Source organism: Actinoplanes couchii (genome assembly GCF_016862075.1).
Classification (GTDB): domain Bacteria; phylum Actinomycetota; class Actinomycetes; order Mycobacteriales; family Micromonosporaceae; genus Actinoplanes; species Actinoplanes couchii.
This window is the reverse complement of the sequence record NZ_BOMG01000068.1, coordinates 1-44,409: the sequence shown is the minus strand read 5'-3', so window position 1 is coordinate 44,409 and position 44,409 is coordinate 1. Positions and strand designations below refer to the sequence as shown.

General features: G+C 70.0%; 44 protein-coding genes. 26 read left to right on the top strand and 18 right to left on the bottom strand.

Translation table 11 applies throughout. From position 1 onward, the window contains the following. The 6 genes from Aco03nite_RS27740 to Aco03nite_RS27715 form a co-directional block, all read left to right on the top strand. Positions 1-234 (top strand): hypothetical protein (locus tag Aco03nite_RS27740; RefSeq protein WP_203799588.1); only part of this gene is annotated, 234 nt, incomplete at its 5' end. 879 nt (positions 235-1,113) lie between these two features. Beyond that, complete coding sequence (locus tag Aco03nite_RS27735) at positions 1,114-1,317, top strand: cold-shock protein (RefSeq protein ID WP_092557390.1); 204 nt, start codon at positions 1,114-1,116, stop codon at positions 1,315-1,317. Between the two features lie 375 nt (positions 1,318-1,692). Beyond that, positions 1,693-2,244 carry a TIGR03086 family metal-binding protein gene (locus tag Aco03nite_RS27730; RefSeq protein WP_239145479.1) on the top strand — a complete coding sequence of 184 codons (552 nt, stop codon included), beginning with the start codon at positions 1,693-1,695 and terminating at the stop codon, positions 2,242-2,244. Between the two features lie 113 nt (positions 2,245-2,357). Beyond that, on the top strand, positions 2,358-3,329 hold the full coding sequence (locus tag Aco03nite_RS27725) for a tetratricopeptide repeat protein (protein WP_203799585.1): 972 nt from the start codon (positions 2,358-2,360) through the stop codon (positions 3,327-3,329). Continuing rightward, positions 3,326-4,183: an aminoglycoside phosphotransferase family protein gene (locus tag Aco03nite_RS27720; protein WP_239145478.1), complete on the top strand. Its 858-nt coding sequence runs from the start codon at positions 3,326-3,328 to the stop codon at positions 4,181-4,183. The genes Aco03nite_RS27725 and Aco03nite_RS27720 overlap by 4 nt, the downstream gene beginning before the upstream one ends. Before the next feature lie 51 nt (positions 4,184-4,234). Then, positions 4,235-4,951, top strand: coding sequence for a M23 family metallopeptidase (locus Aco03nite_RS27715; RefSeq protein WP_203799582.1), 717 nt, complete (start codon positions 4,235-4,237; stop codon positions 4,949-4,951). A 114-nt stretch (positions 4,952-5,065) separates the two neighbouring features. Here Aco03nite_RS27715 and Aco03nite_RS27710 read toward each other — a convergent pair whose 3' ends face one another. Genes Aco03nite_RS27710 through Aco03nite_RS27700 form a run of 3 tightly spaced genes read right to left on the bottom strand, consistent with a single transcriptional unit; the run spans position 5,066 to position 8,535 of the window. Continuing rightward, on the bottom strand, positions 5,066-5,854 hold the full coding sequence (locus Aco03nite_RS27710; protein WP_203799579.1) for an SAM-dependent methyltransferase: 789 nt from the start codon (positions 5,852-5,854) through the stop codon (positions 5,066-5,068). Between the two features lie 49 nt (positions 5,855-5,903). Beyond that, positions 5,904-6,989, bottom strand: coding sequence for an NAD(P)H-dependent flavin oxidoreductase (locus tag Aco03nite_RS27705; protein ID WP_203799576.1), 1,086 nt, complete (start codon positions 6,987-6,989; stop codon positions 5,904-5,906). Beyond that, a complete protein-coding gene (locus Aco03nite_RS27700; protein ID WP_203799573.1) occupies positions 6,979-8,535 on the bottom strand; it encodes an acyl-CoA synthetase in 1,557 nt (518 codons plus the stop codon). The genes Aco03nite_RS27705 and Aco03nite_RS27700 overlap by 11 nt, the downstream gene beginning before the upstream one ends. Positions 8,536-8,597: 62 nt before the next feature. Between Aco03nite_RS27700 and Aco03nite_RS27695 the strand changes: the two genes are divergently transcribed. Further along, on the top strand, positions 8,598-9,377 hold the full coding sequence (locus Aco03nite_RS27695; protein ID WP_203799600.1) for a crotonase/enoyl-CoA hydratase family protein: 780 nt from the start codon (positions 8,598-8,600) through the stop codon (positions 9,375-9,377). A 343-nt stretch (positions 9,378-9,720) separates the two neighbouring features. Here the strand turns inward: Aco03nite_RS27695 and Aco03nite_RS27690 are convergent, their stop codons facing one another. Both Aco03nite_RS27690 and Aco03nite_RS27685 read right to left on the bottom strand, forming a co-directional pair. Continuing rightward, positions 9,721-10,908, bottom strand: a complete 1,188-nt coding sequence (locus Aco03nite_RS27690) for an acyltransferase family protein (protein WP_203799570.1) — start codon at positions 10,906-10,908, stop codon at positions 9,721-9,723. A 47-nt stretch (positions 10,909-10,955) separates the two neighbouring features. Next, positions 10,956-12,485, bottom strand: coding sequence for an acyl-CoA synthetase (locus Aco03nite_RS27685; RefSeq protein ID WP_203799567.1), 1,530 nt, complete (start codon positions 12,483-12,485; stop codon positions 10,956-10,958). Positions 12,486-12,575: 90 nt separating this feature from the next. Here Aco03nite_RS27685 and Aco03nite_RS27680 point away from each other — a divergent pair, with 90 nt between their 5' ends. The 5 genes from Aco03nite_RS27680 (at position 12,576) to Aco03nite_RS27660 (ending at position 17,865) form a co-directional block, all read left to right on the top strand. After that, complete coding sequence (locus tag Aco03nite_RS27680) at positions 12,576-13,517, top strand: Zn-ribbon domain-containing OB-fold protein (RefSeq protein WP_239145477.1); 942 nt, start codon at positions 12,576-12,578, stop codon at positions 13,515-13,517. Further along, the gene (locus Aco03nite_RS27675) at positions 13,514-14,395 is read left to right on the top strand and encodes a thiolase family protein (protein ID WP_203799564.1); all 882 of its coding nucleotides are present in this window, start codon (positions 13,514-13,516) and stop codon (positions 14,393-14,395) included. Before Aco03nite_RS27680 ends, Aco03nite_RS27675 begins: the two co-directional genes overlap by 4 nt. Beyond that, positions 14,392-15,543: a thiolase family protein gene (locus Aco03nite_RS27670; RefSeq protein WP_203799560.1), complete on the top strand. Its 1,152-nt coding sequence runs from the start codon at positions 14,392-14,394 to the stop codon at positions 15,541-15,543. Before Aco03nite_RS27675 ends, Aco03nite_RS27670 begins: the two co-directional genes overlap by 4 nt. Next, positions 15,540-17,114: a GMC family oxidoreductase N-terminal domain-containing protein gene (locus Aco03nite_RS27665; RefSeq protein WP_203799557.1), complete on the top strand. Its 1,575-nt coding sequence runs from the start codon at positions 15,540-15,542 to the stop codon at positions 17,112-17,114. The genes Aco03nite_RS27670 and Aco03nite_RS27665 overlap by 4 nt, the downstream gene beginning before the upstream one ends. A gap of 274 nt (positions 17,115-17,388) precedes the next feature. Next, positions 17,389-17,865: a phosphoribosyltransferase gene (locus Aco03nite_RS27660; RefSeq protein WP_203799554.1), complete on the top strand. Its 477-nt coding sequence runs from the start codon at positions 17,389-17,391 to the stop codon at positions 17,863-17,865. Here Aco03nite_RS27660 and Aco03nite_RS27655 read toward each other — a convergent pair. Further along, complete coding sequence (locus Aco03nite_RS27655; protein ID WP_203799551.1) at positions 17,860-18,816, bottom strand: hypothetical protein; 957 nt, start codon at positions 18,814-18,816, stop codon at positions 17,860-17,862. The genes Aco03nite_RS27660 and Aco03nite_RS27655 overlap by 6 nt on opposite strands. A 47-nt stretch (positions 18,817-18,863) precedes the next feature. Here Aco03nite_RS27655 and Aco03nite_RS27650 point away from each other — a divergent pair, with 47 nt between their 5' ends. The 4 genes from Aco03nite_RS27650 to Aco03nite_RS27635 all read left to right on the top strand — a co-directional run bounded on the left by Aco03nite_RS27650 (position 18,864) and on the right by Aco03nite_RS27635 (position 22,643). Further along, positions 18,864-19,364, top strand: coding sequence for a MarR family winged helix-turn-helix transcriptional regulator (locus tag Aco03nite_RS27650; RefSeq protein WP_203799548.1), 501 nt, complete (start codon positions 18,864-18,866; stop codon positions 19,362-19,364). Next, positions 19,355-20,572: an MFS transporter gene (locus tag Aco03nite_RS27645; RefSeq protein WP_203799546.1), complete on the top strand. Its 1,218-nt coding sequence runs from the start codon at positions 19,355-19,357 to the stop codon at positions 20,570-20,572. The genes Aco03nite_RS27650 and Aco03nite_RS27645 overlap by 10 nt, the downstream gene beginning before the upstream one ends. Beyond that, positions 20,556-21,125: an HD domain-containing protein gene (locus Aco03nite_RS27640; protein WP_203799544.1), complete on the top strand. Its 570-nt coding sequence runs from the start codon at positions 20,556-20,558 to the stop codon at positions 21,123-21,125. Before Aco03nite_RS27645 ends, Aco03nite_RS27640 begins: the two co-directional genes overlap by 17 nt. Before the next feature lie 153 nt (positions 21,126-21,278). Beyond that, positions 21,279-22,643 (top strand): vWA domain-containing protein, encoded by a 1,365-nt coding sequence (locus Aco03nite_RS27635; RefSeq protein ID WP_203799542.1) that lies wholly within the window; start codon positions 21,279-21,281, stop codon positions 22,641-22,643. A 47-nt stretch (positions 22,644-22,690) separates the two neighbouring features. Here Aco03nite_RS27635 and Aco03nite_RS27630 read toward each other — a convergent pair whose 3' ends face one another. From Aco03nite_RS27630 to Aco03nite_RS27620, 3 genes are all read right to left on the bottom strand, one after another. Continuing rightward, a complete protein-coding gene (locus tag Aco03nite_RS27630; protein WP_203799540.1) occupies positions 22,691-23,026 on the bottom strand; it encodes a hypothetical protein in 336 nt (111 codons plus the stop codon). Positions 23,027-23,207: 181 nt separating this feature from the next. Continuing rightward, positions 23,208-23,375 carry a hypothetical protein gene (locus Aco03nite_RS27625; RefSeq protein ID WP_203799538.1) on the bottom strand — a complete coding sequence of 56 codons (168 nt, stop codon included), beginning with the start codon at positions 23,373-23,375 and terminating at the stop codon, positions 23,208-23,210. Positions 23,376-23,388: 13 nt separating this feature from the next. Continuing rightward, entirely contained in the window at positions 23,389-24,492 is a 1,104-nt protein-coding gene (locus tag Aco03nite_RS27620; protein WP_203799536.1) for a steroid 3-ketoacyl-CoA thiolase, read from the bottom strand. 95 nt (positions 24,493-24,587) lie between these two features. On the opposite strand from Aco03nite_RS27620, the gene Aco03nite_RS27615 reads away from it, so the two are divergent. Then, a complete protein-coding gene (locus Aco03nite_RS27615; protein ID WP_239145476.1) occupies positions 24,588-25,808 on the top strand; it encodes a cytochrome P450 in 1,221 nt (406 codons plus the stop codon). Positions 25,809-25,975: 167 nt separating this feature from the next. Further along, entirely contained in the window at positions 25,976-26,350 is a 375-nt protein-coding gene (locus Aco03nite_RS27610; RefSeq protein WP_203799534.1) for a hypothetical protein, read from the top strand. 28 nt (positions 26,351-26,378) lie between these two features. Here the strand turns inward: Aco03nite_RS27610 and Aco03nite_RS27605 are convergent, their stop codons facing one another. From Aco03nite_RS27605 to Aco03nite_RS27590, 4 genes are all read right to left on the bottom strand, one after another. Next, positions 26,379-26,783, bottom strand: a complete 405-nt coding sequence (locus Aco03nite_RS27605) for a hypothetical protein (protein WP_203799532.1) — start codon at positions 26,781-26,783, stop codon at positions 26,379-26,381. A 44-nt stretch (positions 26,784-26,827) separates the two neighbouring features. Further along, positions 26,828-27,841: a cell envelope lipid trafficking protein PgfA gene (gene pgfA / locus Aco03nite_RS27600; RefSeq protein ID WP_203799529.1), complete on the bottom strand. Its 1,014-nt coding sequence runs from the start codon at positions 27,839-27,841 to the stop codon at positions 26,828-26,830. A 67-nt stretch (positions 27,842-27,908) separates the two neighbouring features. Next, entirely contained in the window at positions 27,909-28,679 is a 771-nt protein-coding gene (locus Aco03nite_RS27595) for an SDR family oxidoreductase (protein ID WP_203799526.1), read from the bottom strand. Then, positions 28,676-29,803 (bottom strand): acyl-CoA dehydrogenase family protein, encoded by a 1,128-nt coding sequence (locus tag Aco03nite_RS27590; protein WP_203799523.1) that lies wholly within the window; start codon positions 29,801-29,803, stop codon positions 28,676-28,678. The genes Aco03nite_RS27595 and Aco03nite_RS27590 overlap by 4 nt, the downstream gene beginning before the upstream one ends. An 83-nt stretch (positions 29,804-29,886) precedes the next feature. Between Aco03nite_RS27590 and Aco03nite_RS27585 the strand changes: the two genes are divergently transcribed. Genes Aco03nite_RS27585 through Aco03nite_RS27560 form a run of 6 tightly spaced genes read left to right on the top strand, consistent with a single transcriptional unit; the run spans position 29,887 to position 36,997 of the window. Then, on the top strand, positions 29,887-31,356 hold the full coding sequence (locus Aco03nite_RS27585) for a FadD3 family acyl-CoA ligase (protein WP_203799520.1): 1,470 nt from the start codon (positions 29,887-29,889) through the stop codon (positions 31,354-31,356). Further along, positions 31,353-32,189 (top strand): enoyl-CoA hydratase, encoded by an 837-nt coding sequence (locus tag Aco03nite_RS27580; RefSeq protein WP_373872640.1) that lies wholly within the window; start codon positions 31,353-31,355, stop codon positions 32,187-32,189. The genes Aco03nite_RS27585 and Aco03nite_RS27580 overlap by 4 nt, the downstream gene beginning before the upstream one ends. Beyond that, the gene (locus tag Aco03nite_RS27575) at positions 32,186-33,223 is read left to right on the top strand and encodes an acyl-CoA dehydrogenase family protein (RefSeq protein WP_203799517.1); all 1,038 of its coding nucleotides are present in this window, start codon (positions 32,186-32,188) and stop codon (positions 33,221-33,223) included. Before Aco03nite_RS27580 ends, Aco03nite_RS27575 begins: the two co-directional genes overlap by 4 nt. Further along, positions 33,220-34,137 carry an acyl-CoA dehydrogenase family protein gene (locus tag Aco03nite_RS27570; RefSeq protein ID WP_203799514.1) on the top strand — a complete coding sequence of 306 codons (918 nt, stop codon included), beginning with the start codon at positions 33,220-33,222 and terminating at the stop codon, positions 34,135-34,137. The genes Aco03nite_RS27575 and Aco03nite_RS27570 overlap by 4 nt, the downstream gene beginning before the upstream one ends. Further along, positions 34,134-35,069: an acyl-CoA dehydrogenase family protein gene (locus tag Aco03nite_RS27565; protein WP_203799511.1), complete on the top strand. Its 936-nt coding sequence runs from the start codon at positions 34,134-34,136 to the stop codon at positions 35,067-35,069. Before Aco03nite_RS27570 ends, Aco03nite_RS27565 begins: the two co-directional genes overlap by 4 nt. A 38-nt stretch (positions 35,070-35,107) precedes the next feature. After that, on the top strand, positions 35,108-36,997 hold the full coding sequence (locus Aco03nite_RS27560) for a serine/threonine-protein kinase (protein WP_203799508.1): 1,890 nt from the start codon (positions 35,108-35,110) through the stop codon (positions 36,995-36,997). Positions 36,998-37,004: 7 nt separating this feature from the next. Here Aco03nite_RS27560 and Aco03nite_RS27555 read toward each other — a convergent pair whose 3' ends face one another. Next, entirely contained in the window at positions 37,005-37,616 is a 612-nt protein-coding gene (locus tag Aco03nite_RS27555) for a Uma2 family endonuclease (protein ID WP_203799505.1), read from the bottom strand. 237 nt (positions 37,617-37,853) lie between these two features. On the opposite strand from Aco03nite_RS27555, the gene Aco03nite_RS27550 reads away from it, so the two are divergent. Further along, positions 37,854-38,810 carry an EamA family transporter gene (locus tag Aco03nite_RS27550; protein ID WP_203799502.1) on the top strand — a complete coding sequence of 319 codons (957 nt, stop codon included), beginning with the start codon at positions 37,854-37,856 and terminating at the stop codon, positions 38,808-38,810. 65 nt (positions 38,811-38,875) lie between these two features. Here Aco03nite_RS27550 and hsaB read toward each other — a convergent pair whose 3' ends face one another. From hsaB to hsaA, 4 genes are read right to left on the bottom strand one after another with little or no spacing between them, the layout of a single operon-like run. Next, positions 38,876-39,433, bottom strand: coding sequence for a 3-hydroxy-9,10-secoandrosta-1,3,5(10)-triene-9,17-dione monooxygenase reductase subunit (hsaB, locus tag Aco03nite_RS27545; RefSeq protein WP_203799499.1), 558 nt, complete (start codon positions 39,431-39,433; stop codon positions 38,876-38,878). Then, the gene (gene hsaC / locus Aco03nite_RS27540) at positions 39,430-40,338 is read right to left on the bottom strand and encodes an iron-dependent extradiol dioxygenase HsaC (RefSeq protein ID WP_203799497.1); all 909 of its coding nucleotides are present in this window, start codon (positions 40,336-40,338) and stop codon (positions 39,430-39,432) included. The genes hsaB and hsaC overlap by 4 nt, the downstream gene beginning before the upstream one ends. A 19-nt stretch (positions 40,339-40,357) precedes the next feature. Beyond that, positions 40,358-41,194, bottom strand: a complete 837-nt coding sequence (gene hsaD / locus Aco03nite_RS27535; protein WP_203799495.1) for a 4,5:9,10-diseco-3-hydroxy-5,9,17-trioxoandrosta-1(10),2-diene-4-oate hydrolase — start codon at positions 41,192-41,194, stop codon at positions 40,358-40,360. Between the two features lies 1 nt (position 41,195). Then, positions 41,196-42,362, bottom strand: a complete 1,167-nt coding sequence (gene hsaA / locus Aco03nite_RS27530) for a 3-hydroxy-9,10-secoandrosta-1,3,5(10)-triene-9,17-dione monooxygenase oxygenase subunit (RefSeq protein WP_203799493.1) — start codon at positions 42,360-42,362, stop codon at positions 41,196-41,198. Positions 42,363-42,462: 100 nt separating this feature from the next. On the opposite strand from hsaA, the gene Aco03nite_RS27525 reads away from it, so the two are divergent. After that, complete coding sequence (locus Aco03nite_RS27525; RefSeq protein ID WP_203799490.1) at positions 42,463-43,590, top strand: 3-ketosteroid-9-alpha-monooxygenase, oxygenase component; 1,128 nt, start codon at positions 42,463-42,465, stop codon at positions 43,588-43,590. Positions 43,591-44,409: the final 819 nt, after the last annotated feature.

Genomic DNA, 44,409 nt, shown 5'->3' with positions numbered 1-44,409 from the left:
GTCCGACTCTTCACGGACGTCCGACTCTTCACGGACGTCCGACTCTTCACGGACGTCCGACTCTTCACGGACGTCCGACTCTTCACGGACGTCTGGACCTTCGCGAGCGTCCGACTCTTCACGCCCGGCACCTGCAAGAACGGCGCTGGCGAGAGCAGCCCCAGGGAGAAGGGCGCCGGAGAAGCCGAGATCCGAAGGCGCAGAAAGGCCGGCGCGGGTCACCATGCCAACTGACTGCTGGGCCGAGGAGGCGTCTGGCTGGCGGAGCAGGGAAAAGGCCGGATGCCGGCGCGCGATGGAAGTGGCGGGCTGCCGGCCGAGAAGGGAACTGCGCGCGATGGAGGTGGCGGGCTGCCGGCGGAGAAGGGAACTGCGCGCGATGGAGGTGGCGGGCCGCTGGCGGAGAAGGGAAGTAACTGGGCTCTGGTTTGCCGCCGTGGTTGGGGAATGGGCTGTGTTCGAGGTGGCCTGGGCTGGGTGGGGTGGTAGGTGGCCGGGCGGAGTGGGGAACTCGGGCACGGTCAAGGTCACCCGGAACGGGCGGACCGGTGGGTTGTCGGGAGCGGGGTGGCCGGCCGCGGTGAACTGGAGGACCGGGACGGCCAGATCACCCCGCACCGGCAGGGCGGCACGAGCCATCACGACGCCGTGGGCCGATGAACCGGGGCTGGAGATCAGATCGCCGCCGGTCGGCAGGAGGGTTCGGGAGGCCGGGAGGGTGGTTGTTGTCCGGGAGGTGGGGGGTGACGGGGAGGTCAACTGTTCGGGAACGTTGGGGGGTGTGACGATGAGCAGGGTCATCGCTGTGAAGAGGGGGGTGGGGAAGACGAGCATTTCACCTCCGGCGAGTGACAGCGATTTCGCTTGACCCTACGCTCCGGGTGGTGGATTTCCCGGGTCCTTCCCCGAATCGTGTGTTACGTTGGGCGTGTTGCAGTTTTGATTTCCACAGACGATTTTAGACGCCTGACGGGCTTCTGGCCGACAGGCGTTTTTTGTCGATGACCCGGTGTCGGTGACCCGGCTATGGGTGACATGGCCCCGGGTGGGTATCAATGCAGTGACGTGGAGTTCCGCACGGTGCGGAACTCCCATCCCCGCAAGGAGAAGAACATGGCCACCGGCACCGTGAAGTGGTTCAACGGCGACAAGGGCTTCGGCTTCATCACTCAGGACGGCGGCGGCCCCGACGTGTTCGCCCACTTCTCGGCGATCGCATCCTCGGGTTACCGCACGCTCGAGGAGAACCAGCGGGTGGAATTCGAGATCTCGCAGGGCCAGAAGGGCCCGCAGGCCGAGAACATCCGCACCATCTGACGTTGTTCCCCGGGCCTGCTGAAATCGGCCCCTGATTTGATCTCGTCATCGCCGGAAACCCGCAGGGAAACCTGCCGGGAAAACCTGCTGGTAGGCCCACCGGGAAACCTGTTGGGAAACCTGCCTGGAAGACCGCTGGGAAACCGGCGTCGGTGACGGTGAAACGGAGAGCGTGCGGAAGTCTGGATCCGGTTCGGATCAGGGCCTTCGCACGCTCTTCCGCGTTTCCTGGTCCACTAGTGATTTCCGAGTGACACTGACGGGTGAAATCTCAGACATTGCGAGAGGCCGTGCCCTGGACGCCGTGCATAAGAGTCCGCGCACGAGACGCCGCGTATAAGAGGCAGCGCATAAGAGGTCCCGAAAGGAATCCCGATGATGGCACCCGCTGACCGCCACCGCTGGATCGCGGCCGCCTTCACCGCCCGGGTCGACGGCGCACGGGACTGGGACGCCCCGGCTCCGGTCGACGGGTGGACGGCCAGGGACGTGGTCGGTCACCTGATCGAGTGGCTTCCCGGCCTGCTGCAGTCCGGCGCCGGCATCACCCTGCCGCAGGGTCCGGGGGTGAACACCGATCCGGTGGAGTCCTGGCGAGTGCACGTGACGGCCGTACAAAATCTGCTCGATGATCCGGAAACACCGGGACGGACGCTGTCCAACCCGCATTTCGGGGAGGTCCCGCTGGATCAGGCGGTCGACCGTTTCTACACGACCGACGTCTTCATGCACACCTGGGACCTGGCCCGTGCCACCGGCCAGGACGAACGCCTCGACCAGGACCATTGCGCCGAGCTGCTGGCCGCGATGGAACCGATGGACGCGATGCTGCGGTCGTCGGGCCAGTACGGTCCGGCGGTCCCGGTCCCACCGGACGCCGACCCGCAGACCAGACTGATCGCATTCATCGGGCGCAACCCCCTGTAGAAGGCGCCCCCGGTAGAAGGCGCAACCCCGGTAGAAGGCGCAACCCCAGGTAGAAGGCGCGACCCACTGTAGAAAGTTTAAGATCCTCCTTCGACAACGGGGAGGACCATCTCATGTGGCCGTTCAGCCGCAAGAACCAAGAGCCGCCGAAACCGGACATCGTCATCGACCCGGCCTACGGCGATCCGACCGCCCGCACCCTGATCGACGCGATGACCAGGCAGGACTGGCGCACCGCCCGGGACGTCTTCGACGAGGCCCGTGACCCGGACGTGCGGGCGTTCCTGATGGAGGCGGCCTGCGCGGTCGACGGCGTGCAGGACTGGATCAAGGAGTGGACGGCCGCCGAGCCGGACTCGACCCTGCCGGTGCTGGTCCGCGGCTGTCACGCGGTGTCCTGGGCGTGGGAGGCCCGGGGTGCGCAGCGGGCCCAGTACACCAGCGGCGAGCAGTTCCGGGAGTTCGCCCGCCGGTTGAAGCTGGCCGAGAACCTGCTGGACGAGGTGGTGGCCCGGGATCCGGACGACGTGACCGCCTGGACGTGGCTGGTGGTGTCGGCGCGCGGCCGTCAGGTGGGCCGGGAGGAGGCGCAGGCCCGGTTCGGCGAGGTGGTCAAGCGGCATCCGCTGCACGTCGTGGCGCACGAGCAGTACCTGCAGTTCCTCTGCGCGAAGTGGTCGGGCAGCCACGACCTGATGTTCGATTTCGCCCGGAAGGCGACGGCGGCCGCCCCGAACGGGAGTTGGCTGCCGGAGCTGATCGCGGTGGCGCACCTGGAGAAGTGGCTGTCGTTGCCGAGTGGTGAGGACGCGGCGTGGATCAAGCAGCCGGAGGTCCGTGAGGAGATCGTGGCGGCGGCGTCGAAGTCCTATCTGCACCCGGATTTCCGGACCGGTCCGGGCTGGGTGCCGCGGGTGGCCACGTTCGCGCTGACGTGCGAGTTCGTCGAGGCATTCGAGGCGGCCGGGCACGCCCACGACCTGCTCGGTGATCTGGCCAGCGAGTGGCCGTGGCAGTACTGCGACAACGACCCGGTGGCGGCGTTCGTCCGGGGCCGCGAGTACGTCCACGAGAACCGCCCGTGAGCGATCTCGGTCCCCCGCCGCAGCGGGTCACCGTCTCGGTGGAGCAGGTGCGCGAGCTGGTCGCCGGGCAGTTCCCGCAGTGGGCGGGGCTGCCGGTCGAGCCGGTGGCGGCCGGCGGCTGGGACAACTTCACCTTCCATCTCGGTACGGGGATGTCCCTGCGCCTGCCGTCCGCCGCCGAGTACGCCCTGGCCGTCGAGAAGGAGCACCGCTGGCTCCCGGTGCTGGCCGGCCGGCTGCCGTTGCCGATCCCGGCGCCGCTGGGCCGGGGTGAGCCGGGCGCCGGTTACCCCTTCCCGTGGTCGGTGCACCGGTGGCTGGCCGGCGAACCGGCACGTCCGGAACTGATCACCGACCCGGTCCGGTTCGCGCTCGATCTGGCGGACTTCCTGCTGGCGCTGCGGAGTGTCGATGCCACCGACGGGCCGAGGCCGGGGCTGCACAACTGGTTCCGGGGCGGCACGCTGCGCACCTACGAGCCGCTGTTCACCCGGGACACCGCGATCGTCCGGGCGATCTGGGCGGACGCACTGGACGCCGAGGAGGAAGCCGCGCCGGACCGCTGGTTCCACGGGGACGTCGCGGCCGGGAACCTACTGGTCGAGGACGGGCGGCTGAGTGCGGTGATCGACTTCGGAACGTGCGGTGTCGGCGACCCGGCCTGTGATCTGGCGGTGGCCTGGACGCTGCTGACCGCGGAGGGTCGAACGGTGTTCCGGGAGCGGCTCGCGGTCGGCGACGCGGAGTGGGCACGCGGGCGCGGCTGGGCCCTGTGGAAGACGCTCGCGCACGACGACACGAGCCGTGTCCTGGACGAGATCGTCGCCGAGTTCACCGGCGAAGCGAGTTCATGATCACTCCGGTGGAGCCTGCGAAGGATCTCTACCAGCGATTATGGTGACTCGATGAAAATTCATCCCTATCTGGCCGGGGTCGCCGCGCTGGCGTTCCTCGGCACCGGGGCGGCGGCTGTGGCGGCTCCCGTCGATGAACCGAGGGCGCAGCAGACGGTCGCGGAGGCGCCTGCTGACCTGACACTGGCGGCGGCCGAAACACGAACGGCCGGAACACAGGCGGTCGAAACACAAACGGCCGGGGCACAGGCGGCCGCGGCCAAGAAGTACATCTTCCCGGTGAAGGCGGCGAACGTCTCCTTCCACAAGACCCACTCCGGGTACCCGGCGACGGACATCTTCGCCGCCTGCGGCAAGCCGTTCCGGGCCACCACGAACGGTGTGGTGCTGGAGATCAGCCGGGTCGACAAGTTCAAGAAGGGCATGAAGCCCGGCCCCTACAACGGTGGCAAGTTCGTGTCGATCCTCGGTGACGACGGCGTGCGCTACTACGGCTCGCACCTCAGCTCGGTGCGCGCCGGCCTGAAGGTGGGCCAGCGGGTCAAGGCCGGGCTGCACCTGGGCAAGGTCGGCAAGACCGGCAACGCCAACAACGTCTGCCACGTGCATTACGGCATCTCGCCGGCCTGCAAGAAGACCGGTGACTGGAAGGTCCGCCGGGGCGTGGTGTGGCCGGCCAGTTATCTCACGTCGTGGCGCAAGGGCGGGCAGAAGAACCCGGCCACCGCGGTCGCGGCCTGGAAGAAGAAGAACAACTGCAAGGCCTGATGGTACGCCGGTGACCACCGCATCCGGCCCGGCGGCCGCGCCGTCGGGCCGGATGCACGGCCCACCTCGCGTGGTCGAGGCGGGACCGTCTTGGTGGAACGTACAAAAAAGGGGTCAGATCTTGGCAACCCCGCCGAAGAGGTAGACCTCGGGCTCACCGGAATCCGCGAGGGGCCGCCAGCGGGAGCAGGTCACCACACCCGGCTCCAGCAGATCCAGCCCGTCGAAGAACCGCTCCAGCTCCACCCTGGTCCGCGCCCGGATCGGCGTGCCGCCGCGCTCGGTGGTCTCGCGCATCGCCCGCAACATCGGCTCCCCGTGGATCTCCGCGGTGGAGTGGGTGAGCACCAGGTAACTGCCGGCCGGCATCGCCTTGACCAGCTCGGCGACCGCGCCGTAGGCCACGTCGTCGTCCATCAGATGGTTGACGACGCCGAGCAGCATCAGCCCGATCGGCTGGGTGAAGTCGAGCGTGCGCCGCGCGGCCTCCAGGATCGTCGCCGGCTCCCGCAGATCGGCCTCGACGTAGTCGCAGGCGCCCTCGGGCGTGCTGGTCAGCAGGGCCCGCGCGTGTGCCATGACCAGCGGGTCGTTGTCGATGTAGAGCACCCGGGAGTGCGGGTCGGCGGCCTGCGCGACCTCGTGGGTGTTGTCCGCCGACGGCAGCCCGGTGCCGACGTCGAGGAACTGACGGATGCCGGCGTCCTCGACGAGGAACGTGACCACACGCTTGAGGAACGCCCGCTCGGCCTTGGCGCCGATCGGGATGTCCGGGATGTGGGCGATCACCTCGTCACCGGCGGCGCGGTCGACGGCGAAGTTGTCCTTGCCACCGAGCCAGTAGTTCCAGATCCGCGCCGAGTGCGGAACCGTGCTGTCCATCTTGGAGCGCTCGTCCGTCATGGACGCATTGTTCCGCACACCTGTGGCGCCAACGCAAGTAGGGCTCACCTCACAACAGTTTGTGCAACCGCCCCAACGTCTCGTCGGCCTCGGTGACCAGGTCGGACAGTACCGCCGCGACCGGGCGCACCTCGTTCATCCGGCCGACGATCTGACCCACCGGCATCGGTACGACGGTCGGATCCCCGGACGCCATCAGCCGGTCGTGGGCCGCCGACACCAGCAGGTTCTGCAACGGCATCGGCAGCACCGCCGGGGCGCCCTGCGCCGACCACGCGTCGGTCCACCGGTTCCGGAGCAGGCGCGCCGGTTTGCCGGAGTAGATCCGGGACCGGACGGTGTCGCTGGAGGTCGCCCGCAGCAGCGCCTCGCGCAGCGCGTGGCCACTCTGATATTCGGTGGTGCCCAGCCACAGCGACCCCATCCACACGCCGCGCGCGCCGAGCGCCAGGGCGGCCGCGATCTGCCGCCCGCTGCCGATGCCGCCGGCGGCCAGGACCGGCACATGCACCGCGTCCACCACCTCCGGGACCAGCACCATCCCGGCGATCTCGCCGGTGTGCCCGCCCGCCTCGTAACCCTGCGCCACCACGATGTCGACGCCGCTGCGGACGTGGCTGCGGGCGTGGTCGGCCCGGCCGGCCAGCGCGGCGACCAGGACCCCGCGGTCGTGGGCCTGGCTGATCACGTCCGGGGGCGGCGGGCCCAGGGCGTTGGCGATCAGCCGGATCGGATGGTTCAGCGCCACCTCGACGTGCGCCCGGGCGACCGAGTGCAGCCAGCCGAGCACCCCGGGACGGTCCTGTGCCGCCGACAGGGGCGGAACACCCAGGCGCAGCAGCGTACGTTCGACGAACTCGTGGTGTCCGGAAGGGACCATCGCGTTGAGGTCCTCGGGCAGGCCCTCGGTGGGCACCGTGCTCGGCATGACCACGTCCACGCCGTACGGGCGGCCGCCGGTCTCCCGGTCCAGCCAGGTCAGCACGGTGTCGAGTTCGGCGGCGTCGTTGAAGCGGACCGCGCCCAGCACCCCGAGTCCGCCGGCCCGGCTGATCGCGGCGACCACGTGCTCGGACGGGCTGAAGCCGACGATCGGGTGGTCGATGCCGAGCAGGTCGCAGAGGTCAGTCCGCATCGTGTTCCCTCGTGTAGGTGTGGGCCCAGCGGTAGTCTGCTTTTCCGCTGATGGTGCGCTGAATGGTGTCGACCAGCCAGATCGCACGCGGCACCTTGTAGCCGGCGATCCGCTGCCGCACATGCTCGTCTAGATCCGACATATCCGATTCATCGCGTTTTTGCACCAGGGCCACCACCTTCTGCCCCAGCAACTCGTCGGGGATCCCGATCACCAGCGCGTCGAACACCGCCGGATGCGACTTCAGCGCCCCCTCGACCTCCTCCGGGAACACCTTCTCCCCGCCCGTGTTCACGCAGGTGTTCCCCCGCCCGAGCAGCGTGATCATCCCGTCGTCCTCGAGCCGCGCCAGGTCGCCGGGAATCGCGTACCGCACCCCGTCGATCTCGGTCAGCAGCGCCGCCGTCTTCACCGGATCCCGGTAGTAGCCGAGCGGCACGTGCCCGCCCCGGGCCAGCCGGCCGATCACCCCGGGTTCGGCCCGCTTGCCGTACTCGTCGATGACGATGGTGTCCGGCCCCGGCGTGATCCGTGGCCCGTCGACCGCGCCGCCGTCCACCTCGGCGACGATGCCGATCCCGGCGAACCCGGTCTCCGACGACCCGACCGCGTCGGTGACCAGCACGTCCGGCAGCGCCTGGAGGTACTGCCGCTTGACCGACGGGGAGAACAGCGCGGCACTCGACGAGATCGCCATCAGGGACGACCCGTCGTAGTTCCCGGCCAGGTACGCCTCGATGATCGGCCGGGCCATCGCGTCGCCGATCAGCACGATCACGTTGACCTTGCGGCGCTCCACGGTGCGCCACACCTCGTCGGCGTCGAAGTGCGGCAGGAACACCACGGTGTCGCCGGCGAACAGCGCGGCCAGGGCGGCCCACTGGGCGTTGCCGTGGATCAGCGGGGCCAGGCAGAACCGGGTCATCGGCGGCATCTCGGCGCCGCGACGGCTCTGCGACCACTCGTCCTCGACCGGGACGCCGGACATGAAGTCGATGCCGCCACCGAGCACCCGCCAGACGTCCTCGTGCCGCCAGATGACACCTTTGGGATAGCCGGTGGTGCCGCCGGTGTAGAGCAGATAGACGTCGTCGCCGGCACGCTCGCCGAAGTCCCTCGCCGGGTCGCCGGTCAGCGCCTCGGGCCAGGGCGAGCCGTCGTCCGGTAACACGACGGTCACCCGGAACTCGTGCCCCACGGCGGCCACCCGGCCGGAGAACGCCCGGTCGTGGATCAGCGCGACGAGACCCGCGTCCTCGAACAGATACTGCAACTCGTTCTCGACATAGCGATAGTTCACGTTGACGACCACGGCACGGAGTTTGTAGACGGCGATCATGGCCACCACGGCCTCGATCGAATTGCCCGCGTACAACCCGACGTGGGCGCCCTTGCCCACCCCTCGACTCTGCAGGAAATGGGCCAGCCGGTTGGCGGTCTCCTCCAGCTCCGCGTAGGTGATCTCACGCTCGCCGCAGGCCACCGCGACACGGTCGGGAAAGGCGTCGACCGCGTGCTCGAACAGGTCCGCAATATTGGCCGCCATCAACGCAAAGTAGAACCTGTTATCGTTCCGGGCAAGGTGCGGTGCACAGTCAGGAGAACCGGATGGACGCGCTCGTCGAGCAGCAGGGACCGATTCTGATCGTCACGATGAACCGCCCCCGGGTCCGCAACGCGCTCTCCGCCGAGATGATGGCGATCATGCGGGACGCCTGGGACCGGGTCGACGCCGATCCGTCGATCCGGGTCGCGATCCTCACCGGGGCCGGCGGCGCGTTCTGTGCCGGCGCCGACCTGCGCGCGATGACCGGCGACCATCCCGGCGACGGCTTCCGCAACGGCGGCGTGGATCTGTCCCGGATCGACGCGCTGCTGAAGGGCCGCCGCCTGACCAAGCCGCTGATCGCCGCGGTCGAGGGCCCGGCGGTCGCCGGTGGCACCGAGATCCTGCAGGCCACCGACGTGCGGGTGGCCGGGGAGAGCGCCCGCTTCGGCGTCTCGGAAGCACGCTGGGGCCTTTTTCCACTCGGCGGTTCCGCGGTTCGCCTGCCGCGCCAGCTTCCTTACACGGTCGCCGTCGAGTTGTTGCTCACCGGCCGTCACATTCTCGCGGCCGAGGCCCGCGACATCGGCCTGATCGGCCACGTCGTCCCCGACGGTCAGGCCCTCGACAAGGCCCTGGAGATCGCCGGGGCCATCGCCGCCAACGGCCCCCTCGCGGTGCAGGCCATCCTGCGCACCGTCCGGGAGACCGAGGGCCTGGCCGAGAACGACGCGTTCCCGATCGAATCCCGCATCGGCATGCAGGTCTTCACCTCCGACGACGCCAAAGAGGGACCGCGCGCGTTCATCGAGAAACGAACCCCGAACTTCAACGGCAACTGATTTTGTACGCTCCACCGAAACGGTCCCGCCCCGACCCCGCGAGGTGGGCGGCAGACCGGGCCGACCCGCGACCGCCGGGCCGGATGCGATGGTCACCGGACGGCGTGTGGGACGATGCGGCCATGCACCGCGAGGCCCTCGGCGAGTTCCTGCGCTCCCGCCGGGAACGCCTGGATCCCGCCGAGCTGGGCCTCCCCCGTGGCAACCGCCGCACGCCGGGCCTGCGCCGTTCCGAGGTCGCCGAGCTGGCACGTCTCCGAGATCCACTACACCCAGATCGAGCAGGCCCGGGGCGCCCAGCCGTCCCCCGACGTGCTGGCCGCCGTGGCCCGGGTGCTGCGCCTCACCGGCCCCGTCCGCGCGGATCACGGCGGGTCGCGGCATGGCGGGGAGCCCGGAAGATGCTGGTCTCGGCGTGGGCCGTGCCGGCGGCCAGGACCATCCGGGGCATCGTCTCCGGCTCGTGGTTCGGGACCTTCGCGGTGCTCCGGAATGTGGGCGGCGGCGCGGACGGGACGGCCGGCCACGGCAGGAAGCGGGCGCGCCGGCGGGCTGCCAGGTCCTCCACCCAGCCGAACATCAGCACCGCGTTGACCAGCAGCGCCACGGCGATCGTGAGGTAGCCGACCTCGAAGAACGAGCCGAGCCGCCACACCTCGAGAGCGTCACCGACCGGGTAGCAGAGGGCGATCGCCACGTTGTTCCACAGATAGATGGTCACCGCACGGGCGTTGATCATCGACACCCACGAGCTGAGTCCCGAACGACGGGCCAGCCAGGACATGTCCGGCTGCCAGCGGAGCAGCGCCAGCACGAACCCGAGGTTGTAGATCGCGTAGGCCAGCGGGATCTCCTTGACACCACTGTGTCCCCAGGCCAGCGCACCTGCCACACAGCCGACGGCGAGGACGCCGATCAGCCGGCCGGAGATCCGGCGCAGGGTGCCGTCCCGGTGCGCGAACCCGAGGATCCAGCAACTGGCGAAGGTCAGCAGGTCGACGCCGACCTCCTCGATCGCCTCGGCGGGCCAGAGCGGGTGGACGCTGACCAGGGCGAGCACCGCCAGCGGCAGCAGGACGGTGAACAGCCGGGCCTTGCGGTACAGCCGGTACAGCAGCGGCGATGCCAGGACCAGCCAGAAGTAGGTGACCAGGTACCACAGGACCTCGGCCGCCTCGAACCCGAAACCACTGGCCGGCGGGTTGGCGATCGGCACGATCCAGGCGATCAGGTGCCAGAGCGGGGCCTGGCGCTCCCAGCCGACCAGGAACATCACCGGCACCAGAATCGCGGCCAGCACCCACAGGGCGGGCAGCAGGCGGCGCATCCGGCCTCGGACCACCGTCAGCACCGGCGCGCGGTCCAGCGAGTTGGCCATCAGCGATCCGGCCAGCGCGAACATCACGCCCATCGAGGGGAAGGCCAGTTCCAACACGGCGTACGGAAAGAAATGGAAGACCGACACCCGGATGATCGCGAGGACACGCAGCAGGTCGAAGTACCGGTCCCGGACCGGCTGAGCAGCAGACACGCCGTGACGCTAAGTGCCGCTTCTGGGGCCGCGCTGTGCCGGACCTGTCAGATGGCCCTCTCCCGCCCGGCCCAGTACGGCTCCCGCAGGTGCCGTTTGTAGAGCTTCCCGTTCGGATCGCGGGGCATCGTGTCGACGTAGTCCACGGTGCGCGGCAGCTTGAACCGGGCCAGCCGTCCGGACAGGAACGCGAGCAGTTCGGTGGTGAGCGCCGGACCGGGGGTGACCGAGGGAACCGGCTGCACCACGGCCTTGATCTCCTCGCCCCACTCGTCGTGCGGGATCCCGAAGACGGCGGCGTCGGCGACCGCCGGATGCACCAGCAGTTCGCTCTCGATCTCGGCCGGATAGACGTTCACCCCACCCGTGATGATCACGTCGCTGGCCCGGTCGCAGAGGAACAGGTACCCGTCGTCGTCGAGATAGCCGATGTCACCGACGGTGAACATCCGGTCCCGCCAGGACCGGCGGGTCTTCTCGGCGTCCCCGTGGTACTCGAACGTCGCGTCACCCATCTGCAGATACACCGTCCCGGGTTCACCCACCGGGCGGTCCTTGCCGTCGTCGTCCAGCACCCGCACCCGCGATCCGGGCCACGCCTTCCCCACCGACCCCGGCCGGTCCTGCCACTCCGGCGCGGTGATCAGGGTGCCGCCGCCCTCGGAGGCCGCGTAGTACTCGATCACGACCGGCCCGAACCACTCCAGCATCGCGCGCTTGACCGGTTGTGGACAGGGCGCCGCCCCGTGGATCATCGCGCGCATCGAGGAGACGTCGGTCCGGGACGCCGCGGGCAGGGCGAGCAGCCGCCGGAACTGGGTGGGAACCATGTGGCTGTGCGTGACCCGGAACTCCTGAACCAGCCGCAGGAATTCAGCGGCATCCCAGTGGTCCAACACGACGACCGGGTGACCGAACTGGACGGAGATGACGGCAAAGTTCATCACCGCCGTGTGGTAGAGCGGCGAGCAGCACAGATGCACGTGATCGTCGAACGGGCGGAGCCCGAACAGGCCGAAGAACCACGTCGACACCGGCGGCACCTCGTCCGGGTCGAGACCGGGCAGCGGGCGGCGCACACCTTTGGGCCGGCCGGACGTGCCGGAGGTGTAGACCATCAGCGCGCCGGTCGTACGGTCGCCGGGTCTCCCGGAACCGCCCGCGCCGAGCCCGCTCAGCGCCCCGAAACCGGGAATGTCGGCGGTGGCCCAGCGCAGCTCGACGTCCGCGCCGGCCTCCTGAGCCGCGTCGCTGAACCGCGGATCGGCGATGAACGCGCGGGCGCCGCAGTCGCGCAGGATGTAGCCGAGTTCGGCGGCGGTCAGATGCCAGTTCAGCGGCACCACGTGCAAGCCGATCTGCACCGCGGCGAAATAGCCGGCCAGGATGTCGGCGCCGTTCGGCAGCAGCAGCGCGATCGTGTCGCCGGTCCGCAGCCCCGCGTCGCGCAGGCCGCGGGCGATCCGGTCGGCCTCGGCGGCCAGCTCGCCGTAGGTGAGAGTGCGGCCGCCCGGCTCCACGATGGCCACGAGCTGCGGGGACTGCGCCGCGATGGTCCACATCCCGATCCCGGTCATGCCGTGACTCTATAACTCGTTCCATCTAGGTGAAAGCCATAACAGCCGCGTTCTTGCCCGGCAAAGTTGTAACGTGTTTCACTCATCGGCGTGGATACCCTGGCCGCACCGCTCACCATCGCGTTCGACTACACGCGCTCGCTCGGGCCGGTGCTGGGCCGGTTCATGGCCGGGCTCCGCGACCACCGGGTGCTGGGCTCGCGGACCGCCGACGGCCGGGTGCACGTGCCGCCGCTCGAATTCGATCCGGACACCCTCGCGCCGCTCACCGATTTGGTCGAGGTCTCCCCCACCGGCACCGTCGTGACCTGGGCCTGGGTCGATCAGCCACTCGAGGGCCAGCCGCTCGACCATCCCTTCGCGTGGGCGCTGATCCGGCTCGACGGCGCCGACACCCCGATGCTGCACGCGGTCGACACCGGCACGGAAGACAAGATCAAGATCGGTTTGCGGGTACGCATACGCTGGTCCCCGTCGCCGACCGGTCATATCCGGGACATTGCCTGCTTCGAACCGGGCACCGCGCCGGAAAGAACAGGGCATGAAATCGGGGATGCCGTCACGATCATGACGACGCCGATCCGGCTGCACTACACGCACACCACCTCCGTCGAGGAGGACCGCTACCTACGGGCACTCGCCGAGGGCCGGATCGTCGGCCAACGCTGCCCCGCCTGCTGCAAGGTCTACGTGCCCCCACGGGTCTGCCCCGCCGACGGGGTGGCCCCCGGCGAGGTCGTCGAGGTGACCGACAAGGGCACGGTGACGACGTTCTGCGTGGTGAACGTCCCGTTCGCCGGCCAGCGCCTGACGCCGCCGTACGTGGTCGCCCAGGTCCTGCTGGACGGCGCCGACATCCCGATCCCGCACCTGATCCTCGGCGTACCGTCCGACCAGGTCCGGATGGGTCTGCGGGTATCCGCGGTCTGGCGCGACCGGGCCGACTGGTCGACGACCCCGGAGAACATCGACCACTTCGAACCCAACGGCGAGCCGGACGCCCCCTACGAGTCCTATGCGGAGCACCAATGAGCGACATCGCGGTGATCGGTTTCGCGCGCTCGCCCCGGTCCGAGGCCCTCGTCGAGGTTTTCGACGAGGTCCTGAGCAGTGCCGGACTGGGCCGTCGCGAGATCGACTTCTGGTGTTCCGGGTCGTCGGACTACCTGGCCGGGCGGGCGTTCTCGTTCGTCAGCGCGGTCGACGCGATCGGCGCGGTGCCCCCGATCAGCGAGTCGCACGTGGAGATGGACGCGGCGTGGGCGCTGTACGAGGCATACGTCAAGATCCTGGCGGGAGAGGCCGAGACCGCACTCGTGTACGGGTTCGGCAAAGGCTCCGCCGGAGACCTCAACCGGGTGCTGGCGCTGCAGACCGACCCGTATACCGTCGCCCCGCTCTGGCCGGATGCGATCAGTCTCGCCACGCTCCAGGCCAGGCTGATGTCCGCCGAACTCCGCCCCTCCGAACAGAACCTGGGAACGGACGGCGCCTCGGCCGTCGTACTCGCCGCAGGTGATCGTGCGACGCGAAACCGGGACCGCCCCGCCTGGATCACCGGCATCGCGCATCGCGTGGATCCGCCGGGCCTCGGCGAGCGCGACCTGACCACCGCCCCGTCCGCGACCGGCGCGGCAGCCGACGCGGGACTGACACCCGATGTCGAGGTGGCCGCCCTGCACACGCCGTTCGCCCATCAACAGCTGCTGCTGCGGCGTGCGCTCGGGCTCGGCGACGACGTCCGCTACCTGCCGGACACCGGCAATGCGATGTTCTCCGGCGGCCTCGCCCGGATCGGAGCGGCCGCTGAGGAGATCATGTCCGGCCGGGCCCGGACCGCGGTGGCGCACGCGACGAGCGGCCCGCTGCTGCAGCAGAACCTGGTGTGCACGCTGGGAGGCACCCGATGAGACGAGCCGCGGTGCTCGGCACCGGCCAGACCGACCACCGGACCCGGCGCACCGACGTGTCGATGGCCGGGCTCTGCCGGGAGGCGATCGACCGGGCGCTGCTCGACGCGGGCACCGACTGGTCGCAGATCGACGCGGTGGTGCTGGGCAAGGCGCCGGACCTGTTCGAGGGCGTGATGATGCCCGAGCTGGCCCTGGCCCAGTCACTCGGCGCGGCCGGGAAACCGCTGCTCCGGGTGCACACCGCCGGTTCGGTGGGCGGGGCGACGGCGATCGTGGCGACCAGCCTGATCCGGGCCGGGGTGCACCGGCGGGTCCTCGCGGTGGCGTTCGAGAAGCAGTCCGAGTCCAACGCGATGTGGGCGCTGTCGATCCAGCCGCCGTTCACCGCGCCGATCACCGCCGGGGCGGGCGGCTATTTCGCCCCGCACATCCGCTCCTACATCCGCCGGTCCGGGGCGCCGCCGCACATCGGGGCGCTGGTGGCGGTCAAGGATCGGCGCAACGGGGCGCTCAATCCGCACACCCACCTGCGGCAACCCGACATCACGCTGGAGTCGGTACAGGCGTCGCCGATGCTGTGGGATCCGATCCGCTTCGACGAGACGTGCCCTTCGTCGGACGGCGCGTGTGCGGTGGTGATCGGCGACGCGGCGGCGGTCTCGGCTGCATCTCGCGAGGTCGCCTGGATCAAAGCGACTTCGATGCGGACAGAGCCCACATTTTACGCCGGTAAGGACCACGTGAATCCGCGAGCCGGTGCGGATGCCGCAGCCGCACTGTGGGCGTCCGCCGGGATCAAGGATCCGTTACGCGAGATCGACGTAGCCGAGCTTTACGTTCCTTTTTCATGGTTCGAGCCGATGTGGCTGGAAAATGTCGGATTTATCGGACAAGGGCAGGGCTGGAAGCTCGTCGAGAACGGCGACACCCGCATCGGCGGGGTACTGCCGGTCAACCCCTCCGGCGGGGTGCTCTGCTCCAACCCGATCGGCGCCTCCGGCCTGCTGCGGTTCGCCGAATCCGCCATGCAGGTGATGGGACGCGCCGGAGAACACCAGGTGCCGGACGCCGCGACGGCCCTCGGTCACGCCTACGGCGGCGGATCCCAGTTCTTCTCCATGTGGGTCGTCGGGAGGACGCCATGAAACGTCGCACTCTTCTCCAGGCCGGCGCCGGTGTGGCGCTCGCCCCGGCTCTGCGGGACGCCGAGGCCGCGCCGGCCCGTACCGCGCTGATCATCGGCAGTGGTTTCGGCGGCGCGGTGGCCGCGTACCGGCTGGCGAAGGCCGGGGTGAAGGTGACGGTGCTGGAACGCGGACGGCGCTGGGACGTCGACGGTTCCGGCACCACGTTCTGCACGATCAGCAACCCGGACTGGCGCTGCGCGTGGTTCGGTGACAATCCGCCGCTCGGCCTGGACGTCAGCAAGACGATCACCCGGGGCGCCGGGCTGATCCAGAAACACGTCGGGGACGGCATCCAGGTGATGTGCGGCGCCGGGGTCGGCGGCGGCTCCCTGGTGATCGGCATGTTCCTGCCCCAGCCGCGCCGTGCGGACTGGGAGTCGGTCTACCCGTCGCAACTGCCGTACACCGCGTTCGAGGACACCTACTGGCCGCGCGCCCGGGCGAATCTGAGCGCCGCGACGATTCCCACCGACATTCAGAACCATGCGTCGTACGTGGGGGCCCGCTCGTGGCTGTCCTACATCGCCGAGTTCGGCAAGACCGCGGTCCCGGTCCCGTTCGCGGTGAACTGGGACGTGATCCGGGACGAACTCGCCGGTCGCGCGCCCGCCTGCCACAGCATCGGCGAGGGCCCGTTCGGCAGCAACTCCGGCGCCAAGAACAGTGTGGACCGCAACTACCTGAAGTGGGCGGCCGCCACCGGCAACGTGACGGTGCTGCCGCTGCACGAGGTGACCGAGTTGCGGGAGGTGTCCGGTAGTTCCGTCCTGGAGGTGGCGTGCCGGCAGATCGACGAGAGCGGCTCGGTGCTGACCTCCAAAGTGCTGACCGCGGACTACGTGTTCCTGGCCGCCGGGTCGTTGAACAGCACGTCACTGCTGGTCACGTCACGCGCTCGCGGGCGGCTGCCTCGCCTCACGAACACCGAGGTGGGCAAGGGCTGGGGCAACAACGGGGACTTCCTGGTGGCCCGGCTCGGCCTGCGCAAAACCGTCGGCACCGCACAGGGCGGGCCGGGGAACGTGAAGTTCTACGACGACTCCAACCCGTACGCCAAGGCGACGATGGCGTGGGAGTCGGCGCCGATCCCGTCGTGGCTGCCCGGGACGACCGCGCACCTGATCACCAGCCTCGCGCCGGAGCGTGGCGAGATCCGCTACGACGCGGCCACCGGCGCCGGGAAGGTCTACTGGCCGTACGGGGAGATGGAGACTTCCGCGGACAAGGCCGGCCGGGACCTGGCGACCCGCCTGTGGTGGGCCACCGAGGGCGCGAAGGGTTCCCTGCTGACCGGGCTGCCGTCGTACGACCGGGGCACCGGCATGGGACTCGGCTCGCGGAACACGTACCACCCGCTCGGCGGCCTGGTGATGGGAAATGCCACCGATTTCAGTGGAAAAGTCGCCGGATATGACAATCTCTACTGTGTGGACGGCGCGCTTCTCCCCGGATCGGCGGCTCTGGCGAACCCGGCCCTGACGATCACCGCGAACGCCGAACGGGTCATGGACCTGTTCCTGGCCACGTAGACCTGACCAGCGGTCCTGCAACAAACCTGCAAATGGATTCCGTTGACTCGCCATTGTCCCGATGGCAGATTCCATTACGGAACGATTTCGTCTTCCCCGAAGCGATCCGCCGGACCATCCCCAGCGCCGCAATGCGCATTCTGCCGCGGCGTGTCCGGCGGATTCATTTCGTTCCCCCGAACGGTCCTGTGGGGGGCCCGGTCGCCCGCCCACCGGACACGGTGGGCGGGCGACCACATATCTTTCCCTGAAGATCGTTTTCGAGGGGACGGGTATGACCGAGCGCGAGATTCTGACCTGGGAGACCTACGGCCGGGCGGGCCGGGAGCTGGCCCAGGCGGTGGCCGACGACGGGTACCGCCCCGACCTGATCCTGGCGGTCGCCCGCGGCGGCCTGTTCCTGGCCGGCTCCCTCGGGTACGCCCTGGCCGTCAAGAACATCCACCTGGTCAACGTCGAGTTCTACACCGGCGTCGACGCCCGCCTCACCGAGCCGGTCCTGTTGCCCCCGGTCCCCACGTTCGAGGACATGTCCGGTGCCACCGTCCTGATCGTCGACGACGTGGCCGACACCGGCGGCACGCTGCAGCTGGTCCAGGACCTGTGCGCACCCCACGTGGCGTCCGCACGCACCGCGGTGATCTACGAGAAGCCCGCGTCCACGGTCAAGTGCGACTACGTCTGGACCCACACCGACCGCTGGATCGACTTCCCCTGGTCCGACCAGCCCCCGGTCACCCCACGGTCATGACGCCGGCCGCCGGATCCGGGGAATCCGCCACCGGCTGGTCCCGCCCACTTCCGGCAACGGGAACCGCCGCACGCTGCGGTCCGGGGTGATGGTCGCCGCCCGCACCGCCGTCCCGGCCAGAGCGTCGACGACGGCGGCGGCGGGCACCGGCACCCGGCTCACCACCACCTCCCGCAGCGCGGGCGCGGACCGCAGCGCCCGCAGATCCGCCAACCGTTTCAGGTTGAAGATCTCCAGCCGCTCCAGCCGGGTCAGCGCGCTGAGGTCGGGAAGTCCCGTGACGGCCGGCAGACAGTCCAGCGCCAGCAACTCCAGCTCCGGCAACTCCGCTACCGCGCCGATGTCGGCCAGGCGGGTGTCCCGCTCCACCTCCAGAAAACGCAGCCCGCGCATCCCCTCCGGCAGTTCGAGAACCGTCTGCTTCAGCGGCCCGAACAGTGACAGCACCTCGATCCGGCCGCGGAACGACAACGCCGCGAGCATCGGCATGGCCACCGCCACGACCGCGATCTCCCGGAGCGACTCCAGATCGGCGATCGTCTCGAAGTCGGTGAAGGCGCCCCCGCAGGCGAACTCCTCCAGCACGGTGAAGCCGGCCAGCGGCATGAGGGAGGTCTTGCGGGTGACCCGCCCGAGACGGAGGGACACCAGGCTGTCGGCGACCACGGCGAGCCCCTGGATGTCGCGCACCTCCGGCAGCCCGACATGGAGCGACCGCAGGCCGGGCATGTGCCGCAGGAAGTCGAGATCCGCCGGGCCCTCGTCGCCGTATTCGGCGAACACCCGGAACTCGACGGCCGGTGAGCCGAGCAGCAGTTCGTTCAGCCGGCTGAACTCCGCCGCCGTCAGCGTCCCCGTCACCTGCACGACGATCGTCTCCGGCGGCAGCGGGCGCAGCATCTGTTCGGTCAACGGATGCCGAACCGTGCGCCTGAGAAGGTCTGTGGACATACCCGTACTGTAACAGCACTTATATAAGTACTGTTACAGTCGGTTTCATGAGTGACGACTGGCTGGCGGATCCGACCGAGGAGAGTGTGTGGCGGCCGTGGCGGCTGCTGCAGCAGCGGATGGATGACGAGATCGCGCGGGTCTACGCCGATGCGCGGATCGACGGGCTCAAGCCGACCTGGGTGATGGAGCTGATCCGGCTCGCGGTGCACGGGCCGATGACGATCACCGAGCTGGCCGAGTCGGTGCGGATCACGCACTCGGGGATGAGCCAGAAGGTGGCCGCGCTCAAGGCGGCCGGCTGGGTCCGCACCGTCGCCGGGCCGGACGCCCGCAGCAAACGGGTGGAGATCACCGACAGGGCGCGGGCGGTCGTCGGGCGCCTCGCCGCCGAGTGGCGGGCCACCGAGGCGTCGATCGCCGAGATCGAGGCGGAGATCCCCTACCCGCTGAGCCGGGTGGTCACCGACATCGAGGCCGCGCTGGAGCGCCGGAGCCTGCACGCCCGGATCACCGAGCGGCTCGCCGAGGACCCGGAATGGCGCTGACCTCGGCGCTGATCGACATCGGACCGCTTCGGACCTCGAAGGACTTCCGGCGGCTCTGGCTCGGCCAGCTACTCACCGGGCTGGGCGGGCAGATGGCCGTCGTGGCCGTGCTCTTCCAGGTGTGGGACAGCACCCGCAGCACGATCTGGACCGGCGCGGCCGGGCTCGCCCAGGCACTGCCGATCATCGTTTTCGGACTGTTCGCCGGTTCGCTGGTGGATCAGGTGGACCGGCGGCGGTTCTACATCGCCACCAAGATCGGGCAGACGGTCTGTGCGGTGCTGCTGACCGTGCAGGCGTTCATCGGTGGCCCGCCGATCCTGGTGCTGGCCCTGGTCGCGATCCAGTCCTGTTTCGTGGCCGGCGGCGGGCCGGCGGCACGCACGTTCCTGTCCCGGCTGCTGCCGCCGGAGCAGTTGGCAGCCGGCCTGGCGCTGAACCGGATCTCTTTCCAGGGCGCGATGCTGCTCGGCCCGGCCCTCGGCGGCCTGGTGATCGCCGAGTTCGGCACCGGCGGCTGTTTCCTGTTCCACACGGTCACGTTCGCGGTGGCGCTGTGGGTGGCGTTCCGGCTGCCGCCGATGCCCGCGTCACCGCAGGCGGGTCTGCGCGGTGTGGTCGCCGGGTTGCGGTTCCTCCGGACCAATCCGCCGGTACGGGGTGCGCTCCTCACCGATCTCGCCGCGACCGTGCTGGCCATGCCGATCAGCCTGTTCCCGATCGTGAACGCGGAACGTTTCGGCGACGACCCGCGCACGCTGGGCCTGTTCCTCACCGCGATAGCGGTCGGCGGGGTGCTGGCGTCGGCACTGTCCGGCACGTTCACCAGGCTGCGCCCCGGCCCGGTGATGGTCGCCGGTTCCCTGACCTGGGGTGTGTCGCTGGCCCTGTTCGGCCTGGCCCCGAACGCCTGGATCGGCCTGGCCCTGCTCGCGGTCGCCGGCGCCGCCGACACGGTCGCCGTGGTGTCCCGCTCCACGGTCATCCAGGCGCACACCCCCGACGAGTTCCTGGGCCGGGCGTCCGCCGCCGAACAGATCGTCGGCCAGGCCGGCCCGGACGTCGGCAACATGCGCGCCGGCCTGGTGGCGGCCGGCTCCTCGGCGACGATCGCCCTGGTCAGCGGCGGCCTGTTGTGCGTGGCAGCGGTGGCCACGATCGCCGCCCGGAACCCGGCTCTAAGATCGGACGGTGCGGATTCCCGGTGACGACGAGATTCGGGCGCTCCATCAGCGCTACGCCCCGACGCCTGAGGCGTTCGAGCTGGTGTGGACGCACTGTGTGATCGTCGCCCGGATCGCCGAGCAGTTCGCCGGGCCGGGGCTGGACATGGCGCTGGTCCGGGCCGGTTGTCTGCTGCACGACATCGGGGTCTACCGGCTGGAGCCGGCCGAGCACTACGTCCGGCACGGCCTGCTCGGCGACGAACTGCTCGGCGAGGTGGGCCTGCCGGAGACGTTGCGGCGGTTCTGCTCGCATCACACCGGTGTCGGCATCACCCGGGCCGACGTGCGCGAGCAGCAGCTGCCGCTGCCGGACTGCGACTTCACCGCGGAGACGCCGGAGGAGGAGCTGGTGATGTACGCGGACAAGTTCCACAGCAAGAGCACCCCGCCCCGGTTCCTGTCGGCGGCCACGTTCGGCGAGCGGATCGCCCGCTTCGGCGACGACAAGGCGACCCGTTTCCGCGACCTGGTGGATCACTTCGGCGAACCGGACCTGACGGCACTGGCCCAAGAATTCGGTCACCGGCTGACCTGACCGTCGGCGGATGGTCACGCTTCGATACGCATGCGGTCACGTAAGGGTCACCGAGGGCACCGGAACGACTTTCCCGGGGTCTGATTTCTCATGAGTTTCTCACGGGAGATCAGGCGCCGGCCCGCCATTGCGGCAGCGCTCACGATAATGCTCATGGTCGGCGCCTGCGGCGAAGCCGATCTGTCGTCACCCGACGGGTCGACGGCCCGCGTCACCACCGACGAGGATCCGCAGTCGACGTTCGCGATGGACGTGGACACCGCGTCCTACGACTACGCCCGCAACCTCATCGGGCAGGGCAGCGTGCCGGCACCGGAGACGGTCCGGCCGGAGGAGTTCGTCAACGCGTTCCGGCACCCCTATCCGCAACCGGAGGGTGACGGTTTCAGCATCACCATGGACGGCGCGCGCCTGCCGTCGAACCACCGGGCCGAAGGCGAGACCCGACTGCTCCGGGTCGGCCTGCAGACCCGCGCCGACAAGACCACGACCAGGCAGGACGCCCGGCTCACCTTCGTCGTCGACGTGTCCGGGTCGATGGCCGACGTGGGCAAGCTGAGCGTGGTCAAGAGCGCCCTGAAGGCGTACGCCGAGCAGGCCCGGCCCACCGACGAGGTCGCCATCGTCACGTTCAGCGACGAGGCCCGGATCCTGCGGGAGATGTCCCCGGCCCGCGACGGGCTGTCCGCGGACGTCGACAAGCTGCGCTCCGAAGGCGGCACCGACCTGGAGAAAGGCCTGACCCGCGGGTACGAGGTGGCGCGCGCCGGGTTCCGGGAGGGCGCCACCAACCGGGTGGTGCTGGTCTCCGACGCCCTCGCCAACATCGGCAGCACCGAGGCGTCACCGATCCTCACCCGGGTCCGGGAGGCCGCCGCCAAACAGATCACGCTGCTCGGCGTGGGAGTCGGCAACGATTACGGCGACCGGCTGATGGAGGAACTCGCCGACGGCGGTGACGGGTTCACCGTCTACATCTCCGGCGAGGACGACGCCCGGGATGCCTTCGTCAACCGGCTGCCGGCCACCCTGACGGTCCGCGCGCTGGACGCGAAAGCGCAGGTCACGTTCGACGAGGACGTGGTCGAGAGCTACCGCCTGATCGGCTACGACAACCGGAAGCTGTCGGCCGGCGAGTTCCGCGACGACAGCGTCGACGGCGGCGAGGTGATGGCCGGGCACAGCGTCACCGCGCTCTACCTGGTCCGGCTGCGCCCCGGAGCCGAAGGCAATGTCGCACACGCCCGGTTGCGCTGGCAGGACCCGCAGTCCCGGACCCCGCAGGAATCCGGCTCGGACGTCACCGTCGCGACCCTGAACCTCGGCTACGACGACGCGGCGGCGGGCCTGCAGGTGAGTTACGTGGCGGCGTGGTTCGCCGAACAACTACGCCACAGCGAACAGGCTGCGGAGATCACCCGCTCCGACCTGATCACCCTGGCCGAACGAGCCGCGTCCCGAGCCGACGACCCGGCCGTCACCGAGTTGGCCACCCTGATCAGAAATACCCGCGACTGATCACGTACGGCCGGGACCGCGTCGGTCCCGGCCGTGCTCGTCGTCTCTCAAGACCCGTACCCGGGCTGCCAGTCCTCACCCCGGATCGCTTCCATCTCCCCGTCAGCGGCCCGGCGCAGCAGCGCGAACGCCTCCGCCCGTCCCACCCCGACCCGATGAGACGGCTCATCGGCCGTCTCGCTGTTCTCCAGAACCACGAGCCCTCGCCCACCGGCGAACACCCCGATACCCCATCCGCTGTCGTCCTCCGACAGCCAGACGTCCCCGTGCTCGACGTCGTCCACGTTCACGTCCAGCTCGGCCAGCAACTCCCGCAGAGTCCCGTCCGGAACCCGTTCATGACTGCTCTGTTCCCCGTACCGCCAGATCAGCGAAAACCCCATGCCGTCTCCCCACCGTGATGCCGGTGCCCGGTCAGGCCGGTGGACGATCTCCACAGTGGAACCTTACCGGCGACCACCGCATTCGGCCCGGCGGTCGCCGGGCGGTCTCAGCCCCGGCTCCTCCTCGCGTGACGGGGCGGTTCGGGGTGTTGCGGTTGTTCGGCCCCGGTGGCGTACAAAATTATCTTTGTCCGTAAATGGCCGGTGGGGCCAGTGGGTCGTCGCCGGTGCTGTTCTGGGCTACCTCGGCGGCGCTCGGGTTGAGGGCCGACATCACCGCGGTGATGCCGACGATGGCCAGGGCTGCGGCTATCACTGCGCTGAGCAGCATGAATCGGAACGGAACCATCGTTGGTTCTCCTCTACAGGCGTTCGATGATCGTGGCGGTCGACATCGCGCCGCCGGCGCACATGGTGATCAGCGCCGTGGTGGAGTCGGACCGTTCCAGCTCGTGCAGGGCTGTGGTGAGCAGGCGCGCGCCGGTGCTGCCGACCGGGTGTCCGAGAGCGATCGCCCCGCCGTTGACGTTGACGCGGTCCGGGTCGGCGCGGTGGACAGTCAGCCAGGACAGGACGACGCTGGCGAACGCCTCGTTGACCTCGCAGCGGTCCAGATCGTCGATCTTCATGCCGGCCCGGCTGAGCACCCGGTCGGTGGCGGCGATCGGGCCGTCCAGGTGGTAGTACGGTTCCGCGCCGACCAGGCACTGGGCCACGATCCGCGCCCGCGGCCGCAGCCCGAGTTCGCGGGCCCGGTCGGCGTCCATCAGCAGCAGGGCCGACGCGCCGTCGGAGATCTGCGACGAGGTGCCCGCGGTGTGCATTCCATCGGGAAGAACCGGTTTCAGTCCGGCCAATCCTTCGAATGTGGTGTCGCGCAGCCCCTGATCCCGGGTGACGTCGAGAACCGGGACCACCTCCCGCTCGAAACGCCCTTCCGCCCAGGCGCGGGCGGCGTTCGCCTGCGACCGCACCCCGAACGAGTCCAGGTCCGCACGGGCCAGCCCGCGGCGGGTGGCGATGCGTTCGGCGGCCACGTACTGATTGGGTAGATCGATGTCCCACGATTCGGGGCGGGGCAGCCCGGCCGTCCCGAGGTTGGCCCGCAGCGGCACCCGGCTCATCGCCTCGACCCCGCAGGCCACCCCCGCACTGATGGTGTCGGTGCTGATCAGGCCCGCGATCAGGTGCGCCGCCTGCTGAGCGGAGCCGCACTGGGCATCGATCGTGGTGCATCCGTTGGTCCACGGGAGCCCGGCGTGCAGCCAGGCGGTGCGGGTGATGTTGTTGGACTGTTCGCCACCCTGGGTGACACAGCCGCCGATGGCCTGCTCGGCGAGATCGACCGGATCGCCGAGCCCGCGCAGTGCCGCGCCGAGCAGTTCGGCCGGGTGCAGGCCGGACAGCCAGCCGCCGCGCTTGCCGATCGGAGTGCGTACCGCATCGACGATCACCGGTGTGCCCACCGCGACCTCCAACTAGAACCTGTTCTCGATTGAACCTACCAAATCTCTCCGTGCCCATGTTTGAATCGGTGGAACTTGTTGCTGTAGGAGGAGCTGTGGCCGAGCCGCGCACCCGCATCGACCCCACCGATCCGGACATCTACCTGGACGGCATCCCGCACGCCGATTTCGCCGAGATGCGCGCTGCCGAACCGGTTCGCTGGATCCCGCAGGTCCGCGGCAGCGCCGGATTCGACGACGAGGGCTATTGGGCGGTCACCCGGCACGCCGACGTGATGGCGGTGTCACGCAACAGCGAGACGTATTCCAGCCGGGAGAACACGGCGATCGCCCGGTTCCAGCCGGACATGACCCGCGAAGGCATCGAGATGCAGCAGGCGATCATGCTCAACATGGATCCGCCGCAGCACACGAAACAACGCGCGATCGTGTCCCGCGGATTCACCCCACGGGCCATCAACAGCCTGCGAACCGCATTGTCGGATCGCGCCGCGGCCATCGTCGGTTCGATCGACACCGACAGCGGCGATTTTGTCACCGACATCGCCTGCGAACTGCCGCTGCAAGCGATCGCGGAACTGCTCGGAGTCCCCCAGGAGGACCGGGGAAACGTCTTCGAATGGTCCAACTCGATGATCGGGTACGACGATCCGGAGTTCAGTGGCGCCGACCCGATGGAATCGGCGATGGGCCTGCTCGGATACGCGATGCAGATGGCCGACGAACGTCAGACCTGCCCCCGCGACGACATCGTCACCACACTGGTGAAAGCCGAGATCGACGGCGAACACCTCTCCGTCGACGAATTCGGCTTCTTCGTCCTGATGCTGGCGGTGGCCGGAAACGAGACCACCCGCAACGCCATCTCGCACGGCATGCACGCCATGCTCAGCCACCCCGGCCAGTGGGAACTGTTCAAACAGACCCGCCCGCGCACGGCCGTCGACGAATTCGTCCGCTGGGGCAGCCCGATCAACGTATTCCAGCGAACCGCCACCCAGGACACCGTCCTGGCCGGCCAGAAGATCCAGGCCGGCCAGCGGGTGGCGATGTTCTACGGTTCGGCGAACTACGACGAAGAGGTGTTCACCAACCCGCACATTTTCGACATAACCCGAAGCCCCAACCCGCATCTGGGTTTCGGCGGCAGCGGAGCCCATTTCTGCCTCGGCGCCAATCTGGCCCGCTTGGAAATCGACCTGATCTTCAACGCGATAGCCGACCACATGCCCGAAATCAGCCTGGCCGGCCCGGCCGAACGCCTACGCTCCGGCTGGATCAACGGCATCAAACACCTACCGGTCAACTACCACTGATCCGGTACGCCACCGGGGCCGGACAACCGCAACAGCCCGCCCTGTTTTGTCACGCGAGGAGGAGCCGGGGCTGAGGCCACCCCGCGCCCGCCGGGCCGAATGCGGTGGTCGCCGGTTACGAGAGTTCTCCGCGGCGGATGAGGGGTTCGGCTGCGATCATCGAGTTCATGCGAATCGGTGTCATCGCTGTTCATCCCGGCCCGACCACGGTGGTTGACGCGTTGGTGGCCGGCGTCCCACTGAAGGCCGCATGGGCCGGCTCGTCGCCACCCGCCGCCGGCCGTGTCGTCGATGTCGAACTGGACATCGACGCGGTCCTCGAATGGGACAGCACGATCGCTGTCGAGGATGGCGCAGCGATGCTCCGGCCGGGACCGCTGCTCCGCGGAACCGTTGAGCAGCAGGAAGAGGGCGTCCTGACACTTCGTGTCGCCGAAGGGCTCGTCCAGGTCGAGGTCGCCGGCGGTTCCGTCGACGCGCCGGCCGGCACTGCCGTCGCCGTGGTGGCCGAGCACGTCCGGCTCTACCCGACCAACACGTGATCAACCGGCGGCGCCATGAACTGCGGCTCTAGGCGCCGAGGGACTGCCAGTAGTCGCCGTTCGGGTCGAGGGATGTGAGCCAACCGGTGAGGGCCTTGCCGGAGGTGCGGAAACTTTCGGTGCACACGTCGAACCAGCGGTAGATCACCAGCTCGTGGACGCGGACCGCGTGTGAGGCGTGGCGCAGGATCCACTCGTCCAGCGCCGCCGTCGCGGCCACCGCCTCGGGCTCGCGGCGCAGCAGTGCGGTGGCGTCGACGTCCACCACGATCCGTAGGCCGCCGGCCTCGGCGAACACCGAGAACTCGACGGTCCGGACCGCGCCTTCCACCTCGATGTCCTGGTGGTGGACCAGCACCTCTTCGGTGTCCGGGACGGCCAGGTCGGCTCCGGCCGCGCCCGGCGGGATGACGTAGTGCAGCCAGAAACCCATGTCCGGATGCTAATCCGGCGCACCGGAATCCGCATCCGGAGAGATCAGGACGGGACCGGGGTGGGCAGGGGACGGGTGGTCTCGTCGGCCCGGTGTTCGCCGCGGGGGCGCGGGGAACGGGACAGCAGGAAACCGGCCGCGATCAGGACCAGGCCCAGAACTGCCAGGCCCGACGGCACCCACAGGCCGAGCAGGGTCAGCAGCGCCACGCCGCTCTGGGCCTCGGTGCGGACCGCGTCCAGGGTGGCCTGGTCGTACTGCAGGTCGGCGTCGAAGATGGTCACCGGGGTGCCGGTGTCGGGGACCAGGGTGCGGTTCTGCTGTTCGCGGTAGCCGACGATGGCTCCGGTCCGCGGTTCCACCCAGAGGGTTCGGGTGGCCCGGTACGTGATGCTGCCGGTGGCGGCCTCGGGGGCCAGGAAACCGAGCAGGCCGTCCAGGGTTTCGGCGTCCATCTCGGCCGGCTGCTCCGGGACCTGCTGCTGGAAACGGTAGGTCGCGAGGCCGTTGAACCGTTCCTCGGCCTGATATCCGATCGGCAGCGCCTTACCCAGGGTGGAGTCCCAGTACTGGTAGGCGCGTTTCTCGGTGCCGAACGGAAACAGGTACAGCTGGCCGGCGAAGGAGATCGGCGCGCACGGGGCGGTGGTCTCGGTGTGGCACTGCCCGTCCCAGGGCACGGCCGCGCCGGAGACCCGGTCCAGGGCGACCCGGCTCTCCGACCGGTTGATCATCTCGTTGGTGTCGGACCGGCTGGTGGCGTGATACACGTTCCAGATCAGCGTGTCGCCGTCGAGTTGGGCGGCGGTGGCGAAGTCGGGTTTGATGCCGGTCGCCGAGCGCAGCCCGGCGCTCTGCACAGCGACCTGCGGGGTGCCGTCCGGCAGCACCTTCGCCTGGACGAACGACGCGCTGGTGTCCTCCACGACCACGTCAGGGGGCACCAGGTCGAGGGGCACCTTCCGCTGGGACGGCACCACGACCCAGGCGAGGGCGATCGCGAGGAGCAGGCTGAGGATGCCGAGTCCGAAGAGTGTCGTGCCGATGATCCGCTTCATCGAGGCCTCCCGGCTTGGGAAGTAGAACGCGTTACAATCTACTGCCACGTAACATCGATGGAAAGACTTATGGATGTTGGCTGCTGACCGAGATGACCTCACCGGTCAGATAGGACGCGTAGTCGCTGGCGAGGAAGGCCACCACGGTCGCCACCTCCCACGGCTCGGCGGCCCGGCCGAACGCCTCCCGCAGGGCCAGCAGATCCAGGTCCACCTGGCTCATCACCCGGCTGAGGAACGGGTGCGCGGCCAGGCTGGGCGCGACCGCGTTGACCCGGATGCCGTGCGCGGCCACGTCCAGGGCGGTGCACCTGGTGAACGCCATCACCCCGGCCTTGGCCGCCGCGTAGTGGGCCTGCCCGGCCTGGGCCCGCCAGCCGAGCACCGAGGCGTTGTTGACGATCGCCCCGCCGCCGCCCTGCGCGATCATCTGCCGCAGGGCCGCGCGGGTGCAGCGGAACGTGCCGGTCAGGGTGACGTCGAGAACGAGTTCCCATTCCGCGTCGGACATCTCGGTGACCGGCCGGTTACCGCCCAGCCCGGCGTTGTTGACCAGCACGTCGAGGCGCCCGTACCGGGAGACCGCCCCGCTGATCAGCCGCTGGACGGCGGCCTCGTCGGTGACGTCCGAGGGGATCGCCCAGACCCGGCCGGGATAGCTGTCGGAGAGCTGGTCCCGGGTCTCGCCGAGCCGTCGTTCGTGGCTGTCGCCGAGCACCACCCGGGCGCCCTCGTCGAGGCAGCGCCGGGCCACCGCCGACCCGATGCCGGTGCCGGCCGCCGCCGTGACCACGACGATCTTGTCGTCGAGCAGGCCGCGGCCGGGCGGGCCGTTCACCGAGGAAGTCCGAGCACCCGCGACGCGATGATGCCGCGCTGGATCTCGTTGGACCCGCCGTAGATGGTGTCGGCCCGGCTGAACAGGAAGTACCGCTGCCAGCGCTCGACATCGTCAGAGGCACAAGGACCGGTGGCGAGTACGTCCATGGCCAGCTCACCGAGCCCTTGCCGCCACCGCGTCCAGAGCAGTTTGATCACCGACGGGCCGGCCGGCAGGTTCTCGGTCAACGACCGCAAAGTGTGCGCCCGCAGCACGGTCAGGTCGACCCAGGCCCGGGTCAGCCGCTCCCGCAGCGCTGGATCATCGACCGCACCGGTCTGCCGCGCGACCGCCACCAGATCATCGAGGTCACGCTGGAACCCGACCTGCTGCCCGACGGTGGCCGCGCCCCGCTCGTATGCGAGGGTGCCCATGGCGACCTTCCAGCCCTCCCCCGGCTCGCCGACGACCAGATCGGCCGTGGTGACCGCGTCGTCGAAGAACACCTCGTTGAACTCGCTGTCGCCGGTGAGCTGCCGGATCGGCCGGACCGTGATCCCGGGCTGCCGCATCGGCACGAGCAGGTAGGACAACCCGGCCGACCGAGGGCCTCCGACCGGCGAGGGGGCGGTCCGGGCCAGCACGAAACACCAGTCGGCGACGTGCGCGAGTGATGTCCACACCTTCTGCCCGTTGAGGATCCAGCGGTCGCCGTCGAGACGGGCCCGGGTGGTGAGCCCGGCCAGGTCGGAGCCGGCGCCGGGTTCGGAGTAGCCCTGGCACCACAGCTCGTCGACGGCCGCCAGCGCGGGCAGGAACCGTCGTTGCTGCTCCGGGGTGCCGTGGTCCATCAGGGTCGGCCCGACCATGGTGGTGCCGATGTGGTCGGGGCGGCTCGGTGCGCCTGCCCGGGCGTACTCCTCGTGGAAGATGACCTGCTGCGACAGGGACGCGCCGCGCCCACCGTGACGCACCGGCCAGGCCAGCGTGGTCCATCCGCCGTCGGCGAGCCGGCGGGCGAAGGCGAGCCGTGGCGCGAAGGCCTCGTTCTCCCGGCCGACTCCCCCGGTGCCCCGTAGCTCGTCGGTGAGATAACGCGAAAGCCATTCGCGGACTTCAATGCGGAACGCCTCGTCGGACACTGGCGCCTCCTCCCGGATCACGCGTAGGCTCACCCTACCGACCAAGCACTTGCTTGGTAAGCCCCACCCACACGGGAGGCCGGATGGAGACCATCCCGGCGGCGGTGGCGCACGCTGCGCGTGAATTCGGCCGGGAGCCGGCTCTGGTCGACCCCGGTGTGCGCCGATTCGACTTCGCCGAGCTGCACGACGAGGTCCGCAAGGTGGCGCACGCCCTGATCGCGTCAGGCATCGAGCCCGGCGACCGGGTCGCGCTGTGGGCGCCGAACAGCGCGAAGTGGGTGCTGGCCGCGCTCGGGGTCGCCGGCGCGGGCGCGGTGCTGGTGCCGGTCAACATGCGGTTCACCGGCCCGGAGGCGGACGAGATCCTGCGCCGCAGCGGTGCCCGCGGGCTGATCGTGAGCGGCCCGTTCCTGGGCACCGACCGTCTGGCGTCGCTGACCGGGACGCCGCCGTTCGTTCTCTCGCTCCCCGACTGGGACTCCTTTTTAGAGCGAGGGTCAACTGCTTCCCTGCCTGCGGTACGCCCGGACGACCTCAGTGACATCCTCTACACCTCCGGGACCACCGGCCGCAGCAAGGGCGCGATGAGCGCACACCGGCAGTCGCTGGGCGTGGCCCGGGCCTGGGCCGAGATCGGCGGGCTGTCCACCCGGGACCGCTACCTGGTGGTGAACCCGTTCTTCAACAGTTTCGGGCTGAAGGCCGGACTGCTGGCGTGCCTGGTCAGTGGCGCCACGATCGTGCCGCAGGCGGTGTTCGACGTGCCGCGCACCCTGGACCTGATCGAGCTGGAGCGGATCTCGGTGCTGCCCGGCCCGCCGACGCTCTACCTCGGGCTGCTGGACCATCCGGCGCGGGCCGTACGCCGCCTCGGGTCGCTGCGGCTGGCCGTCACCGGCGCGGCGACGGTGCCGCCGGTGCTCGTCGACCGGATCCGGGACGAGCTGGGGTTCGCGACCGTGCTCACCGCGTACGGGCTGACCGAAGCGGTGGTCGCCACCATGTGCCGGCCCGGCGACGACACCCGGACCGTCGCGTTCACCTGCGGTCGCGCCGCCGCCGGGTTCGACGTGCGGATCGCCGAGAAGGACGGTGAGGTGCTGCTGCGCGGGCCGAACCTGATGCTCGGCTACCTGGACGATCCGGCGGCCACCGCCGAGGCGATCGACGCGGACGGCTGGCTGCACACCGGTGACGTCGGCGAACTCGACGGCGACGGCAATCTGCGGATCACCGACCGGCTCAAGGACATGTACATCTGCGGCGGTTTCAACGTCTACCCGGCCGAGGTGGAACGGGCGCTCGCGGCGCTGCCGGGGGTCGCCGAGGTGGCCGTGGTGGGGGTGCCGGACGAGCGGCTCGGCGAGGTCGGCCGGGCCTTCGTGGTGCCCCGGCCGGGCGCGGAGCTGGCCCCGGACGCGGTGATCGGTTTCTGCCGTGAGCGGCTCGCCGGATACAAGGTGCCGCGGTCGGTGGCGTTGAAAGGCGAACTGCCGCACAACGCGAGCGGGAAGGTCCTCAAATATCTGTTGAGAGAGGAATCCCGGTGACCGACGTCGTTCGCTACGAACGCCGCGGCCCGGTCGGTCTCGTCACGATGAACCGGCCGCGGTACCGCAACGCGCAGAACTCGGCGATGACCTATGCGCTCGACGACGCCTTCACCCGGGCCGTCGACGACGACGCGGTCCGGGTGATCGTGCTGGCCGGCGCCGGGGACCATTTCTCCGCCGGGCACGACATCGGCACCCCGGAACGCGACGCCGACACGTCCTTTCCCCGCCGCGCGGTGACCTGGTGGGACCACACCGGAAAGGACGGGGCCGATCGCCGGTACGCCCGGGAGATCGAGGTCTATCTGAACATGTGCCGGCGGTGGCGGGAGATCCCGAAACCGTCGATCGCGATGGTCCAGGGCGCGTGTGTGGCCGGTGGGCTGATGCTCGCCTGGATCTGCGACCTGATCGTGGCGGCCGAGGACGCGTTCTTCGCCGATCCGGTGCTGCGGATGGGCATTCCCGGGGTCGAGTATTTCGCGCACCCCTGGGTGCTCGGGCCGCGCCTCGCGCGGGAGTTCCTCTTCACCGGGGACCGTTTCGGCGCGCGGCGGGCGTACGAAATCGGAATGGTCAATCGGGTCGTACCCCGCGCCGACCTGGAGGAGACCGCTTTCGCCCTGGCATCGCGGATCGCGGAGATGCCGCCGTTCGGTCTGGCGCTGGCGAAACGGGCGGTGAACCTCTGCGAGGACCAGATGGGCATGCGCGCCGGAATGGACTCGGTGTTCGGGTTGCACCACGTCGCGCACGCGCACAACGCCGAGGTCGGCACGGACAGCCTGGCCGGGCTGGACGCGCGGGCGATGAAGCGGGCGGCCCGGTGAACCTGGATCTGGATCCGGCGGCTGTCGCTTTCCGGGACGAAGTACGGGAATGGCTGGCCGCTCAGGCATTCACCGAGGGCCGGGACTGGGAACGGCGACTCGCGGAGGCCGGGCTGGCGGCGGTCGCGTGGCCGGTCGCATACGGCGGACGGGCCGCGCCGCCGTTGCACGCGCTGTTGTTCGACGAGGAGTACCACGCGGCCGGAGCGCCGGCGCGGATCGGCCGGAACGGGATATCGCTGCTGGCGCCGACCCTTCTCACCCACGGGACGCCGGAACAGTGCGCGCGGATTCTGCCGCCGATGGCCCGGGGTGACGAGGTGTGGGCGCAGGCGTGGTCGGAACCGTCGGCCGGCAGTGATCTGGCGGCCATTCGTTCCCGGGCCACGAGAACCGGCGGCGGATGGCTGTTGTCCGGGCAGAAGACGTGGAGTTCCCGGGCGGTCGTCGCCGATCGCGCTTTCGGGCTGTTCCGTTCCGGGCCGGAACAACGGCATCGCGGCCTCACCTATCTGATGTTCGGTCTGCGCGATCCGGGAGTGACCGTCCGGCCGATCCGGCAACTCGACGGGACCACCGGATTCGCCGAGATCTTCCTCGACGACGTGTTCGTTCCGGACGCCGACGTGATCGGTTCCCCGGGGGACGGCTGGCGGGTCGCGATGAGCACCGCCGGGCACGAACGGGGATTGTCGCTGCGCGGTCCCGGTCGATTCACCGCGGCGGCCGGGCGGCTGATCGAACTCGGGCAGACCCGGCAGGTCGCGGACTCGTGGATCGCGGCCCGCGCGTACCGGATGCAGGCCTACGCGTCGCTGGACGAACCGGTCGCGCCGAGCGCCACCAAGCTGTTCTGGTCCGCACTCGACGTCACGCTGCACGAGACCGCCCTGGACCTGCTCGGTCCGCTCGCCGAGATCGATCCCGACTGGACCGCCGGGTACCTGTTCGCGCTGGCCGGGCCGATCTACGCGGGCACCGACGAGATCCAGCGGAGCATCCTCGCGCAGCGGGAACTGGGGCTGCCGCGATGAGGCTCGTGCCGTCGGTGGAACAGCGCGCGTTCGCGGCGGCCCTGCACGAGCTGCTGACCAAGGCGGACCTGGCCACGATCTCGGCGGCCTGGGCGGACGGCGACACCGGGCCGGGACGCCGGTTGTGGGCGGCGTTCGGGGACCTGGGCGTGACCGGGCTGATGATCGACGGCGGGCCGGACGATCTCGTCGTGGCCGCCGAGGAGCTGGGGCACCACGCCGTCCCCGGGCCGGTCGCCGAGTCGATCGCCGCCGCGCCGCTGCTGGCCGGCGAGGATCTGCTGCCGGAGCTGGCCGCCGGGCGGATCATCGTCTCCCTGGCCGTGCCACCCTGGCTGCCGCTGGCCGCCGACGGGGACAGCGCCGACCTGATCCTGCACGTCACCGACGCCGGGATCCGGGCCGCCGAACCCGGCGCCGTGCACCGGTCGCTGCACCCGGCCCGGCGGCTGGCCGAGGTCCGGCCCGGCGCGCTGCTCGCCACCGGCCGGCCGGTCCGGCGCGCCCTGGAACTCGGGGTGCTCGCCTGCGCGGCGCAACTGCTCGGGGCCGGGCGGGCGCTGCTGGAGACGTCGGTGGAGTACGCCCGGACACGTACCCAGTTCGGGACGCCGATCGGGTCGTTCCAGGCGGTGCAGCACCGGCTGGCCGACGTGTCGGTGGCGCTGACGTTCGCCCGGCCGCTGCTGCACGCGGCGGCGGTCACCCTGCGTACCGAGGACGTGTCGGCGGCCAAGGTCGCCTGCGGGGAGGCGGCGGTGCTCGCGGCCCGGGCGGCACTGCAGGTGCACGGGGCGATCGGGTACACCCGCGAACTCGACCTGAACCGCTGGCTGACCCTGGTGCCGGTGCTGCACCGGTCGTGGGGCACCGCCGGCCAGCACCGGGACCGGATCCTTCAGGAGATCAGATGACCGAGGAACAGCAGGCGTTGCGGGAATCCGTCCGGCGGCTGCTCGCCGGGCACGGGGACGATCCGGGGCTGTGGGGGCGGCTCTGCAAGGAGATCGGCGTGGCCGGGCTGACGGTTCCCGAGGAGTACGGCGGGTCCGGAGCCACGTTCGCCGAAGCAGCGGTCGTGCTGGCGGAACTGGGGGCCGTGCTCAACCCCGTACCGGCAATCGGGTCTCTGCTCGTGGCCCACGCCCTGCTCGGCGCCGGGCCGCGGACCCGGACCGAAATGCTGCCCCCGCTCTGTGCCGGGGACCGGGTCGTGGCGCTCGCGTGGAACGGGACCGCCCGCGTCGACGGCGACCGGATCACCGGCACGTTCTCCGACGTTCTCGACGTCGCGGAGGCGGACGCGCTACTCGTCGCGACCGGCGGCGAACTCCTCGAAGTATCCCCAGCAAGACTGGAGTCGCAGCACACGCTGGATCTCAGCCGGCCGCTCACGATCGTGCACCTCGACGATGCCCCGATCGTGTGGAGAGACGCATCTCACACCGTCCCCGGACTGCGGGATCTGGCGTGCTCTGCACTGGCCGCCGAACAGGTCGGAACCGCCGAGCGCGCCCTGCAACTGACGGTCGAGTATGTGAAGGTCAGGCACCAGTTCGGCCGCCCGATCGGCTCGTTCCAGGTGCTCCAGCACCGGCTCGCCGACCTCTATGTCCGCGTGCAGGCGGCCCGATCCGCGCTCGACGACCCCGCCGTGGCCCGGGTCTGGTGCTCGGAAACCCTCCGGGCAGTGGCCGCCGAGATGACCCAGATGCACGGCGGCATCGCCATCACCTGGGAACACGACGCCCACCGGTACCTCCGCCGGGCCTGGGCCTCGGCGGACCTCTTCGGACCACCTGGTGAGCATCTAGCCCGATTGGCCCGGAATTTTCTGGACACCTGACCGGCGATGCACGGCCCCGGGCCAACTAGCATGATCCGGTGCTTTCACCGGGAGTCGTGCTCAATGGCCGCTATCAGCTGACGCAGCGCATCGCTGCGGGCGGCATGGGCGAGGTGTGGCGTGGCAACGACCTGATGCTCCAGCGGGAGATCGGTGTCAAGGTCATCCTGCCGGCCCTGATGTCGGACCGGGACTTCATCACCCGGTTCCGTTCCGAGGCCCGGATGATGGCCGCGCTGCGCAACCCCGGCATCGTGCAGGTCTACGACTACGGCGAGAACGCCGAGGTCGACGGCCGCAACCTCGACTTCATGGTGATGGAGTTCGTCGAGGGCACCCCGCTGACCAAGCGCATCCAGCAGGCCGGGCGGATCGGGCCGGTCGACACCATGCAGATCGTCGCGCAGGTCGGCGACGCGCTGCACACCGCGCACGAGGCGGGCATCGTGCACCGCGACGTCAAACCCAGCAACCTGCTGGTCAAGGCGAACGGCGCGATCGTCCTGATCGACTTCGGCGTGGCCCGGGAGACCGCCGTCGAAGGCATCACCGGCACCAACGTCGTGCTCGGCAGCGCGCACTACATGGCCCCCGAGCAGGCCGAAGGCCACAAGGTCACGCCGCTCACCGACGTCTACGCGCTCGGCGCGGTGGCCTACGCCTGCCTGACCGGCCGGCCGCCCTACGTCGGTGACAACCCGCTCGCCGTGCTCGCCCAGCTGGTGCACGGCAAGCCGCCGGTGCTGCCGCCGGACGTGCCCGCCGGGGTCGCCGCCGTGGTGATGCGGGCCCTCGACCGGGAGCCGCAGCGCCGGTTCCCGACCGCCGCGGCCTTCGCGGCCGCCGCCCGGCAGGCCGCGAGTCAACCCCATCAGACCCCCGCGCCCGGGTACGGGGGACAGACCCGCCCGATGGCCGCCGCGGGTGGATTCCCCCCTGGTGGACCGGGTGGCCCCGGTGGCCCCGGCACCGGGTCGTTCCCCGGCCGTGGTGGCCCTTCGGGCTCGTTCCCGGGGCAGCAGGGTCCGGGCACCGGGTCCTACCCCGGGCAGGCTCCTCGTACCGGCGCCTACCCCGGCCAGGGCACCGGCGCCTACCAGGGCCAGGGCACCGGCGCTTATCAAGGGCAGGGCTCGGGGCGTTTTCCGAACCAGCGGCCGGCGCCACAGGCCCGCACCGGTGGGTACGCCGCCGGCGCGGCCTCCGTCGGCGCCGCCTCCGTCGGTGGCTCCGGCACCGGCTCGTTCGGCGGTTATGCGGACTCCCCCTCGGGCGGGCACCCGTCCGGTGGCTACAACTCCGGGACCTTCGGCGGCACCACGCCGCCGCAGCGCAACAAGAGCCTGATCGCGCTGGCCGCCGTCGCGGTGATCGCCGTGATCATCGGCATCGGTGTGGTGTTCAGCAACTTCGGCGACGACCCGGGCACCGGCGGCCTCGACACCGCCAGTGGCGGCGAGACCGTGCCGACCGGCGAGGAATCGCCGAGCCCGCGCGCGTCGAAGTCACCCAAGGCGGAGAAGACCACCAAGCCGCCCAAGGCCGAACCGACCGAGGAAGAAGAGGAAGAGGAGGAGGAAGGCGCTCCCCTCGAGAACCCCAACAACCCGGCGGACCTGTGCGGCGGCGGTTTCCAGACCATCAGCACCGAGGACCTGAAGGCGAACGGGGAACTCCTCGGCACGGTCTACCTGCTCGGCGACGCCGGCACCAACAGGTGTGTGGTCACCATGCGGCACAGCAACCTGGGTGACAAGGCCGCGGCCAGCGCCACCCTGGAGGTGCAGGACGGCGACAAGCAGTCCGACCGGGACCGGGTCCAGTTCTACGTCGGCCCGGTGAGCATCGACGCGGCCGGCGCGTGCGTCCGCTGGTCCGGCTCCATCGGCACCGTCTCGTTCACCAGCGAATTCGAGAACTGCGGCTGACCGGCGCTCAGCGCCGGTGGACCTCGCTGAGGTCGATCTCGACGGCGAACGGCTGCTTCAGCGTCGCGCGGTCGTGGTAGATCCCGACAGGGACGTAGCGTTTTGTCGCCGGGTCGCGTTCATGGACGTAGAGCACCGCGTGGTCGCCGGCATCCTCCACACGCCAGAAGTGCGGGATGCCGGCCTCGGCGTAGAGCTGGGGCTTGCGTTCCCGGTCCCGGATCTCGGACTCCGGCGACACGACCTCCACCGCGAGCACCACAGCCGACGCCGGGTACCAGGTGGCCTGTGCATCGACTTCCGCGTCGGCGTGGATGACGATCAGGTCGGGCTCTGGTCGCTGCCGGGGGCCGAGCACGATGGACATCTCCCGGCTGACCCGGAATCGATCCCACGGTGCGGCCCGGTCCAGCGCTCCTTCGAGAACTCTCAGACACTTCATGTGGAAGTGCTTCTGCGGACTCATGACGGCGATGATTCCGTCGATGAGTTCGGTGTGGGCCGGGAGGCCGGGAATCCTGTCGAGATCATCTGCGGTGTACCCATCCGTCGGCGGCCACTGCCACTCAGCTACCGGTTCAGCGCTCACGGACACTACCCCCCTCACGGACAGGCTCATCCCTCTAGCCTACCCACCCGAATAACCGCGTAGACCTCGTGCGGCACTCCTGAACAGGGCCGATGCCTGTTTCGAGGAAGGTGGCCGCCGGCCCGGGCATCGACCCGGCACCGGGATTCACCCGTCGGTGGTGGGTGCCGGGGCGGGGCCTCGCGCGTTACCCGAGGGGTGGGCCGGGGCGCACCGGCCGCCCGGGCATTCGCCTCCGGACGCCGGTAGGGCGGGGCGTCACTCGCGTTGAACTGGACATTGACACTGGCCGGGATCGCCGCCGTGGCGTGGGGATCCGCCGACTTCCTCGCCGGGACCGGGACACGGCGGCTGCCGATCGTCACCGTCCTCATCGGATCGGAACTGACCGGGCTGGTGCTGGCCCTCGCCTACCTGGCCGGGCGGGGCGGGCCGTTGCCGGCCTCGCCTCGGCTGATCGTGATCAGTGCGCTCGCGGGAGTGCTCGCGGTGCCCGGGATGGGGCTGGCCTACCGGGCCATGCGGGACGGGTCGCCGGCCGTGGTGGCGCCGGTGGCGGCCGGGGCCTCGCTGGTACCGATCGCCTGGGGTCTGCTGCACGGCGACCGGCCCGGGGTGGTCTCGATGATCGGGGTGGTCGCCGCCCTGGCCGGGATGACGTGCTCGTCCTGGCCCACGGTTCCTCGCCCGGGCCGGACCTCTCCGCCGGGCCGACCCTCCCCACCAGACCAGCACCCATCACCAGACCGGTTCTTCCCACCAGGCCAGCCCTCCCCACCAGGCCGTTTCACTCCAGCGGGCCGGCCGGGGCGGGCCGCGTTCTGGTGTGTGGGCGGGGCTGCTCTGTGTTTCGGTACGTTCTTCGTGTTGCTGCACGAGGCGGCGCCGTCGGATCCGTACATCGCCACGGCCTATGTCCGGGTTGCCGGTGGGGTCATCGGGCTGGTGCTGCTCGCCGTCGCCCGGCGGCGGGTGCGGGCTCATGTGGGTGGCGGGTCCACCTGGGTGCTGCCGATCGCGGTCGGGGTGCTGGAGACGGTTGCCGACGGGGCCTTCGCGCACGCCGCCGCCGGAGTCGCCGTGGGGGCGGCGGCTGTTGTCGCCTCGCTCTATCCCGCGGTCACGGTGTCGCTGAACGCGGTGCTGTTCCGGGAACGGATGCCGGCGGTGCACCTCTGTGGGGTGGTCGCCGCGCTGGTCGGGGTGGTGTGCCTGGCCGGGTGACGACGTCGGTCCCGGCGCTTCCACCGGCCGATCGGTTCCGGTCGTGGCGGCTGAGTGGCCGGTGATCAGATCCAGTCGGTGTGGCGGGGCCAGGACAGCAGGGTGTCGGCCACCTCGGGTGGATCGTACGGCGAAATCGGGGTCGTGGTGGTGTAGCGGCTTTTGTGGAACAGCAGCGGCGTGGTGTCCCGGCACGGGCCCAGGGTGGTGACCCGGCCGGTGACGATGGCGTGGTCGCCGCCCTGATGGATCGCCTCCAGGCGGCAGTCCGCCCAGGTCAGGACATCGGCCAGGACTGGCGAACCGGACGGGGCCGGTGACCAGGAGACCGCGGCGAAACGGTCGGCACCGCGGGTGCCGAACAGCCGGGAGACGTCGCGCTGGTCGGCGGCCAGGACGTTGACGCAGAAGAGCCCGGCGTCGCGGATCCGCCGCCACGTGTCCGAACCCGCCTGCGGGCAGAACAGCACCAGCGGCGGGTCCAGGGACAACGGGGCGAACGCCTGGCAGGCGAACCCGGCGGGGCCGTCGGCGCCGGCCGTGGTGATGACGGTGATGCCGGTGGCGAAGTGCCCGAACACCCGGCGGAATCGGACAGCGTCCACGTCCCCCCGGGTGATCAATGCCCGCCGCCGCCGAAGAACCGGTGCCCCCACACGCTGTGCGCGGTGGTGTGCCGGGCGATCCAGGTGTCGTCGTCGACGGTCCGGCCGCCGAACCCGTACTCGATGTCGAAACCGCTCGGGGTGCGTACGTAGAAAGAGACCATGCCGTCGTTGGCGTGCCGGCCCAGAGTGGAGATCATCGGGGCCTTGGCGCGGGCACAACGGTCGATGGCCCGGCCCACGTCGTCCAGGGTCTCGGTCTCGATCATCAGGTGGATCATGCCGCTGGGCGCGGGGATCGGGGCGAAGGCGACGCTGTGGTGCCGGGGGCCGCAGCCGAGGAAGCGCATCCACAGTGGCTCGCCGCCCGGCGGCAGGCCGATGTGCTCGGGCACCAGCCGCATCGAGTCGCGCAGCCGGAAGCCGAGCACGTCGCCGTAGAAGTGCAGGGACGCGGCGTCGTCGCGGGCCGGCAGCACGACGTGGCCCATGCCCTGGTCACCGGTGACGAACCGGGTTCCGTAGCTGCCGAGCGCCGGCCGGGTGTCCAGGGCCGCGCCGCAGAAGAACTCCAGGCGGTTGCCGGACGGGTCGTCGACGCTGATCAGGTGCGAGACCCGGCGGTCGGCCAGCTCGTCGGCGCCGGCCGGTTTGACGGCGATCCCGGCCTCCTCGAACACCCCGGTCAGCCGGGCCAGCGCGGCCGGGTCGGCGAGTTCCCAGCCGGAGGCGGCCAGCCGGTCCTTCTCACCGGGCACCACCACGATGCGGGCGGGCAGCTCGTCCATCCGCAGGTAGACGGCCCGCGGATCGGGGCCGCGGCCCTCGGTCATGCCGAGCACCTTGACGCCGAAGTCGCACCAGGCGGGCAGGTCGGTGGCTTCGACACGCAGATAGCCGAGGGATCGGATGAGGTTGCTCACGGGCGGTCCCCTCTCGGGATCATGAACCGTTCGGTGCGGTCATCGCGATAGGTCCGGTAGACGCACTGAGAAAGGCGATGGCCATGCTGTTGAACTCGTCGAACTTCTCCAGGTGGGCCCAGTGGCCGCAGCCGCCGAAAACGTGCAGGCGGGCGTTGCGCAGAGTCTTGAGGGCGATCAGGGCGCCGTCGAGCGGGTTGACCCGGTCCTCGCGGCCCCAGACCAGCAGGGTCTCGTGGCGCAGCCGGTGGGCGTCCCGCCAGAGCAGCCCTTCTTCGTACGACGCGGGGTCGGCGAAGGAGGCGCCCATCTCGCGCATGGCGCGCATCGCGGCCGGGTCGATCGCGGCCCGGAAACGTTCCTCGACCAGGTCGTCGGTGATCAGGGACGGATCGAACACCAGGGTACGAAGGAAGGCGGCGAGCCTGGCCCGGCTCGGATCCCGGGCGAAGGCTCCGAGTCGCTTGACCCCTTCGGTGGGGTCGGCGGCGAAGACGTTCAGGGACAGGCCGCCGGGGCCCATCAGCAGCAGTTTCCCGGCCCGTTCCGGGAAGTTCAGGGCGAACCGCACGGCGGTGCCGCCACCGAGCGAGTTGCCGATCAGGTCGACCCGGTCGATGCCGAGTTTGTCGAGGAGTTCGGCGAGCGCGGTGGCGGCGTGGGTGAAGTACTGGCCGGTGATCGGGTCGCCGATCGAGCCGCCGTACCCGGGCTGGTCGACGGCGAGCACGTCGAAGTGCGGGGCGAGCGCGGGGATCGTCCGGCCGAAATTGCTCAGGGCCGACGCCCCGGGGCCGCCGCCGTGCAGCAGGACCACCGGGCTACCGGCGCCCTCTCGCGTGAAAGCCAGCGTCATGTCACACCATCGCGTCGTTGAGCGGCATGCCGAACTCGCCGCGACCGAACATGGACAGGGCTCGTTCCGGGTCGTTGATCGCGTGGACCCGGCCGGAGTGGGCGTCCCGCCAGAACCGCTGGATCGGGGTGCCGGTGCGCAGCGCGCGACCGCCGGAGCTCTCGAAGAGCCGGTCGACGGCGCGGATCGACAGTTCGGTGCCGCGGACCTGGTCACGGCGGACCCGCAACCGCAACGGCATCGGCAGCTTGGTGCCGGCCGTGGTCAGCTCCATCAGTTCACGCATGTTGACCTGCAGGGCGAACCAGGCGGAGTCGATGTCACCGGCGGCCTCCGCGACACGGACCTGCGAGTGCGGGTCCTCGGCGGCCTTCACCCCGATGTAGGAGGCGCGGACCCGTTCCCGGGTGTACTCGACGTGCGCCCGGTAGGCCCCGGTGGCCATGCCGATGATCGGGGTGGTGATCGCGTAGGAGAAGATCGAGGCGTACGGGATCCGGTAGAGAGGTCCGGGGTTCTGCTCCTGCCCGGGGCACACGCAGCGGGCGGTGTCGTTGAAGCTGAGCGACCGGTGCTCGGGGACGAAGGCGCCGTCGACCACGATGTCGTTGCTGCCGGTGCCGCGCAGCCCGACGGTGTGCCAGACGTCCTCGATGATGTAATCGGCGGCCGGCAGCAGGAACGTCTTGAAGTCGGCGGGTGTGCCGTCCTCGCCGGGCGGGACGATGCCGCCGAGCAGGACCCAGGTGGCGTGGTCGCAGCCGGAGGAGAAGCTCCAGCGCCCGGTGACCCGGTAACCGCCGTCGACCCGCTGGATCTTGCCGGTCGGGGCGTAGGACGACGACATCCGGGTTCCGGTGTCGTCTCCCCAGACCTCCTGCTGGGCCCGGTCCGGGAAGAGCGCGAGCTGCCAGGCGTGCACCCCGACGACCGAGGCGACCCAGCCGGTGGATCCGCAGGCGGAGGCGATCTCGCGGACTCCGGTGAGGAAGGTCAGCGGGTGTGCCTCGTGCCCGCCGAAACGGGTGGGTTGCAGCAGGCGGAAGAAGCCGGTCTCGGCGAGGGCCTTGACGGTTTCCGGGTCCAGCGCACGGCGATCCTCGGTCTCCTGTGCACGCTCCCGCAGAACAGGTAACAGTTCTCGAACTCCGGCGAGGACCGCTTCCATGAGATCCCTCCAGGCTGGTTGGCCGCATGTCGAGCGACCCCTATACTAGAACACGTTCTACCTATGGACCAGGAATGCTTCCAGGGCTCAGGAGCGGTAAATGAGCATCAGCCAGCAACCGCGCACCATCGACGTCGGCCGGCCGCCCGCGAGGTTCGCCCGGGGGTGGCACTGCCTGGGCCTGGCCGACACGTTCCGGGACGGGCAGCCGCACGCGATCGAGGCGTTCGGCACCAAACTGGTCGTCTTCGCGGACTCCCAGGGCGCGCTCCACGTCCTCGACGGGTACTGCCGGCACATGGGCGGCGACCTCACCCACGGCACGATCAAAGGTGACACGATCGCCTGCCCGTTCCACGACTGGCGCTGGCGTGGTGACGGCCGCTGTGTCGAGGTGCCGTACGCGCACCGGATCCCGATGCGGGCCCGCACCCGGTCCTGGACGACCTGCGAACAGAACAGGCAACTGTTCGTCTGGAACGATCCACAGGGCAATCCCCCGCCGCCGGAGGTGGCGATCCCCCGGATCGAGGGCGCGTTCTCCGACGAGTGGAGCGACTGGACCTGGGATTCGGTGCGGATCGACGGCGCGAACTGTCGCGAGATCATCGACAACGTGGTGGACATGGCCCACTTCTTCTACATCCACTTCGCGTTCCCGACGTTCTTCAAGAACGTGATCGAGGGCCACGTGGCGGCACAGTTCCTGCAGACCCGGCCCCGGCCGGACGTGCCCCTCGCCGCGAAACAGTCCGGCGACACGACCCTGCGATCCGAGGCGGCGTACTACGGGCCGTCCTACATGATCGACTACCTCTACAACGACTGGAACGGGCTGGAGATCGAGTCGGTCCTGATCAACTGCCACTATCCGGTCTCGCCCGACTCGTTCGTACTCCAGTGGGGCGTGATCATGAAACGCCTGCCCGGATTGACCAGGGAGCAGGCGGCGAAGGCGGCGGGCAAGTTCACCAAGGGCATCGGCGTCGGCTTCCTGCAGGACGTGGAGATCTGGAAGAACAAGACCAGAATCGACAACCCGCTGCTGTGCGCCGAGGACGGCCCGGTCTACCAGCTACGCCGGTGGTACGAGCAGTTCTACGTAGACGTCGACCAGGTCACCGACGACATGGTGGCCCGCTACGAGTTCGAGGTGGACACCACACGGGCGGTCGAGACATGGGAGGCCGAGGTAGCCGCCAACCAGGCGCGGGCAGCCACCCCATGACAACCCCCACCCCTCAAACACCACCATCGCCCGACACGCGATCTTCACCCGACATGCCATCCTCGCCCGGCGCCTCCCCACAGCCCGGCCGCACCGTCCCTCCGCCGCCCAACCACCCCTCGCCGGATGCCTCCATGTCGCCCGGCCACGCCGCCCCTCCGCCGGAACCCCCTTCTCCGCTTGGGGTCACGCCGGCCGACCGCCGCACCACCACCGCACCAACTGGCACCTCCCTGCGCGACGCTTCCGCAGGCTCCTTGTTGGGCGACGATTCCTCGTCGCCCAACCTCGTCGTCCCGCCAACGGCTGGGGCGTCCCCGCCTGACGGGTCAGTTCCGGAGGGCTCTCCACCGGACGTTCTGCCGTCGGCGAGCGGCTCTGAACTGCGGGAGTATCTCGATGGGGGGCTCACCGAGGTTTCCTGTGAGGTTTGTGGGCATGTGGTTCGGGCTGGGCGGCGCAGTGTTCTGCAGACCAGCGTGCAGTGGGCCGGGTCCGGGTGTGAGCAGCTTTTTGCGCTTGCTGAAGGGCGGCCGACTGCTCTTGTGCCTACCTGTCCGGCGCTGCGGGCGAGCCTGGATCGTGCCATTCGTGAGGGTCGCTTGGAGGTCGACTGATGTCGGTCCACCGCCTCACAGCCAGCGGCTCGCGGCTCGCGGTTTGCGCCTCCTGCCCCGCACCTCGTGCCTCCCGCCTCGCACCTTCCGCCTCGCACCACGTGCCTCGCACCTCCCGCCTCGCACCACGTGCCTCTCACCTCCCGCCCCGCACCTCGCACCTCCCGCCTCGTGCCCCGCACCTCGCGCCCCACATCCCGCA

Bases quoted from the DNA above. Each gene is read 5' to 3' on its own strand.
- Aco03nite_RS27670 (WP_203799560.1), top strand. From the start codon at position 14,392: ATGAGACGAGCCGCGGTGCTCGGCACCGGCCAGACCGACCACCGGACC.
- Aco03nite_RS27645 (WP_203799546.1), top strand. From the start codon at position 19,355: ATGGCGCTGACCTCGGCGCTGATCGACATCGGACCGCTTCGGACCTCG.
- Aco03nite_RS27585 (WP_203799520.1), top strand. From the start codon at position 29,887: ATGGAGACCATCCCGGCGGCGGTGGCGCACGCTGCGCGTGAATTCGGC.
- Aco03nite_RS27525 (WP_203799490.1), top strand. From the start codon at position 42,463: ATGAGCATCAGCCAGCAACCGCGCACCATCGACGTCGGCCGGCCGCCC.
- Aco03nite_RS27635 (WP_203799542.1), top strand. From the start codon at position 21,279: ATGGTCGGCGCCTGCGGCGAAGCCGATCTGTCGTCACCCGACGGGTCG.
- Aco03nite_RS27555 (WP_203799505.1), bottom strand. From the start codon at position 37,616: ATGAGCCTGTCCGTGAGGGGGGTAGTGTCCGTGAGCGCTGAACCGGTA.
- Aco03nite_RS27695 (WP_203799600.1), top strand. From the start codon at position 8,598: ATGGACGCGCTCGTCGAGCAGCAGGGACCGATTCTGATCGTCACGATG.
- Aco03nite_RS27650 (WP_203799548.1), top strand. From the start codon at position 18,864: ATGAGTGACGACTGGCTGGCGGATCCGACCGAGGAGAGTGTGTGGCGG.
- Aco03nite_RS27665 (WP_203799557.1), top strand. From the start codon at position 15,540: ATGAAACGTCGCACTCTTCTCCAGGCCGGCGCCGGTGTGGCGCTCGCC.
- Aco03nite_RS27610 (WP_203799534.1), top strand. From the start codon at position 25,976: ATGCGAATCGGTGTCATCGCTGTTCATCCCGGCCCGACCACGGTGGTT.
- Aco03nite_RS27700 (WP_203799573.1), bottom strand. From the start codon at position 8,535: ATGGCGGCCAATATTGCGGACCTGTTCGAGCACGCGGTCGACGCCTTT.
- Aco03nite_RS27605 (WP_203799532.1), bottom strand. From the start codon at position 26,783: ATGGGTTTCTGGCTGCACTACGTCATCCCGCCGGGCGCGGCCGGAGCC.
- Aco03nite_RS27735 (WP_092557390.1), top strand. From the start codon at position 1,114: ATGGCCACCGGCACCGTGAAGTGGTTCAACGGCGACAAGGGCTTCGGC.
- Aco03nite_RS27660 (WP_203799554.1), top strand. From the start codon at position 17,389: ATGACCGAGCGCGAGATTCTGACCTGGGAGACCTACGGCCGGGCGGGC.
- Aco03nite_RS27730 (WP_239145479.1), top strand. From the start codon at position 1,693: ATGATGGCACCCGCTGACCGCCACCGCTGGATCGCGGCCGCCTTCACC.
- Aco03nite_RS27570 (WP_203799514.1), top strand. From the start codon at position 33,220: ATGAGGCTCGTGCCGTCGGTGGAACAGCGCGCGTTCGCGGCGGCCCTG.
- Aco03nite_RS27710 (WP_203799579.1), bottom strand. From the start codon at position 5,854: ATGACGGACGAGCGCTCCAAGATGGACAGCACGGTTCCGCACTCGGCG.
- Aco03nite_RS27675 (WP_203799564.1), top strand. From the start codon at position 13,514: ATGAGCGACATCGCGGTGATCGGTTTCGCGCGCTCGCCCCGGTCCGAG.
- Aco03nite_RS27625 (WP_203799538.1), bottom strand. From the start codon at position 23,375: ATGGTTCCGTTCCGATTCATGCTGCTCAGCGCAGTGATAGCCGCAGCC.
- Aco03nite_RS27630 (WP_203799540.1), bottom strand. From the start codon at position 23,026: ATGGGGTTTTCGCTGATCTGGCGGTACGGGGAACAGAGCAGTCATGAA.
- hsaA (WP_203799493.1), bottom strand. From the start codon at position 42,362: ATGGAAGCGGTCCTCGCCGGAGTTCGAGAACTGTTACCTGTTCTGCGG.
- Aco03nite_RS27705 (WP_203799576.1), bottom strand. From the start codon at position 6,989: ATGCGGACTGACCTCTGCGACCTGCTCGGCATCGACCACCCGATCGTC.
- Aco03nite_RS27655 (WP_203799551.1), bottom strand. From the start codon at position 18,816: ATGTCCACAGACCTTCTCAGGCGCACGGTTCGGCATCCGTTGACCGAA.
- Aco03nite_RS27565 (WP_203799511.1), top strand. From the start codon at position 34,134: ATGACCGAGGAACAGCAGGCGTTGCGGGAATCCGTCCGGCGGCTGCTC.
- hsaD (WP_203799495.1), bottom strand. From the start codon at position 41,194: ATGACGCTGGCTTTCACGCGAGAGGGCGCCGGTAGCCCGGTGGTCCTG.
- Aco03nite_RS27715 (WP_203799582.1), top strand. From the start codon at position 4,235: ATGAAAATTCATCCCTATCTGGCCGGGGTCGCCGCGCTGGCGTTCCTC.
- Aco03nite_RS27685 (WP_203799567.1), bottom strand. From the start codon at position 12,485: ATGACCGGGATCGGGATGTGGACCATCGCGGCGCAGTCCCCGCAGCTC.
- pgfA (WP_203799529.1), bottom strand. From the start codon at position 27,841: ATGAAGCGGATCATCGGCACGACACTCTTCGGACTCGGCATCCTCAGC.
- Aco03nite_RS27725 (WP_203799585.1), top strand. From the start codon at position 2,358: ATGTGGCCGTTCAGCCGCAAGAACCAAGAGCCGCCGAAACCGGACATC.